This is a genomic window from Galenea microaerophila (genome assembly GCF_054657255.1).
Genome location: NZ_BAAHWZ010000002.1, coordinates 290,268 through 342,500, shown reverse-complemented (window position 1 = coordinate 342,500; position 52,233 = coordinate 290,268). Strand labels below are relative to the sequence as shown.

The 52,233-nt window shown below is 44.4% G+C and carries 47 protein-coding genes (2 of these 47 running past the window's edge); 20 read left to right on the top strand and 27 right to left on the bottom strand.

Going from position 1 to position 52,233, the window contains the following annotated elements:
- Window positions 1-341 carry the 3' portion of a LexA family protein gene (locus ACYQ05_RS06945; RefSeq protein WP_459819628.1) on the top strand. It extends 244 nt beyond the left edge of the window, so the window shows 341 of its 585 coding nt (coding positions 245-585); its start codon lies beyond the left edge, outside the window; its stop codon occupies window positions 339-341.
- Here the strand turns inward: ACYQ05_RS06945 and pyrE are convergent.
- Both pyrE and nfo read right to left on the bottom strand, forming a co-directional pair.
- Window positions 328-969: an orotate phosphoribosyltransferase gene (gene pyrE, locus ACYQ05_RS06940; RefSeq protein WP_459819626.1), complete on the bottom strand. Its 642-nt coding sequence runs from the start codon at window positions 967-969 to the stop codon at window positions 328-330. The two genes, ACYQ05_RS06945 and pyrE, sit on opposite strands and share 14 nt — an antisense overlap.
- Window positions 970-1,039: 70 nt before the next feature.
- The gene (gene nfo / locus ACYQ05_RS06935; protein WP_459819624.1) at window positions 1,040-1,879 is read right to left on the bottom strand and encodes a deoxyribonuclease IV; all 840 of its coding nucleotides are present in this window, start codon (window positions 1,877-1,879) and stop codon (window positions 1,040-1,042) included.
- A gap of 99 nt (window positions 1,880-1,978) precedes the next feature.
- Between nfo and ACYQ05_RS06930 the strand changes: the two genes are divergently transcribed.
- Both ACYQ05_RS06930 and ACYQ05_RS06925 read left to right on the top strand, forming a co-directional pair.
- Window positions 1,979-2,488 (top strand): hypothetical protein, encoded by a 510-nt coding sequence (locus ACYQ05_RS06930; RefSeq protein ID WP_459819622.1) that lies wholly within the window; start codon window positions 1,979-1,981, stop codon window positions 2,486-2,488.
- 38 nt (window positions 2,489-2,526) lie between these two features.
- The gene (locus ACYQ05_RS06925) at window positions 2,527-3,627 is read left to right on the top strand and encodes a flavodoxin domain-containing protein (RefSeq protein WP_459819620.1); all 1,101 of its coding nucleotides are present in this window, start codon (window positions 2,527-2,529) and stop codon (window positions 3,625-3,627) included.
- A gap of 163 nt (window positions 3,628-3,790) precedes the next feature.
- Here the strand turns inward: ACYQ05_RS06925 and ACYQ05_RS06920 are convergent, their stop codons facing one another.
- From ACYQ05_RS06920 to gpmI, 4 genes are all read right to left on the bottom strand, one after another.
- Entirely contained in the window at window positions 3,791-4,177 is a 387-nt protein-coding gene (locus tag ACYQ05_RS06920; protein ID WP_459819618.1) for a hypothetical protein, read from the bottom strand.
- Window positions 4,178-4,222: 45 nt separating this feature from the next.
- Window positions 4,223-5,632 (bottom strand): FAD-dependent oxidoreductase, encoded by a 1,410-nt coding sequence (locus tag ACYQ05_RS06915; RefSeq protein ID WP_459819616.1) that lies wholly within the window; start codon window positions 5,630-5,632, stop codon window positions 4,223-4,225.
- A gap of 13 nt (window positions 5,633-5,645) precedes the next feature.
- On the bottom strand, window positions 5,646-10,127 hold the full coding sequence (gene gltB, locus ACYQ05_RS06910; RefSeq protein ID WP_459819614.1) for a glutamate synthase large subunit: 4,482 nt from the start codon (window positions 10,125-10,127) through the stop codon (window positions 5,646-5,648).
- Window positions 10,128-10,346: 219 nt separating this feature from the next.
- Window positions 10,347-11,912, bottom strand: a complete 1,566-nt coding sequence (gene gpmI / locus ACYQ05_RS06905; RefSeq protein ID WP_459819612.1) for a 2,3-bisphosphoglycerate-independent phosphoglycerate mutase — start codon at window positions 11,910-11,912, stop codon at window positions 10,347-10,349.
- A gap of 93 nt (window positions 11,913-12,005) precedes the next feature.
- Here gpmI and grxC point away from each other — a divergent pair, with 93 nt between their 5' ends.
- From grxC to ACYQ05_RS06890, 3 genes are read left to right on the top strand one after another with little or no spacing between them, the layout of a single operon-like run.
- Entirely contained in the window at window positions 12,006-12,758 is a 753-nt protein-coding gene (gene grxC, locus ACYQ05_RS06900) for a glutaredoxin 3 (protein ID WP_459819610.1), read from the top strand.
- Entirely contained in the window at window positions 12,755-13,213 is a 459-nt protein-coding gene (secB, locus tag ACYQ05_RS06895) for a protein-export chaperone SecB (protein WP_459819609.1), read from the top strand. Before grxC ends, secB begins: the two co-directional genes overlap by 4 nt.
- Window positions 13,214-13,218: 5 nt before the next feature.
- Window positions 13,219-14,259, top strand: a complete 1,041-nt coding sequence (locus ACYQ05_RS06890; protein WP_459819607.1) for an NAD(P)H-dependent glycerol-3-phosphate dehydrogenase — start codon at window positions 13,219-13,221, stop codon at window positions 14,257-14,259.
- Between the two features lie 6 nt (window positions 14,260-14,265).
- Here the strand turns inward: ACYQ05_RS06890 and kdsB are convergent, their stop codons facing one another.
- From kdsB to gmk, 4 genes are read right to left on the bottom strand one after another with little or no spacing between them, the layout of a single operon-like run.
- Window positions 14,266-15,012, bottom strand: coding sequence for a 3-deoxy-manno-octulosonate cytidylyltransferase (kdsB, locus tag ACYQ05_RS06885; protein WP_459819605.1), 747 nt, complete (start codon window positions 15,010-15,012; stop codon window positions 14,266-14,268).
- Window positions 15,013-15,015: 3 nt separating this feature from the next.
- A complete protein-coding gene (locus ACYQ05_RS06880; protein WP_459819603.1) occupies window positions 15,016-16,101 on the bottom strand; it encodes an iron-containing alcohol dehydrogenase family protein in 1,086 nt (361 codons plus the stop codon).
- 9 nt (window positions 16,102-16,110) lie between these two features.
- Window positions 16,111-17,295 (bottom strand): DegT/DnrJ/EryC1/StrS family aminotransferase, encoded by a 1,185-nt coding sequence (locus tag ACYQ05_RS06875; protein WP_459819601.1) that lies wholly within the window; start codon window positions 17,293-17,295, stop codon window positions 16,111-16,113.
- Window positions 17,296-17,298: 3 nt separating this feature from the next.
- Window positions 17,299-17,943 (bottom strand): guanylate kinase, encoded by a 645-nt coding sequence (gene gmk, locus ACYQ05_RS06870; protein WP_459819599.1) that lies wholly within the window; start codon window positions 17,941-17,943, stop codon window positions 17,299-17,301.
- A gap of 90 nt (window positions 17,944-18,033) precedes the next feature.
- On the opposite strand from gmk, the gene aroK reads away from it, so the two are divergent.
- A complete protein-coding gene (gene aroK, locus ACYQ05_RS06865) occupies window positions 18,034-18,561 on the top strand; it encodes a shikimate kinase AroK (RefSeq protein WP_459819597.1) in 528 nt (175 codons plus the stop codon).
- Window positions 18,558-19,643 carry a 3-dehydroquinate synthase gene (gene aroB / locus ACYQ05_RS06860; protein ID WP_459819595.1) on the top strand — a complete coding sequence of 362 codons (1,086 nt, stop codon included), beginning with the start codon at window positions 18,558-18,560 and terminating at the stop codon, window positions 19,641-19,643. The genes aroK and aroB overlap by 4 nt, the downstream gene beginning before the upstream one ends.
- 72 nt (window positions 19,644-19,715) lie before the next feature.
- Here the strand turns inward: aroB and rpoH are convergent, their stop codons facing one another.
- The 3 genes from rpoH to purT all read right to left on the bottom strand — a co-directional run bounded on the left by rpoH (window position 19,716) and on the right by purT (window position 22,669).
- Entirely contained in the window at window positions 19,716-20,582 is an 867-nt protein-coding gene (rpoH, locus tag ACYQ05_RS06855) for an RNA polymerase sigma factor RpoH (RefSeq protein ID WP_459819593.1), read from the bottom strand.
- A 338-nt stretch (window positions 20,583-20,920) separates the two neighbouring features.
- Entirely contained in the window at window positions 20,921-21,358 is a 438-nt protein-coding gene (locus ACYQ05_RS06850) for a flagellar export chaperone FliS (protein WP_459819591.1), read from the bottom strand.
- 120 nt (window positions 21,359-21,478) lie between these two features.
- Window positions 21,479-22,669 carry a formate-dependent phosphoribosylglycinamide formyltransferase gene (gene purT, locus ACYQ05_RS06845; RefSeq protein WP_459819589.1) on the bottom strand — a complete coding sequence of 397 codons (1,191 nt, stop codon included), beginning with the start codon at window positions 22,667-22,669 and terminating at the stop codon, window positions 21,479-21,481.
- A 112-nt stretch (window positions 22,670-22,781) separates the two neighbouring features.
- Here purT and ACYQ05_RS06840 point away from each other — a divergent pair, with 112 nt between their 5' ends.
- Window positions 22,782-24,191, top strand: a complete 1,410-nt coding sequence (locus tag ACYQ05_RS06840; protein WP_459819588.1) for a diguanylate cyclase domain-containing protein — start codon at window positions 22,782-22,784, stop codon at window positions 24,189-24,191.
- Between the two features lie 49 nt (window positions 24,192-24,240).
- Here the strand turns inward: ACYQ05_RS06840 and ACYQ05_RS06835 are convergent, their stop codons facing one another.
- Window positions 24,241-25,158, bottom strand: coding sequence for a sulfurtransferase (locus ACYQ05_RS06835; RefSeq protein ID WP_459819586.1), 918 nt, complete (start codon window positions 25,156-25,158; stop codon window positions 24,241-24,243).
- Window positions 25,159-25,426: 268 nt separating this feature from the next.
- Between ACYQ05_RS06835 and ACYQ05_RS06830 the strand changes: the two genes are divergently transcribed.
- Entirely contained in the window at window positions 25,427-26,203 is a 777-nt protein-coding gene (locus tag ACYQ05_RS06830; protein ID WP_459819584.1) for a sulfite exporter TauE/SafE family protein, read from the top strand.
- A 4-nt stretch (window positions 26,204-26,207) separates the two neighbouring features.
- Here the strand turns inward: ACYQ05_RS06830 and ACYQ05_RS06825 are convergent, their stop codons facing one another.
- Together ACYQ05_RS06825 and ACYQ05_RS06820 are read right to left on the bottom strand one after the other, a co-directional pair.
- Window positions 26,208-27,008, bottom strand: coding sequence for an ABC transporter permease (locus ACYQ05_RS06825; protein ID WP_459819583.1), 801 nt, complete (start codon window positions 27,006-27,008; stop codon window positions 26,208-26,210).
- Between the two features lie 11 nt (window positions 27,009-27,019).
- Window positions 27,020-28,318: a TlpA disulfide reductase family protein gene (locus tag ACYQ05_RS06820; protein ID WP_459819581.1), complete on the bottom strand. Its 1,299-nt coding sequence runs from the start codon at window positions 28,316-28,318 to the stop codon at window positions 27,020-27,022.
- 22 nt (window positions 28,319-28,340) lie between these two features.
- Here ACYQ05_RS06820 and ACYQ05_RS06815 point away from each other — a divergent pair, with 22 nt between their 5' ends.
- Window positions 28,341-30,623, top strand: coding sequence for a GNAT family N-acetyltransferase (locus tag ACYQ05_RS06815; protein ID WP_459819579.1), 2,283 nt, complete (start codon window positions 28,341-28,343; stop codon window positions 30,621-30,623).
- Here the strand turns inward: ACYQ05_RS06815 and purU are convergent.
- Window positions 30,566-31,423: a formyltetrahydrofolate deformylase gene (gene purU, locus ACYQ05_RS06810; protein ID WP_459819577.1), complete on the bottom strand. Its 858-nt coding sequence runs from the start codon at window positions 31,421-31,423 to the stop codon at window positions 30,566-30,568. The two genes, ACYQ05_RS06815 and purU, sit on opposite strands and share 58 nt — an antisense overlap.
- Before the next feature lie 128 nt (window positions 31,424-31,551).
- Between purU and traF the strand changes: the two genes are divergently transcribed.
- Both traF and ACYQ05_RS06800 read left to right on the top strand, forming a co-directional pair.
- Window positions 31,552-32,841 carry a conjugal transfer protein TraF gene (traF, locus tag ACYQ05_RS06805; protein ID WP_459819575.1) on the top strand — a complete coding sequence of 430 codons (1,290 nt, stop codon included), beginning with the start codon at window positions 31,552-31,554 and terminating at the stop codon, window positions 32,839-32,841.
- Between the two features lie 83 nt (window positions 32,842-32,924).
- Window positions 32,925-33,173: a DUF4282 domain-containing protein gene (locus ACYQ05_RS06800; RefSeq protein ID WP_459819573.1), complete on the top strand. Its 249-nt coding sequence runs from the start codon at window positions 32,925-32,927 to the stop codon at window positions 33,171-33,173.
- On the opposite strand, the gene recQ is transcribed toward ACYQ05_RS06800, so the two are convergent.
- From recQ to yihA, 8 genes are all read right to left on the bottom strand, one after another.
- Window positions 33,147-34,940 carry a DNA helicase RecQ gene (gene recQ / locus ACYQ05_RS06795; RefSeq protein ID WP_459819571.1) on the bottom strand — a complete coding sequence of 598 codons (1,794 nt, stop codon included), beginning with the start codon at window positions 34,938-34,940 and terminating at the stop codon, window positions 33,147-33,149. The genes ACYQ05_RS06800 and recQ overlap by 27 nt on opposite strands.
- A gap of 420 nt (window positions 34,941-35,360) precedes the next feature.
- Window positions 35,361-36,077: a c-type cytochrome gene (locus tag ACYQ05_RS06790; protein WP_459819569.1), complete on the bottom strand. Its 717-nt coding sequence runs from the start codon at window positions 36,075-36,077 to the stop codon at window positions 35,361-35,363.
- Between the two features lie 21 nt (window positions 36,078-36,098).
- Window positions 36,099-37,397 (bottom strand): FAD-dependent oxidoreductase, encoded by a 1,299-nt coding sequence (locus tag ACYQ05_RS06785; protein WP_459819567.1) that lies wholly within the window; start codon window positions 37,395-37,397, stop codon window positions 36,099-36,101.
- Window positions 37,390-37,818, bottom strand: coding sequence for a c-type cytochrome (locus tag ACYQ05_RS06780; RefSeq protein ID WP_459819566.1), 429 nt, complete (start codon window positions 37,816-37,818; stop codon window positions 37,390-37,392). The genes ACYQ05_RS06785 and ACYQ05_RS06780 overlap by 8 nt, the downstream gene beginning before the upstream one ends.
- A gap of 13 nt (window positions 37,819-37,831) precedes the next feature.
- Window positions 37,832-39,082, bottom strand: coding sequence for a hypothetical protein (locus tag ACYQ05_RS06775; protein ID WP_459819564.1), 1,251 nt, complete (start codon window positions 39,080-39,082; stop codon window positions 37,832-37,834).
- 2 nt (window positions 39,083-39,084) lie between these two features.
- Complete coding sequence (locus ACYQ05_RS06770) at window positions 39,085-40,536, bottom strand: c-type cytochrome (RefSeq protein ID WP_459819562.1); 1,452 nt, start codon at window positions 40,534-40,536, stop codon at window positions 39,085-39,087.
- Between the two features lie 265 nt (window positions 40,537-40,801).
- The gene (locus ACYQ05_RS06765) at window positions 40,802-41,701 is read right to left on the bottom strand and encodes a cation diffusion facilitator family transporter (RefSeq protein WP_459819560.1); all 900 of its coding nucleotides are present in this window, start codon (window positions 41,699-41,701) and stop codon (window positions 40,802-40,804) included.
- 14 nt (window positions 41,702-41,715) lie between these two features.
- Window positions 41,716-42,339 carry a ribosome biogenesis GTP-binding protein YihA/YsxC gene (gene yihA, locus ACYQ05_RS06760; protein WP_459819559.1) on the bottom strand — a complete coding sequence of 208 codons (624 nt, stop codon included), beginning with the start codon at window positions 42,337-42,339 and terminating at the stop codon, window positions 41,716-41,718.
- A gap of 120 nt (window positions 42,340-42,459) precedes the next feature.
- On the opposite strand from yihA, the gene ACYQ05_RS06755 reads away from it, so the two are divergent.
- Genes ACYQ05_RS06755 through ACYQ05_RS06740 form a run of 4 tightly spaced genes read left to right on the top strand, consistent with a single transcriptional unit; the run spans window position 42,460 to window position 47,989 of the window.
- On the top strand, window positions 42,460-44,490 hold the full coding sequence (locus tag ACYQ05_RS06755; protein ID WP_459819557.1) for a cytochrome c biogenesis protein ResB: 2,031 nt from the start codon (window positions 42,460-42,462) through the stop codon (window positions 44,488-44,490).
- Entirely contained in the window at window positions 44,487-45,677 is a 1,191-nt protein-coding gene (ccsB, locus tag ACYQ05_RS06750; protein WP_459819556.1) for a c-type cytochrome biogenesis protein CcsB, read from the top strand. The genes ACYQ05_RS06755 and ccsB overlap by 4 nt, the downstream gene beginning before the upstream one ends.
- Window positions 45,678-45,687: 10 nt before the next feature.
- Window positions 45,688-46,311, top strand: coding sequence for a thiol:disulfide interchange protein DsbA/DsbL (locus ACYQ05_RS06745; protein ID WP_459819555.1), 624 nt, complete (start codon window positions 45,688-45,690; stop codon window positions 46,309-46,311).
- 7 nt (window positions 46,312-46,318) lie between these two features.
- On the top strand, window positions 46,319-47,989 hold the full coding sequence (locus tag ACYQ05_RS06740) for an acetolactate synthase large subunit (protein WP_459819554.1): 1,671 nt from the start codon (window positions 46,319-46,321) through the stop codon (window positions 47,987-47,989).
- On the opposite strand, the gene ACYQ05_RS06735 is transcribed toward ACYQ05_RS06740, so the two are convergent.
- The gene (locus ACYQ05_RS06735) at window positions 47,986-48,564 is read right to left on the bottom strand and encodes a nitroreductase family protein (protein ID WP_459819552.1); all 579 of its coding nucleotides are present in this window, start codon (window positions 48,562-48,564) and stop codon (window positions 47,986-47,988) included. The genes ACYQ05_RS06740 and ACYQ05_RS06735 overlap by 4 nt on opposite strands.
- Before the next feature lie 340 nt (window positions 48,565-48,904).
- Here ACYQ05_RS06735 and ACYQ05_RS06730 point away from each other — a divergent pair, with 340 nt between their 5' ends.
- Both ACYQ05_RS06730 and ACYQ05_RS06725 read left to right on the top strand, forming a co-directional pair.
- Window positions 48,905-49,852, top strand: a complete 948-nt coding sequence (locus ACYQ05_RS06730) for a hydrogen peroxide-inducible genes activator (RefSeq protein ID WP_459819551.1) — start codon at window positions 48,905-48,907, stop codon at window positions 49,850-49,852.
- The gene (locus ACYQ05_RS06725; RefSeq protein ID WP_459819549.1) at window positions 49,845-50,618 is read left to right on the top strand and encodes an MlaA family lipoprotein; all 774 of its coding nucleotides are present in this window, start codon (window positions 49,845-49,847) and stop codon (window positions 50,616-50,618) included. Before ACYQ05_RS06730 ends, ACYQ05_RS06725 begins: the two co-directional genes overlap by 8 nt.
- Window positions 50,619-50,620: 2 nt before the next feature.
- Here the strand turns inward: ACYQ05_RS06725 and nhaA are convergent, their stop codons facing one another.
- Window positions 50,621-51,976 (bottom strand): Na+/H+ antiporter NhaA, encoded by a 1,356-nt coding sequence (nhaA, locus tag ACYQ05_RS06720; RefSeq protein WP_459819547.1) that lies wholly within the window; start codon window positions 51,974-51,976, stop codon window positions 50,621-50,623.
- An 85-nt stretch (window positions 51,977-52,061) separates the two neighbouring features.
- Here nhaA and nhaD point away from each other — a divergent pair, with 85 nt between their 5' ends.
- A protein-coding gene (nhaD, locus tag ACYQ05_RS06715) for a sodium:proton antiporter NhaD (protein WP_459820082.1) crosses the window boundary here: on the top strand, window positions 52,062-52,233 show its 5' portion. It continues 1,262 nt past the right edge of the window; only the first 172 of its 1,434 coding nucleotides appear in the window; its start codon is at window positions 52,062-52,064; its stop codon lies off the right edge, out of view.

Sequence of the window (52,233 nt, the reverse complement as noted above, 5' to 3'; positions counted from 1 at the left end):
CCAGTCCTGCGGAGGATTATATCGAGGCACAGCTCGATCTAAATGATTACCTTATCCAAAATAAAGAGGCGACCTTTATTCTAAAAGTCCAAGGGGATTCGATGAAAAATGCAGGAATTATGGATGGTGACCTGCTGATTGTAGACAAAAGTATGGAGCCCACCGATGGCAAAATCGTCATTGCCGCCCTGAATGGTGAGCTCACCGTAAAACGCCTAAGCATCAAAAGCACAGGCGCTTGGCTCGTGCCTGAAAATGATGATTACCCGCCAATTCCTATAAAGGAAGAGAGTGATGTGATGATCTGGGGGGTTGTCACCGCCACCATCAGTCAGTTTTAACCCCGTACTGCTGGCGATAATTTTTCATCGCCTGTAAAAAGTCGGTTTGTCCTGCGGCGGCTAAATAATCGATAATATCATTTAAATTAATAATGCTATAGACGGGCAAGCCATAATCGCGTTCAACTTCTTGAATGGCCGACAATTCCCCCTGCCCTTTTTCCATGCGATCCAAGGCCACTACAACCCCGCAAGGTTCTGCCCCATTCTGCTGAATAATCTCTATAGCTTCCCGAATGGCGGTCCCAGCGGTAATCACATCATCAATAATTAACACCTTACCCTGCAGAGGGTGACCGACAATATTACCCCCTTCACCATGGTCTTTGGCCTCTTTTCGGTTAAAGGCATAGGGTTTATCTATGCCAAAATCTTTCGCCAAACTGACCGCTGTGGTCGCGGCAAGTGGGATCCCTTTATAAGCAGGGCCAAACAGAATATCATAATCCACTTTCTGCTCGGCAATGGTCGCCGCATAGCCCTCTGCAAGCTTTGCCAACTGTCCGCCGGAATTAAACAGCCCTGCATTAAAAAAATAGGGGCTCTGACGTCCCGATTTCAAGGTAAACGCGCCCAATTTCAATACGCCGGCTTGCATAATAAAATCAATAAATGCAGATTTATTCATAACTGACTTCACTCTTTTCTAAATAATCAAAACGATTGTACCATGTCCACTAGGGTGAACACTGGATGGCTTAACCGTTGGCAAAGGATTTCAACTGCGCAATTTCCTCAGGCCACAAATCGGGATTAATGGTTTCTAAAATCATGGGAATTTCATCAATACGCGGATCTTGCATCAGTTTTTTAAAAGGTGCCCAACCGAGCTCGCCCTGTCCTAAACTATGATGACGATCCACCCGGGCGCCTAATTCAGCTTTAGAGTCATTTAAATGCATGCCTTTCAGATAGTCAAACCCGACCACTTCTGCAAACTGCTGCATCACCCCTTCATAGTCATTTTTTAAATCATAACCAGCTGCATAAGCATGACACGTATCAATACAAACGCCTACTCTCGATTGATCTTCTACCCGCTCAATAATATAGGCCAGCTGCTCAAAACGATACCCTAAGTTAGAGCCCTGTCCAGCTGTATTCTCCAACACTGCTGTCACCCCTTGCGTTTGCGACAAGGCAAAATTCAGACTTTCAGCAATCAGATCCATACAGGCCTCTTCACTGATTAATCGCAAGTGACTGCCTGGATGAAAATTGAGTCGATCAATCCCTAATTGTTCACACCGCTGCAATTCGTCAATAAAAGCATCAAGTGACTTTTGACGCTTATCCACCTCAGGATGCCCAAGATTAATTAAATAGCTATCATGAGGCAAAATTTGCTTAGAGGTAAACCCAAAACGTTGGCAGTTATGTTTAAAGGCTTCAATACTCTGTTGACTCAGCGGTTTGGCCTGCCATTGGCGCTGGTTTTTAGTAAATAGCCCAAATGCTGTTGCCCCAATTTCATGGGCTCGCAAAGGCGCATTTTCGACCCCTCCAGCCGCAGAAACATGCGCTCCGATATATTTCATCACTCTTCCCAAAATTGGCATGGTTTATGTTCTAGGCATTATAACAGAAACAGAACATGTCAAATATTTGACAAAATCAAAACACAAGAGGAAACCATCATGGCAATTGATTTACGACAAGTTGAACCCTTAAGCTCAAAAAGCTTACTCCTTGAACAAGCTTTAAAACGAAAACATGCCAGTGGCCAAGACATCTCCGAAGATCTTGAATCCCTAGGCATGGAAGATATGCTAGAGCCGGATTATGAATGGCTTAAGCAAGATAAAACCGTCATTGAAAACTTGGTTAAACAGATGGATGCTTCCATTGGGCAATTGGCTCAACAGATGCGTCAAGTTGATAAACAAACCAGTGATGCCCATAGCAAATTGGAAAAAGAACAAAAACTGCTCTTTAAACAGATCAAAACCTTAAATGGACTACTCAAAAAACAGATTGATCTGTTCTCTGATTTAGAAAAGCAGATGAAAAAAATTGAACTCCAACAAAACAGTGTTCTACCTTTGGTCGGCATTGGGGTCATTTCAGGTCTGTTTGCCGGGGTCACCATTCTTGCGACGGCACCTTGGATTTCAGTTCTGGCGCAAAAGCTCTTGCATGCCTTTTAAAGCCATCGCATAATGAAGCCCTTTTCATACAGGGCTTTATGATGCAATTGCAACTGATCGAAAAACAGAATCTTACCCCTCAAGCAGAAAAAACGGTCTGGTGCGTCACTTTTCAATACAGTGAACCGGTCGATTATGCTCCGGGCGACTGGCTCACTCTAAAAGCCAATAACCGCGCGGAGTTAGTAACCGAAATTCAGCAAAAGCTCGGTTTAAGCGGCGATGAATCGATAGAACTTAGGCGCATAGGCAAAGTCAGCGTCACAGAGGCGCTCACCCAACATTTAGAATTGAGCGTCGTCAACCCCGCCATTTTGAATAAATTACAGCGTCAATATCCTGACAAACTGGCGGGCATGCAATGGCCCGACCGTCAAGCGATGATGCAATATGCTTATGGCAGGGATATTTTAGATCTACTGGAGCAATTTCCAAAACTCACCGAACTAAAACTCGACTTTCTACAGCTCTTAATGCCTTTAGCGCCTCGCTATTACTCGATTGCTTCCAGCCAGAAAGAAATGGCAAACCAAGTGCGACTGTTAATCCGACAGGTACAGTACCAAAGCCATAACAGAGTCCATTATGGTGTGACATCCACTGCCATCGCACACATGAATATCGGTGACACCCTGCCTGGCAATTTAATCGCCAATCGCAACTTTAAGTTACCTGACGACCCTCACACCCCCATTATTATGATTGCTGCTGGTGTCGGTTTAGCCCCTTTTATCGGGTTTATGGTGGAAAGAGCCGCGCAACACCAAGCCGGAGTCACAACTGGGCCCAATTGGCTCTTTTTTGGAGAAACCCACCAACAGACCACTTTCCTCTGTCAAGACAAGCTTCAGCAGTGGCAAGCTTCTGGGCTACTTAAACTCACCACCGCCTTTTCTAGAGACCAAGCTGACAAAATTTATGTCCAGCATCGATTACTGGAAAATAAACGACCGATATATCAATGGATCCAGCAGGGCGCTCAATTATATGTTTTTGGCAGTAAGGAGAAACTCGCCCCAGCGGTTGAAAACGCACTCAGTCAAATTCTACAACAAGAAGCGGGCATCACAGCCGAAGCTGCCATCGCAACGCTGCAAAAGATGAAACAGCAGAAACAGCTGCAGTTAGATGTGTATTGAGACCTTTGCATGAGTGAGCTGCGAGCTAAAAATGAGAAAAAATTTTCCATATCTAGGCGGGAAACGCAGGTAATAGCCAGAGCTATTGCCAAGTTTTCCAACAACGATAGGGGAAATTTTAGCCATTTTTAGTCGTAGAATCATCTCGTGCAAAGGTCTCATATTAAGGGAGCTGCCCCAAAGAAAAATAAAGGATCAGTAACGCAAGAATCAAAGCGGTCAGAATTTTTTTATAGTGAAGATGAAAGGGTTTTAAAGAGAGTATGGCAACCAGCTGTTTACTGATCGACGCTTTGCTCGCCTTCTTAATGTGCTCTCCGCGCAGGATTTTTAGCGTCTCAAGCAGCGCTTTACGCCGCTTGGGATCTAAAGCCGCAGCAATTTTAGCCACATCATCTTCTGGATATTGCATCAATTTCAAGGCGAGTGTATTAGGATGCGTTTTTGCCAGCTCTCTTTTCATTTGATCTGGCGGCATTTTAAGAAGGTTAGGAATCACACCAAATTCAGTGCTGGGAACAGATAACTGTCCGGCCTTCTTATATGCCATTTTCACTTCCCTCTCAAAGGTTTAATTCGAGATTTATAATTAAGTTTATACCTCAAGCATCTCTAAAATACCATTTGCAGCCTGTCTGGCCTCATTAATGGCATGCACGACAAGGCTTGAGCCTCTCACCATATCCCCCCCAGCAAAAATTTTCGGATGGGTCGTTTGGAAAGGATAGGGACTGTCGGCCGATGCCTTGACGGTCTCCCAATCCGTCAGCTCAACACCAAACGCTTTTAACCAGGCAGGTGGATTGGGCTGAAAACCGAAGGCGACAACGACTGCATCACACTCAATAACATACTCTGAACCCGGAACGGTTTCCGGACGACGGCGCCCGTTTTCATCCGGCTCCCCTAAACGCGTTTGAATGACCTTAATGCCCTCTACCTTGCCATCACCGATCACTTCCACGGGCGCTAAATTAAATTTAAATTCTACGCCCTCTTCTTTCGCGTTGCGTACTTCCGCTTTAGAGCCTGGCATATTGGCTTCATCACGACGATAGACACAATAGACCTCTTTCGCACCTTGTCGAATGGCTGTTCGGGTACAGTCCATAGTGGTATCTCCGCCACCCAGCACAACCACACGCTTGCCTTTCATGCTGACATAGGGTTCAGGGGTTTGTGGCAGTCCTAATTCATGTTTTACATTACCAATTAAGTAATCCAGCGCTTTATACACCCCTGGCAGATCTTCACCTGGGAAACGGCCTGCCATCGGCTTATAAGTCCCCATACCAAGGAATACTGCATCATATTCATTCACTAAGGTTTCAAACGGGATATCTTTGCCAATTTCGGTATTGAGCTTAAATTCAACGCCCATACCTTCCAAAATGGCCCGACGACGCTTGACCACATCTTTATCCAATTTAAATTGTGGGATTCCAAAGGTCAATAGCCCCCCAATCTCTGGATGCTTATCAAATACCACCGGCTTCACACCATTTCGAATCAGCACATCCGCACAGGCTAGCCCTGCAGGTCCTGCACCGACAATGGCGACCGTCTTATCGGTCATCGTCACCTCTGAAAGGTCGGGTCTCCAGCCATTTTCAATGGCGGTATCGGTAATGTATTTTTCAATGGCTCCGATGGTCACCGCACCAAAGTTGGTATCTTCTAAAGTACACGCTTGTTCACAAAGGCGATCTTGAGGACAGATACGGCCACACATTTCTGGCAGAGAGTTGGTTTTGTGCGAAATCTCCACCGCTTCCATAATATTGCCTTCCCCCACCAACTTGAGCCAGTTGGGGATATAGTTATGCACTGGACAGGCCCATTCACAGTATGGGTTCCCACAATGCAAACAACGATCTGCTTGAGCCATCGCCATAGCAGGATCAAAGGGTAAATAAATCTCTTCAAAAGAGTGTTTACGCTCTGCCGCATCCTTTTTTTCTGGAAGCTGGCGATTGAGTTCTAAAAATTGTCTAACATTTCCCATGATTCAACTTCCTTTATGCGACATCTCTGCCTTCAACAAACAGGTTATAGAGTTCTTCCACACTTATCGCGCGAGACTTAATTAACCAAAAATCTGGCAGATATCGGCTAAAGTCGTTTAAGATCGTTTGTCCCCATGCACTCTGCGTTTTTTCGACATGCACTTTAATCAGAGATTTCAAATACTCACGATAAGGCTCGGTCGCTTCAGTATCAATGCGAATGGCCTCAACCATTTCAGTGTTCAATTTATCAGGCAAAGTTCGGTTTTGATCTAGGACAAAAGCCAGCCCGCCTGACATCCCTGCACCAAAGTTAACACCGACATCACCCAGGCTCACAATGGTGCCACCGGTCATGTACTCACAGCCGTGGTCACCCAGCCCTTCTACCACCGCAATGGCACCTGAATTACGGACACCAAAGCGTTCACCGCCTGTCCCATTCGCAAACAACTTACCACCCGTTGCGCCATAGAGACAGGTGTTACCAACAATAGGGGTGACATGTGGGTCAAACTGACTGTTTGCGGGTGGACGAATCACAATCTCACCCCCAGCCATGCCTTTACCTACATAGTCATTGGCATCCCCTTCTAAATGCAGATTCAAGCCATCTACATTAAAGACTCCGAATGACTGGCCCGCTACACCCGTCAATTTTAAAGTAATGGGCGCATCTTTCATGCCATGATTGCCATAGCGCTGTGCAATTTCCCCAGCAATCCGGCCACCAATCGAACGTGCCGTATTCACTAATTCAAAGTGATAAATACCGCCTAACTTTTCTTCTATGGCCGGCATTACTGTTTGCACCATCTCTTCCGCAAGATGGCCTTTATCCCAAGGATCATTCCGATTGACTTGAACGGTATGCGGTTTCTCTTCAGGCACGCCACCATCTGTAATAAAGGCACTTAAGTCGATATTTTTCTGTTTATCCGTTAAAGGTTCTTCAATCACCTTCAACAGGTCGACACGGCCAACCAATTCACCGAGTGAGCGCACACCTAACTTCGCCAACCACATACGAGTTTCTTCTGCGACAAAGCGGAAATAGTTCATCACCATCTCAACCTTACCAATAAAGTGCTCTTTCCGCAGGCGCTCATCTTGCGTGGCAACGCCCACTGCACAGGTATTCAGATGGCAGATACGTAGATATTTACAGCCTAAAGCCACCATCGGTGCCGTCCCAAAACCAAAAGATTCTGCACCTAGAATTGCGGCTTTAATCACATCCAATCCCGTTTTTAAGCCGCCATCGGCTTGCAGAATCACTTGACCACGTAAATCATTGGCTCGCAATACTTGATGCGCTTCTGCCAAGCCCATTTCAAATGGGTTCCCTGCATATTTGACCGAAGTGATTGGACTCGCACCGGTACCGCCGTCATAGCCGGAAATGGTAATCAGATCCGCATAGGCTTTGGCCACCCCTGCAGCAATGGTCCCCACACCGGGTTCAGCAACCAATTTTACGGAAATCAAGGCATCAGGATTCACCTGCTTTAAGTCAAAAATAAGCTGCGCCAGATCTTCAATCGAATAAATATCATGATGTGGCGGTGGCGAAATTAACGTCACTCCAGGTACGGAATGGCGCAGCTTAGCAATGGTCAAATCAACCTTATGGCCGGGCAGTTGACCCCCTTCACCAGGTTTGGCACCTTGGGCGACCTTGATCTGAATGACTTCCGCATTGCGTAAATAGTGCGCAGTGACACCAAAACGACCTGATGCCACCTGCTTAATTTTCGACATCTTTTCTGTGCCATAACGCGCTGGATCTTCCGCACCTTCCCCTGAATTGGAGCGTGCACCCAAACGGTTCATCGCCACGGCCAAAGTCTCATGCGCCTCTGGTGATAAGGCTCCTAAGGAAATACCCGCACTGTCAAAACGTTTAAAAATCGATTCGACCGGCTCCACTTCATCCAGTTCAATTGGCTGAATTCCCTCTTTAAAGGTCAAGAGGTCACGAATGGTCATTGCAGGACGATTATTCACTAAGTCGCGGAATTTGTTATAGGCATTTTGATCGCCTAACTGAACGGCTTGGCGCAGATAATTGACGACATCCGGGTTATAAGCGTGATACTCTCCACCATAAACAAACTTCAACAAGCCCCCTTGTTGTAAAGGCTTACGAGGGTTAAAGGCTTCTTTATGGAGTTGAATAAAGTCTTGCTCTAAATGCTCAAACTTCGTCCCTTCAATTCGCGTGGGCGTGCCTTTAAAACAGAGATCCACCACTTCTGTGGCCAACCCGACTGCTTCAAACAACTGAGCGCCGCGATAAGAGGCAATAGTACTGATCCCCATCTTCGATAGAATTTTGAATAAGCCTTTTTCAATCCCATAACGGTAATTTTTAATGTATTGCTGCAAAGACTTTTTGCTATCCAACTCTTTGGTGCGCAACATATCCATAATGCTTTCATAGGCCAGATAAGGATAAACTGCCGTCGCACCATAACCAAAGAGGACTGCAAAATGATGAGGATCACGGGCCGTGCCGGTTTCTACAATAATATTGGCCTCTGTACGCAACCCTTCTGCAATCAACCGATGATGGACTGCACCCGTAGCCATGGCGGCATGCACACTGATTTTATCTTCTTGCAAAGCGGCATCGCTTAAAATCAATAAGGTTACACCCGACTTCACAGCAGCCACCGCTTCATCGGTCACACGACGTACCGCTTGCTCAAGATTCATTTCGCTGGGTGCATAGTGCAGAGAAATCACCTGATTGCGATAAGCTTCGTCCTCTAGATTGAGCAACTGCTGCATCATGCGTGTGCTCAAAATAGGGGATTTTGTTTCCAGACGCTTCGCATGCTCTGGCCCTTCTTCAAAGAGATTCTGCTCGCGTCCAAAGCAGGTATTGAGGGACATGACAATATTTTCACGCAAAGGGTCAATAGGTGGGTTTGTCACCTGGGCAAACATCTGACGGAAATAGTCATAGACAGAGCGCACCTTATGTGAGAATACGGGTAGAGGCGCATCATCCCCCATTGAACCAACGGCTTCTTGCCCAGCTTCAGCTAAAACCCGTACAATCTGGTCACGTTCTTCAAAAGTGAGTTGGAAATATTTTTGATAAATATCGGTGGTCTTTTCATCCCACTCCGCTGGAGCGACTTCCTCATTCAGCTGTTCTTCCAAGTGCTGATAACCTTGATCCATCCACTGACGATAAGGCTTGGCATTTTTAAGTTGATCATCGATCGCTTCTGGTTTCAATAATGTACCCGTTTCCAGATCGACCGCAATCACTTGCCCTGGCTTCAAACGTCCTTTCTCTACCACCTCTTCAGGCGAATAAGGATAGACCCCTATTTCTGAAGCAAAAGTGATATGGCGATCTTTGGTAATCACATAACGGGTGGGTCTTAGACCATTACGATCCACACCACAGATGGCGTATTTACCGGTATTAATCACCATTCCTGCTGGCCCGTCCCAAGGCTCCATATGCATGGAGTTATACTCTAGGAAAGCACGCAAATCTGGATCCATATGCGGTATATTCTGCCAAGCAGGCGGAATTAATAGACGCAGGGCTTGGAAAACTGACATGTCTCCCATCATCAACACTTCCAACATATTGTCTAAACTGTTGGAATCGGAACCTTCTTGTGCCACCAGAGGACGCAACTCACCCAAATCAGGAATCAAGGGTGTTTGAAATTTCTTTTGTCGCGCAACGGCCCAATTACGGTTACCACGAATGGTATTAAGCTCACCATTATGCGCTAGGAAGCGGAAAGGTTGGGCTAACCGCCATTGTGGCATGGTATTGGTTGAAAAACGCTGATGATAAGAGATTGAAGAAGACTCAAAATCTGGGTCCACCAAATCTAAATAGTATTTGGGCAGCTCTTTCGGCATCACCAAGCCTTTATAGGAGAGCAGTTGACTGTTCAAAGAGGCGATGTAAAAATCAGAATCTTCTGGCTCAATCGCGATCTCGGTTTTACGGCGCGCAACAAACAACAAGCGGTTAAAATCTGCTTCACTCATACCCGCTGGCGCATTAACAAAAATCTGTTCAATTTTGGGCTCCATGCCCGCAGCTTGCGCCCCTAAAATCGTGGAATCAACAGGCACTTCACGCCATCCTAAAACGGTTAGGCCTTTATTTTTTAGGAACTGTTCTAAGGTTTGTCGCGCTTTCTCTGCCTTTTGTGGATCTTGACTTAAGAACACCATCCCCACTGCATAGGTTTCTGCCAGCGTAAACCCTAAACGGTCCGCTTCTTTGGCTAGGAATGTTTGAGGCTTTTTAATCAAAAGCCCACAGCCATCTCCCGTGCAGCAATCCGCTGCAACTCCACCACGGTGAGTCATATTAGAAAGCGATTCAATAGCGGTTTCGACCACCCAGTGGCTGGCTTTATCATCCATTTGTGCAATCAATCCAAAACCGCAGTTTTCGGTTTCAAATTCTGGCAGGTAAAGACCTTGCAAGGTTTTTATTGTGTTCATAAGTTATTTGTCCTGTTGATAAAACATTTTCTTTGAAAGGGACAGCGTTCATAACACTTTGAAAGAAAACGCTTTTGTTGATCAGGGTGATTAAAAGGCGAAACATTCCTACGCCCAGAAAAAACAAAAATGGTGCGAAATTATAGGCGGGTTTGCCTTAAATTTCAACACCATCAAATTTAGCACAATATGTGCGTTCAGTAAAAGCCAAATGCGCTTTTATTGATGAATGCAGAGGGACTCACCCGTCATTTGTTCCGGCTTCTCTAAGCCCATCATATCCAATAGCGTCGGTGCGATGTCCGCCAAAATTCCGCCTTCTCTTAATTGGCAATTCTCATGCCCCACATAAACCAACGGCACAGGACAAGTGGTATGCGAGGTGAGTGGCTTGCCCGTTTCTGGGTCAATCAACATCTCCATATTGCCATGATCGGCGGTTACCAACATTTCACCGCCCACTTCTTCCATGACCGAAACAATCTCTCCTAAAGCACGATCGACTGCTTCAACCGCCTGAATACAGGCTTCGATATTTCCGGTATGCCCCACCATATCTGGGTTGGCAATATTACAAATAAAGGCATCAAACTCACCAGAACGAATCGCCGCAGTCAACTTCTCTGTCAGTTCCGGCAAGCTCATCTCTGGCTGTAAATCGTAGGTTTTCACTTGAGGCGAATTGATCAAGACCCGCACTTCATTTTCATTCGGTGACTCGACGCCGCCATTAAAGAAGAAGGTCACATGCGCATACTTCTCGGTTTCTGCAATGCGAAGCTGCTTAAGACCTTTTTTCGCAATATATTCTCCAAAGGTGTTGCGAAGCTTGGTTGGCCGATAGGCGACCAATGCACCAAATCTTTCAAAGTTCTTATTGTATTCCGTCAAGGTGACAAAGGCTGATAAAACCGGAGTTGCACAACGATGGAAATCGCCAAAATCTTCCTCAATAAAGGCACGCGTCAATTGACGGGCACGATCTGAACGGAAGTTCATAAAAATCACCGAATCCCCATCTTTCACTTGGGTGCGATCCCCTTTTTCGGTCAAAATCTCTGTCGCTTGGATAAATTCATCGGTTTCACCACGAGCATAGGCTTTTTCCACCGCTTCGACGGCACTGGTCGCATTATACTCACTGACCCCACAGGTAATCACATCATAAGCCTTTTGCACACGATCCCAGCGATTGTCTCGATCTAACGCGTAGTAACGACCGGTCACACTGGCAATGCGACCACCGCCAATTTGATCCATATAGTCTTCAAGCGCTTCAATATAACCGATCGCACTTTGCGGCGCCGTATCTCGGCCATCCGTAAAAGCGTGCACAAAAACTTCCGCGCCGCGCTCTACAGCAAGTTTGACCGCTGCTTTAATATGATCGATATGCGAATGCACACCACCATCAGACAGCAGCCCTAAAATGTGCACCGCATGGCCCCGATCCGCCGCGGCATCCACTGCCTCTAGAAGTGCATTGTTTTGGAAAAAGCGACCATCATCAATGTCTTTTTGAATGCGAGTCAGCTCTTGATAGACCACTCGACCGGCCCCTAAATTCATATGGCCTACTTCAGAGTTCCCCATTTGCCCTTCAGGGAGCCCCACTGCAAGACCTGAAGTATGAATAAGGGTGTGTGGGTGCTCAGCATAAAGTTTGTCCCAATTAGGGGTATTGGCTTGCGCAATCGCGTTGGCCTCAGTCTCTTCTCGATAACCCCAACCATCTAAAATCAACAATCCGACTGGACGATGTTTAAGCTTATGGACATTTGACATCTTTTTTCCTCAAATTTTTTCTAAATACGATTCATTGTAGCGGTTTTCGCTGTTAAAATCACACCGTTTTCATTGAATAGGAAAAGACACAAAATGTTTATGGAATTTGTGACACAAAATATTTGGCTATTTATCGCCTTGGGCGTCATCATCATTATGTTGGCGTATAGCTACCTTGGGGATAAGCTTAGCGGCTTTCAAAGCGTTTCCCCTGAAGAGGCGACACGTCTATATAATGATGGTGCAAAACTGATTGATGTACGCACCGAGGCCGAATACAAAAGCGGTCGCATTGGCGATGCCCAATTGATGCCTATCTCAAATTTTGAAAGTCAGCTTTCCAAACTTGAGGCCTATAAAGAGAAACCGATTGTGGTTTACTGTCAAACGGGCGCACGCTCTGCAAAAGCGGCAGGGATTTTAAGCAAACACGGCTTTACTCAAGTGTATAATTTGCGCGGCGGTATTTTGGCGTGGAAAGCAGCCGGCCTACCCATCAATCAGCCGCAAAATGCCAAAAAGAAAGGCGCAAAAAAAAAAGTAACCCATCCAGCAAACAACAAAAACGAGAACACCTCCATGTCAAAACAAATTACAGTCTATCTCACCAGCACCTGCCCTTATTGCATGATGGCGAAAAACCTGCTGAACTCAAAAGGGGTTGAGTATGAAGTGATCAATGTTGGCCGAGATGCTGAACTTTGGGCAGAAATGCAAGCCAAATCCGGGCGCAATACGGTGCCCCAAATCTTTATCGGTAATCACCATGTGGGTGGTTATGATGACTTAGCTGCCGCAGATCGCAGTGGGCAATTAGACAAACTATTAGAGGAAATCAAATCATGAGTGCACAAACTAACCAACCTGAACAAATCTTTCAAATTCAAAAGATCTACCTTAAAAATGCTTCCTTAGAGTCGCCTCATGCCCCTGCCATCTTCATGCAAGAGTTTCAACCTGCTTTAGAGGTCGATCTCAATGTCGAAAGCACCGCATTGGATGCTGAAAATGGGATTTACCATGTGGCCATTCGCGTGACAACCACAACTAAAGTTGGTGAAGAGGTTGCTGTTCTATGCGAAGTGGAACAAGCCGGCATCTTCACCATAATTGGTTATGCAGAAGATGAGATCGCATATCTTCTTGGCGCTCAATGTCCGAATGTCCTGTTCCCTTATGCACGTGAAGCCATCTCCGAGCTTGTGATGCGTGCCGGCTTCCCACCACTGCTGCTTGAACCGGTCAATTTCGATACCATGTACCTCAGCCACTTAGAAGAGCAAGCGCAAAACGCTCAATAAATAAAATGCGCACTTCTGTCCAGCCACAACACATTCTGGTTTTAGGTGCTGGCGCTTGGGGGACGGCGCTCGCCATCCATTTAGCACGCGCTGGACAACAGGTCAAACTCTGGTCTCACAGCCTGACCCACGCTGAACAGATGCAATTGGCGGGAGAAAATACCCGCTATCTCCCCGGAATACCTTTTCCACAAAACTTGACCGTCACCGCCGAAATGGCTCAAATGCCCAGTCCTGACAGCATCTTAATTGTTGTCCCCAGTGATGCCTTCCGGCAAACCATGCTTAAAATCAAAGACGCCTATCCCCAACTGCCCCCTCATATCGCCTGGGCCACCAAAGGCTTTGATCCCGACAGCTGTCAACTGCTTCACGAATTGGCTCAGCAAACATTAGGCGAGAACGCCCCCATTGCCGTCCTTTCTGGCCCGACTTTTGCCGAAGAAGTGGCCAAAGGACTCCCCACTGCGATGGTCAGTGCGGCTTTTCAACAAGCAGAAGCAGATTACTGGCGACAAGTGTTTCATTATGGGAATTTTCGTATCTACACCCAACTGGATATGGCAGGCGTGGAAGTGGGCGGCGCCTATAAAAATATTATTGCCATTGCCACGGGTGTCAGTGATGGACTGGCACTCGGGGCCAATGCACGTGCGGCATTAATCTCTCGAGGCATGGCTGAAATGATGCGATTTGGCCAAGCCTTAGGCGGCCAAGCAGAAACCCTAATGGGACTGACAGGACTGGGAGATTTGGTCCTCACTTGCACCGACAACCTATCTCGAAATCGCCGTTTTGGTTTAGAATTAGCAAAAGCCTATCAAACTGAAAATGGTGGGGATCCCAATCAGATTCAAAAACAGATTGGACAAGTGGTTGAAGGGGCGAAGGCGGTCAAAATTGTGAAACAAATTGCGGATCAAAAAGCGCTGGATCTTCCCATTATGGAACAGGTCTATCAACTCGTTACCCATCAGATGACGCCCCAGCAAGCGGTGCAACAGCTGCTGGCGCGAGAGAGTAAAACCGAACACGTTATTGAATAACAGACATTAATGTCCAGCTTGCAATAACGCTTCCATAATTTCCAAATCGCCAGGCAGATCCACTTCTGGACTGTCCCATTGGCTTTCCACCACTTTGATTTTATGCCCAAATTCTAATGCGCGCAGCTGTTCAAGCTTTTCAATCTCCTCCAATCGACTCATAGGCAGTTGATTAAATCGATCTACAAAATGCTTGGTATAGGCATAAATCCCTAGGTGCTTATAGCTGTCATGATCCCAATAGTCCCTGCCATGAGGAATGGTGGCGCGCGAGAAGTAAAGCGCAAAACCATTGACATCGGTCACCAATTTGACATCTTTTGGATTGGTTATTTCCGCTTCATTGACAATTTTAAAAGAGAGGGTACTCATCTCAAAACTGCCATCATAATCCGCTGCTTTAAATGGCGAAATCACCGCTTCTATAGACTCAGGATGCACTAAGGGCTGGTCGCCTTGGACATTAATAATCAAGTCCTCATCAGCCAAGCCAACTGCTTCGGCCGCAGCGGCAATCCGGTCAGTCCCCGATTGTGCTTCGGCAGGGGTCATCACCACTTCACCACCAAATCCTCTGACCACATCAGCAATACGCGTATCATCTGTCGCGACATAAACACCATCCAACCCTTTGGCTTTTGCCACCCGTTCAAACACATGCTGAATCATCGGCTTGCCATCAATCAATTTCAAAGGCTTGCCTGGCAGGCGAGAGGAACCATAGCGCGCGGGGATAAAGACAATGGTTTTCATGACTTACATTCTCTCATACAAAGAACGCAGCAGTTCAGGCGTGACCTTCTCTTTCCAGTCGGGACCATAAACATTGTCCCACAGAGGGGCCAAACCAGAAGCCACTTGAATCATTTTATCCATCTGTTCATCAGTTAAACCTGCGCAGACATTTTTTGGCAAATCAATCTCATGTTTGGCCATCATCTCCCGGAATTTGGCCACTCCCTCTGGATAGAAATCTTCTAAGACATTAAAGACAATACAGTTGCCGATGCCATGATGGTACCCCAATACATAACTTAATCCATAACTTAAGGCATGACAGGCACCGACTTGAGAATAGGCGATAGATTGCCCGCCCATATAAGAGGCCATCATTAACTTTTCATCAGCTTCTGGATGATCTTCCAAAAAGACTTCATAACACAAATCTAACGACTTTTCGCCAAAGGCACGCGCAAATTCATTAATATAGGTGCCATTCAATGCCTCTACATTATGAATATAGCAGTCCATGCCGGTATAGAACCACTGGTTTTTAGGCACCCCTTTGGTCAAGTCTGGGTCTAAAATAATTTGATCAAAAACCGTGTAATCCGAGTTCAGTCCCAGTTTTCTCTCTGGACCCGTCAACACTGTCGTACGTGACGCTTCTGCACCTGTTCCGGAAATGGTCGGAATACCGATATGGTGAACGGCTGGATTTTCAATCAAATCCCAACCTTGATATTTGGCCGAACCGCCTGGGTTGGTCAACATCAAAGCCACCGCTTTCGCCAAATCCATTGAAGAGCCGCCACCAATCCCCACAACGGAAACTGGATTATTGCCATTCGCATGCGCTTTGGCATAGGCTTGCACCTCTTCAGTCAAAGCATCCACATAGGTGGTTTTGGGTTCATCGGTCACATCCAACCACAACACCAAATCCTGATTATGCACCGGGAGTCTTTCTGCTAGCGGCTTATCTTTATGCACCTGATCCACCATAAAAACAACAAAGTCTTCTGGTGACTGGCGTTCTTCGCTTAAGACATCATCCAGTTGATCAAAGCTACCACGGCCAAAAATAATCTTGGGAACAGTTTTAAAGTTACGGTGTTTCATCGGTTTTTCCTATTTCAAAATTTGGTTAAAAGCATCAATTCGTTGTTGTAAATCTTCTTCGGTCCACTTCAGCATAATGAGCATAGATAAGGTACGGCTCATGATAGCATCCGATTTCGGCGTTTTGACTTGCGTATAGTCTGGTCGATCTTGCACCAACTCAATCGGCAGCTTGGCACAACTTTTCATCTGTTGAATATGATCCCAATTCTTGAAATAGTGCCAATTATTTCCATACCAATAGAAAACGCCCCCTATGCCCGCTTCAGCTAAAGCGGCATTCACCTCTTTTGCACGTGCTTCGGTTGGCAACATAAAAGAGAGGAAGCCCGCATTATCACCGGCTTCATCTGGAATTTCACGCAGTTGCACTTCATCAAATTGAGCCAAAGCGTCTTTCAACACTTTTTTATGACGCCGCTGTAGCGCTAAGATGGTATCCAGTTTCCCTAATTGGGCCACCCCCACCGCAGCATTCATCTCCGAAATGCGGTAATTAGAACCCATAATCGGATGACCTTCTGCCCCTCTGTCATTACCGATATGATCATGGCCGTGATCTGAATACATATGGGCATTTGCATAAATCTGATCATCATTGGTTAAGACCGCTCCCCCTTCACCACAAGAGATGGTTTTCACCGAGTCAAAAGAGAGGCATCCCACTTGACCAATAGTCCCTAAAGCCTTGCCATGATAACTTCCGCCTGTGGCTTGACACGCATCTTCCAATAAAATCAGACCATGCTGATCACAAATGGCCTGAATCTCATCCAGTTTACCCATTGAACCGCACATATGCACCAGATTCACAGCCTTAGTTCTAGGCGTGATTGCGGCTTCAATGCCTTCAGGCGAGAGACAGAGGGTTTCATCAATTTCGGCAAACACTGGAATGGCGCCCGCCAAAACAATCGCTTCCACAGTGGCCACAAAGGTAAACGGTGGCACAATCACCTCATCTCCTGCACCAATACCGGCTGCCGCCAAAGCGGTCATCAAGGCTGTGGTACCACTCGAGACAAGATGTGCATGCTTCACATTAAGTTTATCGCACAGCATCTGTTCCATCTCTTTTGCTTTCCAGACGCCATTACGCATCGCATCAAAGTTATAGCGAAAGGTAAATCCCTTCTCCATCACTTCATCAACTTGTTGTTTTTCTGCTCCATCAAACAGTTCAAAACCGGGCATAGATTACTCCTTTGTTGGCACTAGCGCTTTTAGCAGCGTGGCATAATGCTGTTGTTGGCGATGCGTCTTCAATCGGTTCGCGATAAAAATCGCATGCAGCTGCTCAAGCGCGAACTCAAAATCATCATTAATCACCAAATATTCAAATTCTGGATAATGCGACATTTCGCTTACCGCTTGCTGCATGCGCTTTTCAATCACCTCTTTGGCGTCAGTCCCGCGTCCTGTCAGGCGGCGCTCTAGCTCCTCTAAAGAGGGCGGCAAAATAAAAATGGTGGTCGCATGAGGCATTTTAGCTTTCACCTGTTGCGCCCCTTGCCAGTCGATCTCTAAAATCACATCCTTACCACTGGCCAATTGTGCCTCGACAGTTTTTTGAGAAGTGCCATAATAGTTATCAAACACCTTGGCAAACTCTAAAAACGCCCCTTCCGCCACCAGCTGTTCAAAGGTTTCCCGTGAAACAAAATGATAATTCACTCCCTCCACTTCACCTGGACGAGGCGGACGCGTCGTGGTCGAGACCGACACGACAATTTGAGGATCTTTTTCCGTCAAGGCTTTAACTAGCGACGTTTTGCCTGCGCCAGAAGGCGCAGAAATAATATAAAGTGCGCCTGTTTGAGTATCCGCTACATGAGAAGACATCAATTTTTCCTACTCATTTTATTTGATAATGATTTGTTATTTTAGCATGAAACAACGCCATCAACCCTCTGTTTTCGGTACAATAGCCCTATGCAAAAAGAAAGTATTTTTTTAGTCGGCCCTATGGGCTCAGGGAAATCCACTGTCGGTCGGCTACTGGCGGAAAAACTCCACTATCAGTTTGTGGACAGCGATCATGTGATTGAAGAGCGCACAGGAACCACCATTCCTACCATTTTTGACATTGAAGGGGAGGAAGGGTTTCGTGCCCGGGAGCAAGCAGTGATTGAAGAGCTCACCCAGTTGCCTGAAATTGTATTGGCCACTGGTGGCGGTGCCGTGCTTAAGCCTGAAAACCGTCGTGCTTTAGCGAGTCGAGGGTTTGTCATCTATCTTAAATCACCCGTGCACGCCTTGCTACAACGCACTCGCATGGATCGCAACCGTCCCTTATTACAAACCGACAACCCTAAAGCGGTGCTGACTAAAATTGTGGAAGAACGCGAACCACTTTATCAAGAAGTGGCGGATATGGTGATTGAAACCGAGTTTTACTCCGTTCACCGTGTCGTCAAACAGATTATGGAACGATTGGAACAAGAGCAGATTATCAAATGAAAAAACTGATTGTTGATCTAGGTGAACGCGCCTACCCCATCTTTATCGGTGAAGGCTTAATTGATCAAGCAGACTTAGTGCGTCCTTATGTGAAAGGGACTCAAGTCTTAATTGTGACCAATACGACCGTTGCCCCTCTCTATCTTGAGCGGGCTAAAAAGGCTTTTGCCGATTTTGATGTGCAAACTGTCATTCTTCCAGACGGAGAAGCCTACAAAAATTTAACCGTACTCAATCAGATTTTTGATACCGCCATTGAACACCACTTTGACCGCAAGTCCACCTTTGTCGCATTAGGTGGTGGCGTGATTGGTGATATGACCGGTTTTGCGGCAGCCGCTTATCAGCGTGGCGTCCCCTTTATTCAAATGCCCACGACACTATTGGCTCAGGTCGACTCTTCTGTCGGCGGAAAAACGGGCGTCAACCACCCCAAAGGGAAAAATATGATTGGCGCTTTTCATCAACCTGAATGTGTGGTCATTGATACCCAGACGCTTAACACCTTAGAAGACCGTCAACTTTCAGCCGGTCTGGCTGAGGTGATTAAATATGGCCTAATTCGAGATGAGCCCTTTTTTGAGTGGCTAGAACAGAAAATGCCGCAACTGCTGGCTCGAGAGCCCGCAATTTTAGCCGAGGCCATTGAACGCTCATGCCATAACAAAGCTGAAGTGGTGGCCGCCGATGAAAAAGAAGCGGGACAGCGCGCCCTATTAAATTTGGGACACACCTTTGGCCATGCCATTGAAGCCGGTATGGGCTATGGCAAGTGGCTACATGGCGAAGCTGTCAGTGCAGGCACAATGCAAGCCGCTTATCTTTCACAACTGATGGGAAAAATCACCGCTGAAGAGGTCAGTCGAATCGGTCGCCTCTTTACCCAAGCGCACCTCCCTATCTATCCCCCCAGCTTAGAAGAAATGCCGGTTGAGCGATTTTTAGAACTGATGGCAGGGGATAAAAAAGTACAAGCTGGCACCATTCGTTTGGTACTGCTCAAAAAAATTGGTGAAGCCTATCTAACCGGCAACTACCCAGAAGCCTTACTTATCCGCACCCTTAAAGAGTGGCGGTTATAACTTAAATCTGCGATCCATAAAAAACCCAGCCTAAGCTGGGTTTTTTATCAAACGTAAGAATGGTTAGCGTACTTAGGCAACCGCCTCTTTTTCCATTTTCTCTTTAATTTTTTTCATCGCTTGCTTTTCAATTTGCCGAATACGCTCCATGGAAACCCCATATTCAGCAGATAACTCTTTTAAGCCCACTTTTTCATCGCTCAACCAACGTTTTTGCAGAATATCACGACTTCTGTCATCCAACTCAGTTAAGGCTTCTCTCATCAATTTTTGCTGATACTCCGCTTCACTTTCTTTGGCTAACGCATTTTCTGGATCTAACTCATGGCTCACCAAAATCGGATAGGTGGAACTGCTTTCTTCTTCCTCTTCAGGCGAAAGATTCACTGATAAATCTTGCCCATAAAGACGGCTCTCCATCTCGAGCACATCTTTACGCGTCACCCCCAATTCATCCGCGACTTGATCGGCATCTTTATCATTGAACCACTCCAATGATTTTTTGGCGCCCCGCAATTTAAAGAACAGTTTTCGTTGTGCCTTGGTGGTTGCTGTTTTCACAATACGCCAATTACGAATCACATATTCATTAATCTCTGCACGAATCCAATGGATCGCAAAGGTCATTAAACGTACATTCTCTCGAGGATCAAAGCGCTTAATCGCTTTTAGCAGACCAATATTGCCTTCTTGAATCAGATCAGCCAAAGGCAGACCATAGCCGCTGTATGAACGCGCAATAGGGACGACATAGCGCAGGGAAGAGAGTACCAACTGACGCGCAGCATCCATGTCTTTATGGTAGAAATATCTCTCAGCCAATTCACGCTCTTGTTCTGCACTTAGCTGAGGGAAAGATTGAATGGTACGAAGATAGGTTTCCAAGTTTTTGCCTGGGACCAAATTCATACCGGCTTGTTTAGGCACTAATTGATTCATGCTTTTGTCCTCCGATTCATTCTATAGACCCACCCAAAATAGGTGACTATCAGAAAAAGCTAAGTGTGAGAACATTGTGAATGGCTAAACCAAGCACAACATCAACTACAGCTAATATAACGAGCTTTTATAGGAAAAGCAATGACGCTTGAAAAATATTATTTAATATTTTAAATCAACAAGATAAGAATGCTTGACATAAGAAGGCACTGTCGCAAAAAACTTGAATCTATTTTTAACTTGCATAGGATGGAGACAAAGCACAATACAAAAAAAAAACCAGCCAAAGATTTGGCTGGTTTTCTCTAAGCACTCACTTCAGCAAATGGAAGAATGGCTTACCCTTGAGTCGGTAACTCTCCAGCTTGCTGCATCATCTCCATCCACGCATCACGCAGTTCTGACAAAATCTCAATCGCACTGTCTAAATAAAAGGTCTCTTTTTCAAATACCGCCTCTTGAATAGACTGATCTGCATAGCGATACAGCTCTTCTAGATCATAGGCCAGAGGTGTTTGTTGACTGAAGTGCAAGCGGTCACGCAAGGCATCTAAAATTGTCGTCATCCGCCCGAGATGAAACCCTTTTTCCACCCAAGCTTCACTTTGATGACAAATTTTTGCCAAATTCCCTTTATCCACCACCCCTTGCAGCAACAATAGAATGGTTTTATTTGGGTTTTGCGCCAACTCCTGCTCCACTTCTTCTTGACGAATATATTCTTGAAGCAGTGGGGCGGTTTGTTGTTGCGCTTCTACAGTCATATTTGTGGTCATGATTAACTCCTTATCCTTCCCTTGTGTGTTAACGGTAGAGGATTCATCCTCAAGTTTTTCTTTGTGGGGACGATATAGCAGAGATCATGCCAACTTTTTGTTGGGTTTTTGACTAACTATTTAAAAATGAACCTTAACCGCTTGGGCAGAACGGTTCGCTTTTGCAAGCGCTTCTTCTATTGAATCTGCTCGCGCCAAGGCCACCCCCATACGACGTCTGCCATGTATTTCAGGTTTACCAAATAGGCGTAACTGGGTATCAGGCTCAGCCAAAGCCGCTTCCAAGTTACTATACTGCACTTGCGTTGAATCCCCTGTTGGTAAAATGACACTGGAAGCTGAAGGGCCATGTTGCGTAATATTTGGAATCGGCAACCCTAAAATGGCTCTAACATGTAAAGCAAATTCTGATAAATCTTGCGAAATTAACGTGACCATCCCCGTATCATGTGGCCGCGGCGAGACTTCGCTAAAAATCACCTCATCGCCTTTTACAAACAGCTCAACCCCGAACAGGCCTCGGCCAGTTTCGCCACAAAGCGCCTCTGCCACCGCCTTTGCCATCTGCTGTGCTTGCTCAATCGCTTTTTGACTCATCGGGTGAGGTTGCCATGATTGGCGATAGTCACCGGCTTCTTGATAATGGCCAATCGGCTCGCAAAAGCTGATGCCATCGCGGTGTTTAATGGTCAATAAAGTGATTTCATAATCAAAATCCACAAATCCTTCGACAATAACTTTACCTTTGCCGGCACGCCCCCCTTCCTGCGCATACTGCCAAGCCGCCTCTATCTCTTCTGGGCGCTTAATGACGCTCTGACCTTTACCCGAAGAGCTCATAATAGGCTTCACAACACACGGCAGACCAATTTTTTCAATCGCCGATTCAAACTCAGCATGTGAAGCCGCAAAAGCATAAGGTGATGTTTTTAACCCCAAGGTTTCTGCGGCCAACCGCCGAATCCCTTCACGGTTCATGGTCAACTGTGTCGCTTTTGCCGTAGGCACCACATTAAACCCTTCGGCTTCCAACTCAGCCAATGCCTCTGTCGCAATGGCTTCAATCTCTGGCACAATATAAGCTGGCTTTTCTTGCAGAATCAAATCCTTTAAAGCCTCCGCATCCAACATATCCATCACATGACTACGGTGTGCAACCTGCATCGCTGGCGCCTTAGCATAGCGATCGACGGCTATCACTTCCAACCCTAACCGCTGACACTCAATCGCCACCTCTTTGCCAAGCTCTCCCGAACCTAATAACATCACTTTGGTCGCTGTCGCCGAAAGCGGCGTTCCAATCTTTAACATGGCATATCCTTTGCTTATCATTTTTGAGCACAGTGTTTAACTTTTAACACTTTCGTCATTACACAATATATATATAGAAGATTTGGCGATTTTATCACACGAGGGAAAAGCGATGTTAGACTTGGCATCCACATCAAAACTGAAACACAAGAGCCGAAATACCTTATCTGATAAGGAAAATTTACTGTTCAAACAGTTACAAAAACAATTTTCAAACCGCTCTGATGATAGCCTAAGAGGGTTATTAGAAGCAAAATTACAGCAAGCGACCCCCACACAAATTGAGACCGAAACACTGTTTCGCAAAGCGCATTTTGATGCGCTGACCCACCTCCCCAACCGGGCTTATTTCAATGAAGTGTTAGAACACTTTATTGTCTCCAGCCATAAACAAGAGATGGCCTTTGCACTGCTGTTTCTCGATCTGGATGGCTTTAAAGCGGTCAATGATGAGATGGGACATCAAACGGGAGATGAACTATTGCGCCATGTCGCGGCTCGCTTGATGTTTGCCGTGCGCGAAGAAGATAAGGTTTTTCGTTTAGGCGGAGATGAATTTGTCATCCTCTTGCCTGAAATCACGGAACATGAAACCACTGAAAAAATTGCTCAACGCATTATTCATGAGATCAGCCAAGCCTATTGGCTCAATGGACAGCCTGTCCACATTTCCACCAGTATTGGCATCGCACTTTTTCCCAAAGATGGCCAAATTGCTGCCGACCTCATTGCGAATGCGGATAAAGCCCTATATGCAGCCAAGTCAAAAGGGAAAGGCATCGCTCTGTTTTATGAAGAATCTTACCTCACCCCCCAACAAAAGTTTGCAGCAGAAGTGGCGGATTTAGAACAGGCAATTGAGGCCGCAGAACTGACCATCTGTTCGTGTCAACAATACAGTTTAGAACACCAAAGTTTAGAGCTGATACACCACTCGCTTTGTTGGCAACAGCAGACACTCCCAACATGGGAGGATAAGCTTGAAAGCTCACGTTACGCCACGCAGATCGGAAATTGGCTCATTGATAACAGTTTTTATCATCTACAACAGAGCTCAGATCAAGCGAAAACTCGAATCGCGATTCCACTCATTCTTAAACTCCTTAAACAGACTGAAATTACAGAAAAACTCTCAAAAGCCCTTTCACAGTATCAAGTTCAAGCGCAACAAGTCTTATTACAACTGAATGCTTCAAGTTGGACGCAGCTCATGGCCTCCTCCAGTCATCGAGATCAGATTGAACAGCTCAATCAGAAAGGGTTCTATTTCATACTCGAAGGCATGGATGAACATCAATTTGTACTGAACGCTTTACAACACCCTGCCGTTCAAATTGTACAACTCAATGCCGAATGGGTCTTGCAATCCAAACAAGATGAAAAGTTAGATAGGGTCGAAACCTTAATTCAAATGCTTCATTTGTTAAATAAAAAAGTGTCTTTAGACGAAGGCGTGTTAGAGCCTCAACTGATGCGAAAACTCGGTATTGATTGGGTGAAATCTATTCAGATTCCAAAATAAAAAAACCGCGGTAAACACCGCGGTTTTTTGCTTAAGATAAGACTCAATCTTATTTAAAATTTTCCATTTTATAAGTCACTAAAGGCTTACCATGTTGCGTCCAAAGGTGTGCAGAGCCATCATAAAGCTTCACTTGCTTGTTGCCCAAAATCTCATGCATCACAAACCAGTTACCTGAGGCTAAGTGTCCAGTATTACAATAGGTAATGGAAGGTTTAGATAAATCCACACCAATGGCTGCAGCCGCTTTTTTATATGCATCCGCACTTAAAAATTTAGCCGGTTTAGCAGAAGTATCCAAATCTACAGGATACAATTTAGCCCCTGGGATATGACCTGCACTCTTAACTGAACTTTTATGCCAAGTTCCTAAGTACAGACTGGTATTACGGCTATCTATTAATTGATAACCATTTTGCCCCTTAGAGGCGGCTTCTACCTCAGCAGTGCTGGCATAAATAGACTGGTCTTGATCTGTGGCTGTCCAATTTCCTTGATGACCTAAGTCTCCATGACCTTTTTTATCTAAAGGTAGCTTAGCTTTTGCGTAGGCCACCATCCCCCCATTCATAATGGTGACATTATTCTCACCATAGGACTTAAACTGCCAGTACAGACGAGCTGCTTTCGCTGCAGCACCTGGCCCTTTACCAGGATAAGCAATGACAATGGCATCTCCTTTATTAATGCCCCAGCTCTGAACCATTTTTTGCCAAGTCTCTTTAGAGGGCAAGAGCCCTTTTGCTTTCACCCCTTCAACCGTTGCTTCAACACGCACCTTTTTATAATTAACGGGCTCTGCCCCAGGAATATGCGCCTTTTTACCAATCTCTAAAATCTTGACTTCATCTTTATGCGCATTTACCCAAGCAGGCGTCACTAAAGGCCCTGGTACTTGCAATGCAAATGCATTAGTCGTCAAGAATAGTGCGCTGATTAGTGTTGCACCTTTTAGCGTGGTTTTCATGCTTATCCTCCTAATATTAGAAATTAATAAATAATCAAAATAATGTTGTTTCATTAAACGTAAACCGACCGTAAAAGTCAATTTTATTCCTTATAAAAATTCCCTTATATTTTTTATCAATGCAATAAAAAATTTTTTAATCCACCTCTACCATTTTCATAGCGTGAGAGAGGCGCTAAAATGGGCTTATGCAAAATCCTTTAGCTTACTTCAATCTTATTTGCCTGCTGCTCAATCTGCGCTTAGTTCCCCATAAGCAGATTATCCGATGCCCACTTTTATGACAAGTTTGACTGACCAAATCATTCTCTTTCTGATCGCTTTGCTTGCCAATTTTCTCTCTGCCCTCGCAGGTGGGGGTGCAGGCCTATTGCAGCTGCCCGCTTTACTTTTTTTAGGATTGCCTTTTGCCATTGCCTTAGCTACCCATAAAGTCGCCAGTGTCTTCTTAGGCTTAGGCGCCACCGCTCGCCATCTTAAATCTGGTACTTTTAATGGGCGTTTTGCGCTTTTTATTCTTGCTTTTGGTCTGCCAGGCGTAGTGGTTGGCGCCAACTTGATTTTACACGTCGAGGAAACGCTTGCGGAAATAGCCTTAGGCCTGCTCACCTTTGGTTTGGGTTTCTACTCTTGGCGCAAACCCGATTTAGGACTCACCGCCCAATCGCCCAACCACTCTATTTGGGGATGGTTAATAGGCGGCATCGGACTGTTTTTAATTGGAGCGCTCAATGGTTCCTTAACCTCCGGAACGGGACTGTTTGTCACCCTATGGCTAGTGCGTTGGTTTGGCCTCGACTACAAATCGGCCGTCGCCTACACGCTCATTTTAGTCGGCATTTTCTGGAATGGCACGGGCGCATTGACTTTAGGGTTGCTCACAAAAATTCAATGGGATTGGCTACCAGCGCTCATTCTTGGCTCACTCATCGGCGGTTATCTCGGCGCCCATTTTGCGATTATCAAAGGCAATCAATTGGTTAAACGCAGCTTTGAATGGATGACCATGTTGGTGGGCATCGCTTTAATTTTAAAAGGGCTCTAACTCCCTACTTTTGTTTACGTAACTGGCGAATCATGAGCCGCTCTCTGGCATCAAACAGTTTTCGACTGCCTAAATGCAGGGCAATTAAGGTGCCTGAACCCGTAGAAACGGTAATCAGCAGCATAATCATAATTTGATATTTCACCGCTTCCATTGGATCGGCGCCGGCTAAAATTTGACCGGTCATCATGCCCGGCAAAGAGACCACGCCCGCTGCCACCAACATATTGATAATCGGTATCATCGCCGTATGTAAACTCTGTTCTCGTACAAACTTAATGGCCTGCTGTCCAGTTCGCCCTAAAGCCAGTTGCGCTTCAATCGCCCCTTTTTGTGCAATGGCACTGCGCGTGAGTGTATCTAGCGCGATTCCGATGGCGGTCATACTGTTGCCTAGCACCATGCCCAAAAGCGGGATAGCGTACTGCGGTTCCCACCAAGGCGTGGGCGAAATCACCACAATTAACACCATCACGGTCACCACTAAAGCGGTCAACGATAACGAAAGCAAACCTATCCAGTAGGTCGCATATTTTTCAAATAGATAGGATTGCCGCTTCACAATCTCATAGCCAGCAAACGCTAGCATAATGGCGCCCACCAAGGCGACCCAAATAAACTGATTGGCGGCAAACACCCAGCTCAACCAAAGTCCCATCAATAGAAGCTGCACGATCATACGCACTGTGGCAATCCACAGCTGCTTAGTTTGGGAAAAGCCGTTCAGTAATAAAACAATGCCTAATAAAAAGACCAAACTGGCCAAAAACGCTAAATCTTGATAAGAGAGCAGGATCATTTGCATCAATCACTCCTTTACGGCTTTTCGGTCATCAGTTGGCGAATCAATTTGACCGCCTGCGGCTGCGTCCAATCGTAACCGCCAAAGAGGGCATAACGGATACGGCCTTTTTGATCAATCAAAAATGAGCTGGGATAAGCAAAGATGCGCCAGTTTTTAACCGCTTGTCCAGTTGGATCAAGTAACACAGGAAAATTAACCGGGTGCTGTTTTAAGAAGGCCTGAATTGCAGGTTTTGGTTCCCCCAGGTTTACTGCCAAGATTTCAAAAGGTTGCCCTTTCAGCTGATTTTTAAGCGCCACCATTGAAGGCATCTCATGCACACAGGGAGGACACCAACTGGCCCAAAAATTCAAGAGTACCACCTGACCTCGATAATCGGCTAAATCCATCATTTTTCCCTGTAAACTTTGCAACCGTAAAGGGATATTTTGCGGACCTTTGTAGGGTACCAGTCCGGATTTTTTCTGATTTTTAACCGCTTTTGGCGATACAGAAGTCTCCGTTTGTTGTAGAACTCGATTTTTTGACATATCCGCTTTTAAAGCATTCATCGCTTGAGTCAGCTGGGCAGGGAGTTGTTTCGCCTGCTGCTGTTCATTGGGCAAGGCATCGGGACGAAAATAAAACCGATCCCGAACTTTTGGCAGCAGCTGTAACCAAACCGTACTGCCTCCTTTTGCTAAAGTCTCCGCCAAATTGAGCAAATGCCAACGCCAAGGCGACAACTCCGCTTGCAAAATAAAAATGGGCGCATTGATTTGAGACACTTCCGGCAGATACTGCGCCTTTTCACCCGGGACAGGTGTCACGATATACAGATTGGGATTAAGCAGAATCAACCCTTTATGGCGGAGCGCCTGCTGCTGTTGCCCCCAATGCCAACCTCGAACAGCCAAAACCGCCCCCTTATCTTCAGCGAGCACATAAAGCGGTTTTGAAGGCTGTAACGATTGCAGCTTTTCAGTCAACGCCCAAATGACTGAGGCTGGGATTTTGTCAATACTACTGGGCGCGGCCGGCAGAAAATAGGCTTCAAAAAGATTAGGCAAACATACTTGACTCTGACTGCGTTGAGCCAATTTTTGCGCCTGCAACCGAACCCCTGCTGGATAACCATAGTCTGAGGGCAGCCATAAAACGAGGTTTTGTACTGCAGCTGATAAAGGCGTCAAGCAAGTCACCTCAATCTCTAACGGTTCTGAACCCATCTGAGTGGGTTTAACCGTCCAAGTTTGCCTCAGCTCCGCACCCAATACAGGCGATGACACCCCCATCCAGAGTAAAAATCCCATAAAGCTTAAACGCAACATCGTTCCTCCTCAAGCCTTAAGCATGCTAAAATCGCAGTCGTTGCTTACCTTTCATTTAACCATTGTAAACCTTATGCCGCTCACACTGCTCTCTCAATTCAGTCAACAGCTCAAGCAGCAACAACACCGCGGCTTAGTGGTGCTGCAAGGAGAACTGGATTGGCAAATGTCTATTTGGCAGCAGTGGGTGAATCAAGTCCATCAACACGCGCCTCGTACCCGCTGCTTACAAATCGATACGCTCTTAGATGAAGACCTTAATTCCACCAAAAGCCTTTCACAACTTTCGCCTCAAGCCTGTCGGCATCTGCTAGGACAAGAGGCTGACCATGCGTTTTTCAGCCTGCAAAGTCCTGCCGGCATTGATCTAAATGCACTTGGCATTGTCACCGGCCTCCTCACCGTCGGCGGCCTCTGCTTTATCGGAGTCCCTGAGCAGCCGCAACCCAACCCAGCCAGCCAACGATTAATCAACTTTCCCTACTCATTAAAAGATTGCCAAGCAGGGTTTTATCACCATCTGCTGAACACGCTTCAACCTTTTAAAATGCAAATACTCTGGCTCAAACCCGAAATGGCCTCCATAACGCTCCCCAAGCTGGAAAACCCAACTAACACGGCCTCTCCTTCCCCCGATTTAATGCCCACTTGTGAGCAGCAGCAAGCGATTCAAGCCATTGCCCATGTCGCTTTTGGTCATCGTCATCGCCCTTTGGTACTGACCGCAGAGCGCGGTCGCGGTAAAAGTGCCGCCCTAGGTATGGCTGCCGCCCTCTGCTTGCAACAGGGTAAAACCCATATTGGGCTCACCGCCAGCCGAAAAACACAAATTCAAGGCGTTTTACAGTTTTGCGCTTATTTTTTAACCCAAAATGTACAAAATTTAGCGCAAAATTTTGACGATTTGCCAGAATTCCCAGTCCTGCCACGGCAATTTGTAGCGGAAACGCTCATTCAAGAGCGCGATCGGTTAAGCATTCAAGATACAACAGGACAAACGGTGACCCTGCAGTTTTATGCGCCTGATGCTCTACTGGCAACTCTTCCTGAGGTAGATATTTTGCTGGTAGATGAAGCCGCCAGCTTACCCTTGCCGGTGCTTGAAGGCTTTTTGACCCGTTTTAGCCGTTTGGTGTTTGCCACCACTTTACAAGGGTATGAAGGATCCGGTCGGGGTTTTGGTCTTAAATTTGCCCAAATGCTGGCAAAATATCAGTGGCGACATCTTGAACTTAAATCCCCCATCCGTTGGGCAGAACAAGATCCTTTAGAAACTTGGGTGAATGCTCTGTTACTGGCGCCCAAACAGGTCACTTTACAACAATCTACGCCACGCCAACGCCTTAATCACTATTCCATCAGCGAACTGCCCACACAAACCCTTTGGCAGCGGCCACAGACTTTGCAAGCGATTTTTGAACTGCTGGCCAGTGCGCACTATCAAACGCAACCCAATGACCTTTTACAACTTCTGGAAGCCCCGCATATTAAACTGTGGGTAGCACAACAAGCGGGAAAAGTGATGGGGGTTCTTTTGGTCACCGAAGAAGGGGGACTGCCACATCCTCAACAACAGACCACACTGCACTTTCAAGGCCACCTGATGCCGCAACAGCTGTTTCGACACTCCCTCAATCCCGAATGGCTCAATCTAAAAAGCTGGCGCATATTGCGTTTGGCGGTCTCCCCTGAATGGCAACAGCAAGGGATGGGGAGCGCTTTAGTACAGCATGCGCTTCGGCAGGCAGCAGAAGCAGGCTTACAAGCGGTCAGTACCAGCTTTGGCGCCACTGCAGATTTGGTAGCCTTCTGGCGAAAGCAAGGTTTTGCGCCCCTCTATTTAGGACTGAAAAAAGATGCCGCCAGTGCCAGCCATGCTTTAACGATGCTCTATCCGCTCACGGATAAGGCACAGCAGCTTACACAGCAGCAGCAAGCCGACTATCACCCCCAATTTGCGCATCTACTGAATGAACGGCCTTTTTCACAATTGCCGCTCCCTTTGCTATATGAGATCCTACAAGGCCTGCGCTATCCGCCCACCGCCTTTCCTAATGGCTACCTTCAAGGCCAGCCATTTGAAGCGGTTTCATTTCAACTGAAACAGTGGGCACTCTCTCATGCAGAACAGTTATCAGCACTCCCAGAAAGCTTTTGTCTTAAGGTGTGTCAAAACCATTCCTGGCAATCCCTAAATGCAAGCTACGGCTCCCGAAAACAGCTCGAAAAACTGTGGAAAAAATGCCTTTATGCTTCAAACACCACCGTTTTATTGCCGTGGATCAGAACACGATCTTCTAGATGATAACGCACCCCCCGCGACAAAACGGTTTTTTCAACATCTCGTCCCAATCGTTTTAAATCCTCTGCCGTATGTGCATGGGTCACTCGAATCACATCCTGCTCAATAATGGGGCCACCATCTAAGACTTCAGTCACATAGTGACAGGTGGCACCAATGAGTTTAACACCGCGTTCATAGGCTTGATGATAAGGCCTTGCGCCCACAAAAGAGGGGAGAAAACTGTGATGAATATTAATCACTCGACCGGCAAATTCTGCACACATTTGCGGCGGTAAAATCTGCATATAGCGTGCCAACACGATCAGGTCTGCTTGATACTGCTTCACCAGCCGCTCGGCTGTTGCAAACGCCTCCGGTTTATTTTCCGCAGTCACGGGCACATGGTGAAAAGGCACACGATACCAATTTGCCATCTCTTCTAAATCCGGATGATTGGCGATCACACACACAATCTCTCCAGGCAGATCCTGTTCATGCCAACGATAGAGCAGATCCGCCAAACAGTGCGATTCTTTGGAGGCAAAGAGTGCAATTTTTTTCGGTGTAGCCGAATCACTGATCTGCCACTTCATCTGAAACTGTTCCGCAATCGGCACAAAGGCGGCTTTAAACGCCTCCAGCCCCGCGGTTAAAGAACTGGCCAAGATCTCATGACGCATAAAAAACCATTGATTGGCCGAATCGGTATGATGATTGGCCTCCACAATGGTGCCGCCCTGTTCCGCAATCAGCGTCGCCACTTTGGCAACAATGCCCACTTGATCCGGACAAGAGATGGTTAAACGATAAACATGTTTCATAGGATAACTCTTAATTTAAGTTGGATTATCATAGCAAAAATATAGCGGATTTTTTAAGACGATTAAATATCCTGAAAATTATGCTATATTTAACACGCTTTCCTTAAAAAATAAGTAGGAGAAGAAACATGAAAACCAAGCTCACTTTAATGGCTGCCTTAGTCTCCAGCTTAGCCTTCAATGCGCAAGCGGCGCCCAATGAATATACCCCCATTGGTCCCAATATTAGCTATGGCAATGACTCTAATCCAAACACCATCTATTCTACTGTGGCGAACCCTGCTAATAATGCCATTGGCGTGTCTGATACAAAAGGGTATCGTTATGGCTTGGGCGCCAATGTACAGCTTGATGTCACCCTAAAAGATTTAGAAGGGTCAAAAGATTACTGGGATGACAAAATTGTGCCTTATATACAATCAAATAATAGCAATGATGCGCCTATTCTTCAAAATAGGGTAAACGATTTTTTAAGCAAATATAATCATGGCCAAGCGAACATTATAGTGGGCGGTACCGTTCCGTTACTTATTAAAAACTCCTTCTTAAAAGGCGGTCTGACATTTGACTATACACGCCAAATCGCAACTCAAGTCATGATTATTAATGGCCCAAGTCCAGTCACTGCAACTCCTTCAGGCAGTGGAAATTCTATCACCATTAATGAAAAAGCAGCAGCAGTCCATCTTGCTTATAACCAATTAGATGAATTTGCCCTTTCCTATGGTCGTGATCTTTTTTCTAATGATCAAGGCAAACTCTCGGTAGGGGTGACTGCGCGCTATCTAACGCTTACCAACAATCAAGCCAATGTCGATTTAAAAACCATCGTGGATGATAATGCGTCAGGAACCAAAGACTTTAATGAATATCTTTCCGATATTGATAATTCGTCTAAATCAGACTCAAATTATACCGCCAATATTGGGATTAACTGGCAAGGAGAAAACTATAAACTCAGCTTTATCGGTCTGAACCTGTCTGAACCCACCTTTAAAGTCAATAACCGAACCAATGTGATCTCTCCAACATATACTTACTTTTCAAGCCAGATTGATGCGAAATTTAAGCTAAAATCTCAATATCGCATCGCTGGACGTCTCAATACACAAAATGAACACTGGACCCTTAGCGCTTCTTACGATTTAAATAAAGCCAATGATTTAAATAACCAAGATGTGCAATTTTGGGATATCGCTGCCGCTTATGCAACCAACTCAGCTTGGTATATTCCAGATGTGCGTTTAGGCGTTCGAGGAAACCTCGTGGGCACCAAATATAACTATATGAATGCGGGGTTAACCTTTGGCTTCTTAAATATCGATCTCTCAACCACAACACTGGATTTCTCAGGCGTTGCGGATAACCAAAAAGATGCGGGCGTGATGGCCTCTGTCGGTGTTGAGTTCGACTTCTAAGACCTTTTAATGAGATGGCAGCAGATGGCTCAATAATGTGGGATTTTTTGACCTTTAATCATTTCATCGCCCAAGATGTTTTGATGGTTATCTATTATTTGGGGGCGATTATTGGACCCATTATTTTATACGCCCTACGAAAGCGACTGACTGCCTATCTCAAAGATAAAGGCCTGACCTTTTCTCTCAGCGCATCAGAAGAGCGCTTAGCCTTGCTGATTTACATTATCGCATTGATTTGTATGGAGCTTTGCTGGCGAATGATGTTTGAGGCGATGATTGGCTATTTTGATATGCACGACTATCTATACAAAATTTCGCAAACAGTGTAAAAACTCAAACCCATATTTAGCCAGTTTAACTTCCCCTACACCATTTATGGCCAAAAATGCGCCATCTGTTTGTGGTCGTTTTTGAGCCATTTCCATTAAAGCCGCATCTCCAAATACCTGATAAGCAGGAATATCTTCAGCTTCCGCAATTTCACGACGCAGTTGACGTAAGGCTGCAAACACTTCAAGATCGGCCTCTGAGAGATTCGATTTCTGTTGCATACGGCTCGATTTACCGATTTTCTGTTTCTGCGGCAAGGCTAACTCTAGCTCAATTTCCCCTTTTAACAGCGGCTTGGCGTCTGGTGTGAGACGCAGAACATTGTAGTGGGTCGGATCAGGATAGAGATACCCTAAATGGATCAATTGACGAAAAATACTCTGCCACTCATGAGCAGAATAATCTTTACCAATGCCATAGGTCGATAGTGTTTGGTGGTTATTTTGGCGAATCCGTTCGTTATTTTGACCTCTTAAAACCTCAATCACATACTGCATACCATAGCGTTGATTAAGCCGATAGACACATGAGAGTGCTTTTTGAGCGACCACTTTACCATCAAACCGTTTGGGCGGGTTGAGACAGAGGTCACAGTGACCGCAAGGCGTGTGCGTCGGTTGCCCAAAATAGTTTAACAGCACATTGCGCCGACAAGTTTGCGCTTCGGCAAACTCAATCATGCTTTGCAGCTTAAAATTTTCCAGACGCTGCTGCTGTGCATCTTCTATCTGCTCAATAAAATATATTGCTGTCGCAATGTCTTTCAAACTAAACAGCAACAGCGCTTCTGCCGGCAACCCATCCCGTCCAGCACGCCCTGTCTCTTGATAGTAGCCCTCGATCGTTTTCGGCAAATCATAATGCACGACAAAGCGCACATTGGGTTTATCAATGCCCATGCCAAAAGCCACGGTCGCCACCACAATCTCAATTTCATCGCGAATAAACTGCTGATGCACACTTTGCCGTATGTCGCTAGACAATCCAGCATGATAGGCGTGCGCTTGAATGCCGTGACTTTGCAATGCTTCGGCCACCTCTTCCACCCGTTTTCGGCTTAACGCATAGATAATGCCACTTTCATTTGTATGGTTTTGTAAAAACGCCAACAGCTGCTGCATCGGTTTGTGCTTCTCTTGCACCCGATAAAAAATATTTGGGCGGTCAAAACTGCCAATATGAATTTTTGGATTTTGCAGCTGAAGTTGCGCCACGATATCTTGCTGAGTCGTGCGATCCGCTGTCGCCGTTAAAGCGATAAAGGGCACCTGTGGGAATTGGGCGCGCAACTGACCGATTTGTCGATATTCAGGACGAAATTGATGCCCCCATTGCGAGACACAGTGCGCTTCATCAATCGCAAAAAGCGCAATGGGTAGAGTCTGTAACTGCTGGATAAAATTAGGCGTCATCAGTCGTTCTGGGGCGATATAGAGGAGATCCAACTGCTGGCTGTGTAACTGATTGAGCACCGCTTCTGCTTCTGGTGGTGCTAAGCTGGAGTTAAGAAAGGCTGCCTTAACCCCCAAATTTTTTAATGCAGAGACTTGGTCTTCCATTAAGGCAATTAACGGCGATACCACTATCGCCACCCCTGGACGAACAAGCGCGGGAATTTGGTAACAAAGTGACTTGCCGCCACCTGTGGGCATTAGCACAAAGCAGTCATGGCCTGCAATGAGGTCGGAAATAATCTCAGCTTGATGGGGACGAAAGGCTGTATAGCCAAAAATGGTGTTTAAAATAGAGTGGGCTGCGGTCAACATAGCGCAAAGTATACAGATTTTATGCCGTCTATTCGCCACTTTTTATAATCGAACAGGTGAGCTTCTCTGCTAAACAGTCACCTTTATCATTGCACTCAATACACAAAAGCCTGCAAAAAGCAGGCTTTATAAAAGGTTAAAAAAGTATTTTTTAGAGACCTGTGCATGAGTGGGATGCGAGCTAAAAATGAGAAAAAATTTTCCGTATCTAGGCGGAAAACGCAGGGAATAGCCAGCTATTGCCAAGTTTTCCAACGACGATAGGGGAAATTTTAGCCATTTTTAGCCGTAGAACCATCTCGTGTACAGGTCTCTTAATTAAACAGGGGCAGTTGTAATTAAGCTAATTAAATACAAAAATGCCCAACCACCAAAGGTCAAGATGAATGCCCATAAAAGTGCTTTCTTACCATTCATAATTTACTCCTTGCCAGCAGGGTTTTTAGGCGTCAAATGCGCATAATACTCTGCTAGAGCTTTAATTTCATCATCTGATAAATCTTTCGTAAATTGAGACATTCCTTCCTCAATATCATTTGTACGTTTACCATACTTATAATTTAGCATAGTACGAATGAAATAAGAGGCTTTCTGTCCTGCCAATGCAGGCGTAATCCCTTTCCCTTCACCATGCACACCATGACATGAAGCACAGGCTGTAATCATACGATTTGTCATGTCACCATGGCGCACCAATTTAATGATATTAGCGGGTGCTGTGTACTGTTCCTTAGGTGCAGGAAGTTTTTGAGCGGCATAATATGCAGCCAAATCCGCCATATCTTGCTTAGACATAGGAACTGTAGCCGCATGCATCACTTCTGCCTTTCCATCACCTTCATTACGCAAAGCATAATGGTAATCCATCAACTGCTTATAGGTATAAAGCTCTGTGCTGGCCGCTAAGTTCGGTGCATTACGTGAAGGCGCTACGCCATTTTCCCCATGGCAGGTAATACACAAACCATAACTGTGAAGCTCTTTACCACGGGCAATATCCCCTTGGGGTTTTTCTGCTACCGCTTGATCCCATGCTTCAATGGTCCATGCTTTTGCAGCATGATCCTCATTAGCCAAAACAGTCGAACTGGCTAAAAAGGTGACCGAAATTAAACTTGCCAAAAAGTGTTTTTTCATATCTTATCTCCTTTTTAATCCTTAACTAAATATGTCTTTACGGAAGGTGCGCTGCCAGTTCTTAGCAACCGCTGCCCGAATATGACGATAGTAAGGATTATCAGTTGGATCAGACATAGACCAAGCTTCTTCATAAGGTTTATCATCACCATTAAAACGGAAGGTTTCTGCAACCGTCATCCCCCAATCTTCAGCTGCCATTGCGACACAGTTATTGGTAATAAACGGCGTACCCAACTCTTTTCCAGTTAATTCAGCATTAATGGCTTTGGTCACCACTTTAGCTTGGTTGCTGGCAATGTAACCCGTCTTAGGCATTGGATCTGCCGCGGCTGAATCCCCGATAATATAGACATCTTTGTCACGTTTAGAGGAGAAGTCTTTAGAGTGGAATGGTGCCCAATCCCCTTCTACTAGACCATTCATGCGCGCAAAACTACCCGCCATTTCTGCCGGAATAATATTGATCACATCGCCTTTAAATACCTGACCATTCTCAGTGGTCAAAGTACGGCGCTGTGTATCCAACTTGGTCACATGACCCCCTTGGTCTTTAGAAACCCACTCTATACGTGCATTGTCAGTCCCTAAACCATGCTCTTTTTTCCAAAAATCTAGATAAACATCATGGAAAATAAAATCATTTTTAGAGTCTAAGATAATGACTTTTGCTGTTGGATTGGTCTTTTTAAGTTTATTGGCAATAAAAGATGCACGCTCATAAGGGGCTGGCGGACAACGATAAGGATCCACTGGAGACGTAATCAATACCGTTCCACCTTGAGGTAGCGCATCAATTTGATCTCTCAGTTTTAATGTTTGCGGCCCTGCATGCCATGCTGCTGGAAAATCTCCTTCTGCCAACTCTTTACTGTAGCCTTCAACAGCTTCATATTTAAAATCTGGTCCTGGAGAAACGATGAGCTTGTCATAAGCAATGACATCACCTTTTGCCAACTTCAATTTTTTCGCTGCATAGTTAATTTCAGTGGCTCGATCTTGAATAAGATTCACACCATAACGAGATTTTAAAGTGTTGTAATCAACCGTTAAGCTTTCAAGGGTTTCAATACCTGCAACCACTTCGTTACTGCCTGGACAGAACATATAAACAGGATTAGGCTCCACAACGGTAATGCGAACATCTGCATTTAACAGACGCATATATTTGGCAGCAGCAGCGCCTCCAACACCTCCACCAACAATCACAATATGTGGACTGCTTTTAGCAAAAGCTAAGCTTGATGCACCCATTAAACCTGAACTTAGAGCACCTGCTCCAAATAATTTAATTAGATCGCGTCGCGTAATCTTATTCATGATTGTTCTCCTTTTCTTGCTGCTTAATTGAAGCATTCCAATCTGGACGCGTCCACTCTTCAGCCTTTTGCTTAGCAAAAAAATCTGCCATACGCTCAATTTCTTCATCTGAGAAAACACGCGCTACATCATGCATCACAATGGATGGGAACTTATTGTCACGATAAGCTTTCATTAATTTAATAAATACTTGCTTATCCATTCCCGCTAGCGGTGGCATTGCTTCATTAAATTCTGCACCACGAGTTCCATGACAAGCAGAACAGTTATCGCCCAACATATCTGCTGAAGGTGTTGGATACTTTTCACGCAATTGGACATTTTCTTCTGCGGAAATCCCACCTGTTAGAGCACTACTGACAGGCGCATGGAGTAGGAAACTCATCCCTACTAAAAAATAAGTTAAACGTAATATTCTCATATTATTTTTCCTTTTACTTTGCCAAGATATAGAGGCCGATACCAAAGAAATGGACAAACCAAATAGCCATAATCCAGATGGAAAGTGTTCCCAATTTATCCACCATTGCGCTTGGTGTATAGACACCTTTAGTCTGACCAACTTTCCAAGCAACTGTTAAATAATAGGCTAATACCACGCCTCCAACGACTAAGAAGGTTCCAAAAAAGAGGCCTGTAGAGTACCAATCTATATTGAGCTTATAGTCAAAGAAGTTAAAGTGGAAGAAGCCATTAAGAATGTCATAACGTAACATTTCACGACCTGTTGCCACAACTAGCTCAATAACTAAAGCAGCGGGTAACGCCATATAGCTACAGAATTTGGCTTCACCTTTTAAACGAACCTCTGCCCAAACTGCGTACAACAGAAGCATAACACCTGGGAATATGCCCCAGAATGAAGTGGCAAAGTCACCTGCTGTCTCAGGAATCGTCATCATCCAGCCAATGTAGAATACAGTGGCAATCACACTTCCCACTTTAATCCATTTTTTACCTAATTCGCCTGCCCAGTTCAAATAGTCTTGATCTGCATCAGGACGTACGGATTTAAAACGGCGATAAGCGACTAACAATGCCCCTGTAACTGGAATCGATAAACTGATAAAGAATGCAAAGCGCCATAGATTCCAAGCATGGAGTTTAGAACCACTATAGTCCAGTACACCATTTGATTGTTCAAACCAGCTCTGCCATGCCTCTGGATGAAGGATTTGAACTGTCAAACTGTGAACAATAAAACCAACAACCAAAAGTAATATAACACTCAATACCAGTGACCATCGAGCTTGAGGCTGAGAAGTTTTATCTTCAGTTTCATAATTGCGGAAATAATAGTAATACAAAGCCCAATAACCCAAAATAAGGATAACAATAAACGCAATCACCCATACCGCAGAGAGTACGTTTGAAGCATACCAGTTTGAATCATAAAGCACTTGTACAAAAAGCAAAGGTGCTACGCCCACAACAATGGCAACCGAAACCGCAATCTTCGCGACCTCAAGCATCGCTGCGCCAAGTCTGCGCCAATAGTTATTCTCACTATAGGCGCCAATTAAGGTAATGGCCGAAGCCCCTAACATCAGTTGTACGAAAAAGATATGCAGAGCAAAGGTTAATACTCCTAGTGCTGCAAAAACAATGGGATAAAACGGCAATCCCGCTGGATTACGCAGCGCATATAGCATATCTGTGACATGGGTAACTTGTGAAGCATCCATTATTATTTGCCCTCCAATGTTAAAGCGGCAACTTCATTTTTTGCCTGTTTTGCTAATTTAGCTTGTTGACGCACTTGCAACTCTTGTTGAATCGCTGCAACTACTGCTTTTTCACCGCCTTTTTTATTCAATACCAAATAAGCCGCTAAAGCTTTCACTTCAGATTCCTTCATCGGCATTTTAGGCATATAAGCGATGGTCCCTGTGGTTAAAGTCCCTTTAATGTATTTTTCAACTCGAGCTTGTGTCACATCTTCAGGGAAATAACGATGCAAAGGACGAATACCCGTATCACTCGGTGAGTGACAATTTGAGCAGTAAACCATTGCGATAAATTTACCTGCCTGAATTTTATTATCTTCAGTAACAGTGCGTAATGCAGCTGGTGTAAAGGGGTGTGCTTTTAAAATCCCTTCTTTTTGCAGCAATGGGATTTGTGATTTAATGTTTAAACCAGGAACATCACGTCCAATGACTTGGTTTGAGTAGACATACTGTCCAGCAACCCATGGTTTACGCATAGATTCACGTGCGGTTTCTTCTGGCCAAAGTCCAGCAACCAAAATTGCAATTGTCATCGCCCCAGCAACCGCTTGTTTCAAAACTTGTGGACGCGCTATGGTAATCACAAAATAAGCCAAGGTACCAGCTAAAATTGCCATAATGCTTGTTTCAAAATATGATGGTAGGCGGTTTTCCATCACAATAATGGCTTGTTCTGGAACAGTCTTTAAATAGAGCTGGAACATTAAAGCCCCTGCAATGGTAGAGATAATCCCCAACCATCCTAGCTTACGCGCCATCTCTTTTTTAAACTCTGGATCTTTAATGCCGGCAACAATAATGCCTCCAACAACCGCAGTCATGGTAAACATAAAGGCGACACGCATTCCCATTTGCATAAAGGTATTGCCACCATAGAATCCATATAGGTAACCCCCTTCTTGGAACCATGCTTCTTTTCCTGGCACCATCATAAAAGAGAGAATCCCAATAATAATGACCATGGTCGCGAATGAAGCCAACCCAAAGATCATCGAGATTTTCATATGGGTTTTCTTATCGACCTTACCAACAAGATAAGCGACCATATAAACGCCCACTACCTCAATGATAAAAAATACCCATTCTGTTGCCCATTTCCAAACAAAAGAGTGAATTAATGAACCAATTCCGTTTGGACTGGCCACAGTCGTTGAATACCAGATACCTGGCCCAGTAATAGAACCGGCAACATAGGTAAAGACCAGCATAAATAGGCCATACTTTTTAATCAGATCAAGTAAATCATCTCGATCTTCTTTATAAGCCTTGTGAGAAAGATAAGCAAATAGTATTGCTGTCCCTACAGAAGTATGAGAAGCGAGAACATGGAAAGTTGCGATCAACGCAACGACCCAACCCGAACCCAGATTAGGTTCATACCAAGTTGGATACAAACTAATTAAGTCCATAACGTAACCCCTTTTTTTAAAAAAATAAATCGAAAACTCGCTTTACAACGAGCTTTTTTAGACATTATATATTGTATGGGTTTTACAAGACTACATGATTGAAAATTTTTATTTATGTAGGTATAAAATTTTTATAAGGAAGGAATAAGAAAGCTGTTTTGACAGCCTGTTAGTCCGCCAACCAGCTATCCAATTTTGCATAGACCTGTTCCAAACCAGTTGTTGACGGTGTTAATACGGGCAAAGTACTGAAAATAGTGTAATTTTATTTCTTTTTTATCATAGCTTTATCATGACAACGATGGTATTCACTTTGGAAAGTGGTGTGACTGATGCCAAATTTTTCCTCTAGCATCGTTTCAAGTTGATCCAAAATTTCAGAAGCAGCTTGTAAAGAAATGTTTTCATTAAAATCTAGATGTGCCTCTAAAAAAATTCGATGATCATCTAGTTTCCACACATGAATATGGTGAACATTCTCAATTTCGGGTATTTGACAAATCGCTGTCACAATGGCATCAATATCAACTTCTTTCGGAGTAAATTGCATCAAAATGGCAATACTCTCTTTGACTAAGCCAAAAGAAGCCCAAATCAAATAGAGGGCAATTAACATTGAAATTAAAGGATCGACCCAAACAATATGAAAAGCATACATCAGTAATCCACCCACCACCACAGCAACACTGGTCATAACATCCGTCAATAGATGTAGATAGGCGGCTTTAATATTCATATTGTTGTGCGCATCATCTTTCACCAGGAGTACACTGGCCACATTAAGCACAATACTTAAGGTGCCCAGTGCAATTACCCAGAGCGACTCTATCGGCTCAGGGTGATAAAATTTGCGCAAAGCCTCAACAATCAAAAAGACACTGATCCCCATCAGTATTGAAGCATTAAACAGAGCTGCAATAATCTCTGCGCGTTTGTAACCAAAAGTTTTGTCTTTGGTGTTCTGTTTTAAGGCCAGTTTATTAGCGACATAGGCGATTACCAGCGCCAATACATCGCTAAAGTTATGCACGGCATCACTGAGCAGAGACAGTGAACCTGAAACAATGCCTCCAATAATTTGAGACAAAGTAATAATGATATTTAAGACAATGGTAATAAAAAGATTTTTGCCACTGACTTGATGATGGTGATGATGCCCAGACATTTAATCAAAGAATCCTATTTATTTTTCAGCCACTCATAATCCATCCAACTGTCCAACTTTTGATAGACCTGTTCCAAACCTGTTCTTTTTAAAGAAGAAAATAGCTGCGCTGTGGCATGCGGATAGTCTGCTTTAAGTTGATTTTGTAATTTTAACAGCGTAGATTTTGCCGGACCTTTTTTGAGTTTGTCCGCCTTAGTGAGCAAAATGTGCACCGGCAGATCTAGGTCCCGCGTCCATTCTAACATAATTTGATCCATTTCAGTCATTGGGTGGCGCACATCCATCAATAAGATTAAGCCTTTTAAAGACTGTCGATTTTCGATATATTCGGTCAACCCTGCTTCCCAAGCGCGTTTTATTTTCAAATTAACTTTGGCAAACCCATACCCCGGCAAATCAACCAACTTGCGTTCAGCCGCTTCATCTAATGCAAAAAAGTTAATCATCTGTGTCCGACCTGGTGTTTTACTGGTACGGGCCAACGCTTTTTGTGAAGTGATGACATTTAAAGCACTGGATTTTCCTGCATTGGAACGCCCAGCAAAGGCCACTTCAATCCCTTCATCTGGCGGACAATGTGCCAAATCCGGTGCAGATTTTAAATAATAAGCGCGTTGGTAAAGCGGATGTTGCATTCAATAACTCCTTAAAAGTAAGGTAAATGTCTGATTAATCCTTTATCAAGACTTTATCCATAGTCGTACAGCGTATATACTTTACAATCCAATATCAACCTTAAAGAGTTCATAGAATCCATGTCCGAAATTGCACAAAATTCTGCCAAAAATCCCAGTCCTGCCCCTAAGTCTCGTTTATGGGTAGAGTTTTTGGGTTCTATGAATCTAGCGGTGACCTTATTGGTCATGCTCGCCATCGCTTCTGTGATCGGAACCATCCTTAAACAAGACCAATCAGTGCAAGACTATATCATTAAGTTTGGTCCTTTCTGGTCTGAAGTCTTTCAATCTCTTGGATTATTTCATGTTTATGGTGCAGCTTGGTTTATCTTAGTATTGCTGTTTCTTTTGGTCTCAACTGCTGTTTGCGTCACGCGCAACACGCCTGGTTTTCTTAGAGAAATTAAGCAATACAATGAAAACCTATCTCTAAATGCTCTGAAACACCAACCCTTGACCTCAGAATTTGACCTGCCCGTTCCGCAACAACAAGCAGCACAAACTGTCGGTGAGACGCTCCATGCTTATGGCTACCGCTTTAAACAAAAAAATCATGCAGATAGCACACTTGTCTTCGCTGGGCTTAAAGGACGTTTAAACCGTTTGGGGTATATTTTAACGCATATCTCGATTATTATTATCTGCATCGGCGCCCTCTTTGACAGCAATTTACTGTTAAAATATCGTGAAATGACGGGTCAATTGGCGCCTGAAACTCGAGCGGTGCCTTTAAACGAAATTCCGAAAAAATCTTGGGTAGGGGAAGATAATTTCTCCTTTCGCGGTTCGGTCAATATTCCAGAAGGTCAATCTTCGGATATCCTATTTTTACCTTATGATCAGGGGTTTTTAGTCCAACAACTGCCCTTTAAAATCGAAGTAAAAGACTTCCGCATTCGCTACTATGACACCGGCATGCCCAAATCCTTTGAAAGCGATATTGTGCTCACTGCCCCTGATTTAGAAAAGCCGATTGAAAAAACCATCTCGGTTAACCACCCTTTAATTTATAAAAACTATGCGATCTATCAATCCTCTTTTGGGGATGGCGGGACAAAACTCAAAATCAAGGTCTATCCACTGCTTTCGCCAACCGTCAATCCTACGAAAATTGACACCGCTATTAACCAAATTGAACCTCTTAAAACCCCTGCGGGGACTTTTAAAGCAGAGTTCAATGACTTTAAACTCTTTAATATTGTGCCTGCCTCTAAAGAGGAGCAAGCCAAAACCGGTAAGAAAATGCACAATAATGGCCCATCGATTATCTTTAAAGTCCGAAATGAACAGGGTATCGCTTGGGAATACGAAAACTTTATGCTGCCTGTCGAACAGCAGGGACGATGGTTCTTTATCACCGGTGTCCGCACCACACCCTCTGAACCTTTTCGTTATCTGTTTATCCCGGCAGATAAGCAGAAATCAAAAAAACGGTTTTTTGAATTTTTGGCGCTGTTAAACGACCCGATTAAAATCGAAAAAATGTTGCAACAAGCCTTCCCAAAAACAGATCAAGTTTCTGAGAAAAACTACCGCTTACAAATTAAGTTGATGCAGCAGTTGGTAACGCTTTTCCGCCAGAAAGGGTTTGAGGGCATTACCGATTTTGTGCAGAAAAATGTCCCCAAAGATCAACAGAAGAAAGTGACTGATTTCTATTTCGGTCAAACCAGCATGGCGCTGCAGACCTTGTATTTACAATTCTTAAAACAAACTGGACGCATAAAACCTAATCAAACGGATCTGGATGATTTTGATAAAAAATGGTTTGAAGATGCTTTAACCACCATCAATAATATCTCACATTATGGTCCGCCCATGTATTTTGAACTGGAAGGCTTTAAACAGATTCAAGCCACAGGTCTGCAAATCACCAAATCTCCAGGCAAAAATATCGTCTTCTTTGGCAGCGCATTATTGACGGTGGGTGTCTTTTTACTCTTTTATGTTCGCATCCGTCGGATTTGGGTGGCTTTAACCCCGATCAATGAAACACAAACGCATCTATTGATGGCTGCAAGAGATGCTAAAAAACTCCCTGAAACTGAAAAAGAATTTGCTATATTGGCAGAAGAAATTAAAGAAAAATTACAAGAGGCTAAATTATGAACAGTGTCACCTACGATCCTGCATTAGATAAAAACCGAAAGCGCTCTAAATTGGATTTTAAATCCCCTCGAAATCTGATCTGGACCGCCTTAGTGCTTTTGGCAGCTTTTTTAGGCTGGCAGCACTATGGCAATTTAATGGATAGCTTTGAGAAAGGTATTTTAGTGGGCACATCCATTGGGCTTATTGTACTTGGGGTCATGTGGCCGCGCTTTCAGCTACTTGCTTTAAGTGTAGCGGGCATGACTTGGCTAGCTTTTTGGTCCTATCAAATTCACGGCAACCAAATTAAGGCACAAGAGACGGCCTTCTTCTTAAAATTTTTAGTCTCCAGTCAATCGGCCACCATGTGGATGAATGTCCTATTTATTTTAGCGACTATCGCTTATTTCATAGCACTGTTTAAACGATCTGAATTTGTTGGAAAAGTCGCCTCTTTTTTTACCTGGAGTGCCGTTGCTTTTGGTTTAACCAGCATGATGGTGCGATGGAGAGAATCTTATCTAATTAACCCTGATTATGGTCATATTCCTATTAGCTCACTGTATGAAGTCTTTATTCTTTTTGTGATTGTCACCGCCTTAATCTATCTCTACTATGAACAGAAAATGAAAACCAAAGCCTTAGGGGGCTTTGTTATGCTGGTGATCAGTGCGGCTGTCGCTTTCATTCTTTGGTATACCTTTGATCGTCAAGCCAATGTCATTCAACCTCTGGTTCCAGCCCTCAAAAGCTATTGGATGAAAATTCATGTACCGGCCAACTTTATTGGTTATGGTGCCTTCTCCCTCGCTGCTATGGTCGGTTTGGCTTATCTTATTACCGATAAACTGGCACAAAAAAATCCAAACAGCACTTTTGTTAAAGCGATGCCCAGTCTCGAAAAGATGGATGATCTCATGTATAAAGCCATCGCGCTGGGCTTTGCCTTTTTTACCATTGCCACCATTCTCGGTGCATTGTGGGCCGCGGAAGCTTGGGGGGGCTACTGGAGTTGGGATCCTAAAGAGACCTGGGCACTCATTGTCTGGTTAAACTATGCCGCTTGGCTTCATGTACGCATGACAAAAGGTTGGCGTGGCCGTCCCTTAGCCTGGTGGGCATTAGTCGGATTACTTGTCACCACCTTTGCTTTTCTAGGTGTGAATATGTTCCTCTCAGGCCTACACAGTTATGGTTCACTATAAGGAAGATGCCATGTTAAGACGTACACTGATTCAATTTCTAGTAGGTACTGCCATGGCTTTAGGCAGTGGCACTGCCCTAGCAGAGGACGATTTTGGCATTATTGAAGGGATACACTACAAACCCGTCCCTAAACCACATCCTACCCAGCAGAAAACCGTAACCGAGATCTTCTATTATGGCTGCCCACACTGCTATCATCTTGAACCTTCTTTAGAAAATTGGTTAAAAACCAAGCCGGCTGATGTCACTTTTAACCGAGTGCCAGCAGTGTTAAATAATCCCAACTGGATTTTTATGGCGCGCGTTTTCTATACGGCTAAAGAATTAGGTATTTTAGATCAATTCCATAAAGCCTACTTTAAGGCCATTCAAGAAGAGCATAAATACATTTTTACCCCTGAAGCCATAGCCGAATTTGTTGCACCGATGGGCATCTCTAAAACAGACTATATTGCGATGTTTAACAGCTTTAAAGTCGATCAAGAGGTACAGAAAGCGCGCCGCTTAACAGAAGATTATGGTGTGGATGGTGTGCCCGCTATCGTAGTCAATGGTAAATACCGCACCGATGTTCCCATGGCAACCAGCAAACCTAAGCTGTGGCAAGTTGTTAACTATTTATTAAATCAATAATCATTCTATGAAAAAGCCTTATATGCAGACTGCTGCCCAAAGATTTGTTCAATGTCTAGAGAATGAAGGCGTAGAAATCATTTTTGGCATTCCCGGTGAAGAAAACCTCGACCTGATGGATGCCCTATTGGATTCTGATATTCAGTTTATCACCACGCGTCATGAGCAAGGGGCCGCCTTTATGGCTGATGTGTATGGTCGCCTCACTGGCAAGGCGGGAGTTTGCCTCTCTACTTTAGGTCCGGGAGCCACTAACTTAGTCACAGGCGTTGCAGATGCCAATATGGATCGTGCACCTATTGTCGCCATTGCGGGTCAAGCTGCGACCACCCGACTGCACAAAGAATCTCACCAAGTGCTCGATTTGGTGACCATGTTTAAACCCATATCTAAATATGCAACCCAAATTTTAGAACCCGAAACAGTTCCGGAAGTGGTGCGTAAGGCCTTCAAAGTGGCACAGACGGAAAAACCGGGGGCCAGCTTTATTGATTTTCCCGAAAATATCGCCGAAACCCCGCTTCCAACTGATCAACACCAACCCCTGCCTGTGGTACAGCCGCGCTTAACTTTAGCAGACCTACAACTGCTGGAAAAGGCAGCATTACTGATTGAAGCAGCTAAAAATCCGCTGGTGTTGGTCGGCAATGGCGTTATTCGTGCCAAAGCACACCTTGCCCTACAAGATTTCGTCACCCATGCGAATCTACCTGTTGTGAATACCTTTATGGCCAAAGGCGTCTTGCCTTATTTTAAATCGCCTCTCGCAATGGGAACCGCAGGCTTGCAAAAAGGGGACTATGAAAATGGCGGCTTTAAAGAGGCCGATGTCATTATCTGTATCGGTTTTGATATGGTGGAATATCACCCCTATCTATGGAACCCCAATCACGAACATACCATTATTCATATTGACACCACCTCAGCTGAAGTCGATGAAAACTATATCCCACAAGTGGAGTTGATCGGCGATATTGGACGTAATCTAAGTGCGCTACAAGCGTTGATTCAGAAAAAATCCCCAGAGCCCATTCACTTTCCATTGCGAGAAGCGATGATTGGAGAAATGGAGCGCTGCAAAGACAGTACAGCTTGGCCAATGAAGCCGCAAAAGATTATTTGGGACTTGCGAACAGCCATGCATACAGATGATATCGCCATTTGTGATGTGGGTGCCCATAAAATGTGGATGGCACGTTTTTTCCGTGCTGACAAGCCCAACACCTGCATTATCTCCAACGGTTTCGCCAGCATGGGCATTGCCGTGCCCGGAGCCATCGCCGCTAAATTAGCGAATCCTGATCAAGCAGTCGTCGCCATCACTGGAGATGCCGGTTTTTTAATGAATGCTCAAGAAATCGAAACAGCCGTGCGCTGCCAAACCCCTATTGTGATCCTGATTTGGAATGACAGTGAATATGGACTGATTAAGTGGAAGCAGCAGAATAAATTTGGCCGAGAATCTTATATACACTTTAATAATCCTGATTTTGTCACCTTTGCTGAAAGCTTTGGCGCTAAAGGGATCAGAATTGAAAAAGCTGAACAACTTCTGCCTGCCTTACAAACCGCAATTGAAACCAACACTGTTACCATTATTGATTGTCCAGTCGATTACTCCGAAAATAATCGTTTAACAGAGCTTTTAGGCAGTATGCTGTCAGAAGTCGATAGTTAATCTAAGAAATAAGTCACTTCTTCGACTTCTTTACGTTTTGCAGAGCAAATTTTTTCTGGATAACCGCAATAAAGTGCGCCAATAAGTTCTATTTTTTCGGGTTGGATTTGAAGATAGGCATAAGTTTCGGGATGCTGAATAATCAATCCTGTGCTCCATTTAACGCCCAATTTTTGACTCCAAGCTGCTAATTGGAAATTTTGAATCGCACAACTGCAAGCGGCATAATCCTCTTTGCGTCGTACCGGATCATCCGTCAATTGTTGTCCGACTAATACGATTTTAGGAATCGCTAAAAAACGCTGTTTAGCCTGATCATAAGCTTGTTGATAAGCTTCTGGTTCTTCTTGCATATGATATTTTTTGCTTGCGCGCAATTGCCCATAAATTTCAGCCAACCCCTGTTGTGCAATTGGCCCTATTACCCAAAATCTCCAGGGTTCTGTTTTTTTATGATTAGGTGCCCAAATGGCTGCTTGTAAACAGTTATGCAGCACAGTTTGCGAAACGGGAGTGGGCAAAAAATCATGCACCGTTCGTCGATCACGAATAATTTGTAAGCATTGATTGGTCATTATGATTTCCTTATAAATTTGGATATTTTTCCAAAAAGTTTACCATGATATGGAGAAGATTAACCAGTGACGATTACATGACAACCTGTGCATCCAAAACCCTGTGGAAAAAAGTGTGAAAATTGTGGATAACAAGCACTTTAAACTGGATTATAATTGATTGCCCTTTTTATGCACATTTCATCCACACGGCAAACACCGGATTTACCCAAACCTTATGCTAAGTTATTACACAACTTAACTGCTTGAAAAATAAATAAAAGCATAACTTATACAGAAAACCTTGCTCACTAAGAAAAACAACAAAGAAGTTAAAAAACAAAAGATATCCTTTAACCATATGACCTTAAATGAACTGAAATACATTGTCGCTTTAGCAGAACAGAAAAATTTTCGTAAAGCTGCGGAAAAATGTTTTGTCAGCCAACCAACGCTGAGTGTTGCGATAAAAAAACTGGAAGATGAATTAGAAATTCCCCTTTTTGAGCGTAAAAAGAGTGAAGTCATTATCACACCTGTTGGCGAACAGATCGTGCAAATCGCCATAAGCATTCTCAAACAAACCGAAGAGATTAAAAAAATCGCTCAAGATGAACAGCAAGGGATCCATACTGAATTGAAAGTGGGCATCATCTACACCATTGCCCCCTATCTTTTACCTAAACTCATTCCAGCTTTTCAGGCCATCGCCCCCTCTACGCATCTAATTATTGAAGAAAACTATACGCATGTTTTAGCAGAAAGATTGCAAACAGGTGCCATTGACTTAGCAATTCTTTCTCTCCCATTTGGAGATCCAGGCATCGAAGTAGAGCCGATTTATAAAGAACCCTTCATTGCCGTAGTGCCAAAACAACATCCATTTTCAGAGAAGTCGTTGACTACTTTAGAAGATCTTAAAAAAGAGACCTTTCTAATTTTAGGGGAAGGACACTGTTTTCGGGATCAACTCATTGAAGCCTATCCGGATTTATTACATAAAAACTATCATAGTGATCGTTTGCAGCGGATGTTGGAAAGTAGTTCATTAGAAACCATTCGTTACATGGTCGCTTCAGGCATAGGAATGACCATTATGCCCTGTACAGCCATTTCTGAGCATGATCCTGAGCTTTTAACACTTAAACCCTTGCCTAACCCTCAACCTGAAAGAACAGTCGCTTTAGCGTGGCGTAAGAGCTTTCCTCGTCAGAAAGTGTTACATAAATTTCAACAGGCTTTAAAATCCTTTACTTTACCCTGTACCAAACCGATTGTGAAAAACGCTAAGGAAATCACGAATGCTTAAAAATTTACTCGTAACAAGTTTGCTGTTATTTTCTGTTTTCGCTCAAGCTTCGGAATTAGAATCAATTGAAAAAATCATTCAACAAGCCAAAGAAGAACAAGTAGACAATCCATTACCTGGCACAGATCCTTATCAGCCTTTCAATCGTGCCATGTTTAAGTTTAATTTGGCGTTTCACCAACATATTGGGGGTCCGGTTGCGCATGCTTATTTAGACTATGTACCTCAGCCGGTACAGACAGGGATGAGTCATTTCTTTGATAACCTTTCTGCGCCCATTCATTCATTGAACTGCTTTCTTCAAGGGAAAGGAGAAGCCGGATTATCGGAAATGATGCGTTTTGCACTGAATACCGTATTTGGGCTAGGAGGACTACTCGATATTGCCACGCCAGCTGGATTACAAGCACATCAAGAAGATTTTGGACAAACCCTTTATGTTTGGGGCGTTTGGCCCGAATCTCATTATCTGGTGCTCCCTTTTTTAGGACCGACAACCACTCGAAACCTTTTTGGAGGCGTAGGCGATGCTTATATGGATCCTATTTATCAAGATTCTAAAACAGAGATCAGTAAAAACCGTTCAGACCTGATTATGGGGAATGCTTTTGTCAGCTATACCCAATATGCCCCTTTAATGGACTCACTAAAAGATCAGTTTGATCCTTATACTTTTGCTCGAGAAAGCTATTTTCAATACCGTAAAAGTCAGCTTTATGATGGTCATCCACCGACAGAGTCTTTGGATGACTTTAATTTTGAATAGATTTAATTTTGTTTTTTAGCAGCCATATGGAGCCAAATATAGCCGATAATGCCGGCCAATAGGGAGGCAAACAGAATTCCGGTTTTGGCTTGCATGAGTAGCACACTGCCAGGTTGCCAAGCCAATTCGGCAATAAAGATGGACATGGTAAAACCAATCCCGCCTAAAAAGGCGACACCAAAAAGTTGAGAAAAACTGGCGCCATTGGGCAGCTTGGTTAAGCCAATTTTAATGGCTAGCCAAGAAATACCCGCTATCCCAATCACTTTTCCTAATACTAATCCCATCATCACACCTAAACTGACAGGTTGTAACAACAGCTCACCCATCCCTTCTAAATTTAAAGCAATGCCGGCATTGGCCAAAGCAAACAGGGGAATAACGAGCAAACTGACAGGCAGGTGTAAATTATTTTCTAAACGATTCAACGGCGGTTGAACTTCTTGCACGCTCTCTTCCATCTTTTCTAAAATCGCTTGCTGTTGTTCAGTAATTCGATAATTTTGTTGAATGGGGAAGGCTTTAAATTTTTCGATCAGCACTTCCATTTTTTGATCAAAATAGTTGGGATCAAATTTAGGTTTAGCAGGAATTGCCATGGCAGCCAATACACCGGCAATGGTTGCATGGACCCCTGATTCAAGCATGGCGGCCCACATAAACACGCCGACAATAAAATAGGGCAGGGGTTTATGAATACCCACGCGATTAAACACAATCAGCAATAAAAAGAAACCAATTGCACTGAGTAAGGGCAGTAAATAAATTTGATCAGTATAGAAAAGCGCGATAACGGTGACGGCGCCTAAATCGTCGACTATGGCTAAAGCGACAAGAAAGGTCACTAAAGACATGGGCACTTTTTTGCCCAATAACACCAAAGCACTGATGGCAAAAGCGATATCGGTTGCCATTGGAATGCCCCAACCATTTTCCCCCGGTTGTCCATAGTTAATCCCATAATAGATTAATGCGGGCACAACCATACCGCCAATCGCTGCAATAATCGGTAAAATGGCATTTTTAGGATTAGAGAGTTCACCGACGAGCACTTCACGTTTGATTTCTAAACCGACTAAAAAGAAGAAGAAAGCCATTAGCCCGTCATTAATCCAGTGGTGAAGTGAGTGTTCTAATTCATAATGGCCTATTTTAATGCCTAGTGTAGTTTCAAAGAAATGGTGATAACTGTGGGCGAAAGGGGAGTTCGCCAAAATTAAAGCCACAGCAGTCATGATGATTAACACCAATCCTGTGGTGGTTTGTTGATGTAAAAAATGCTCAAATGGGGTTAAGATTTTGTCAAAAGCTTTTTCCCAAGGGGCATGAAGTCGATATTTTTTAAAAGGGTTTTGCATGGAGGTTCTCATTTGTGAAACTAACCGCTTATAATACAGTTAAAAGCTTAATTATAGGAAAAATATGAAACTGAATAAAACTTTCATGTTACGGCTGATTATACCGATCTTAGCAGTGTTGATGCCTGAATTGGCCTATGCTTCTGAACAGGTGACTGAAATCCCTGATTTAACACACCATTGGGCAGGGTATGCTGCACTGGCGATTTTTGTCTTAGCCTATTTAATGGTGATGACCGAAGAGATCACGCATTTGA

What these genes read in the sequence shown, in the direction of transcription:
- pyrE (WP_459819626.1), bottom strand. Translation starts at nt 969, where the DNA reads ATGAATAAATCTGCATTTATTGATTTTATTATGCAAGCCGGCGTATTG.
- nfo (WP_459819624.1), bottom strand. Translation starts at nt 1,879, where the DNA reads ATGAAATATATCGGAGCGCATGTTTCTGCGGCTGGAGGGGTCGAAAAT.
- ACYQ05_RS06930 (WP_459819622.1), top strand. Translation starts at nt 1,979, where the DNA reads ATGGCAATTGATTTACGACAAGTTGAACCCTTAAGCTCAAAAAGCTTA.
- ACYQ05_RS06925 (WP_459819620.1), top strand. Translation starts at nt 2,527, where the DNA reads ATGATGCAATTGCAACTGATCGAAAAACAGAATCTTACCCCTCAAGCA.
- ACYQ05_RS06920 (WP_459819618.1), bottom strand. Translation starts at nt 4,177, where the DNA reads ATGGCATATAAGAAGGCCGGACAGTTATCTGTTCCCAGCACTGAATTT.
- ACYQ05_RS06915 (WP_459819616.1), bottom strand. Translation starts at nt 5,632, where the DNA reads ATGGGAAATGTTAGACAATTTTTAGAACTCAATCGCCAGCTTCCAGAA.
- gltB (WP_459819614.1), bottom strand. Translation starts at nt 10,127, where the DNA reads ATGAACACAATAAAAACCTTGCAAGGTCTTTACCTGCCAGAATTTGAA.
- gpmI (WP_459819612.1), bottom strand. Translation starts at nt 11,912, where the DNA reads ATGTCAAATGTCCATAAGCTTAAACATCGTCCAGTCGGATTGTTGATT.
- grxC (WP_459819610.1), top strand. Translation starts at nt 12,006, where the DNA reads ATGTTTATGGAATTTGTGACACAAAATATTTGGCTATTTATCGCCTTG.
- secB (WP_459819609.1), top strand. Translation starts at nt 12,755, where the DNA reads ATGAGTGCACAAACTAACCAACCTGAACAAATCTTTCAAATTCAAAAG.
- ACYQ05_RS06890 (WP_459819607.1), top strand. Translation starts at nt 13,219, where the DNA reads ATGCGCACTTCTGTCCAGCCACAACACATTCTGGTTTTAGGTGCTGGC.
- kdsB (WP_459819605.1), bottom strand. Translation starts at nt 15,012, where the DNA reads ATGAAAACCATTGTCTTTATCCCCGCGCGCTATGGTTCCTCTCGCCTG.
- ACYQ05_RS06880 (WP_459819603.1), bottom strand. Translation starts at nt 16,101, where the DNA reads ATGAAACACCGTAACTTTAAAACTGTTCCCAAGATTATTTTTGGCCGT.
- ACYQ05_RS06875 (WP_459819601.1), bottom strand. Translation starts at nt 17,295, where the DNA reads ATGCCCGGTTTTGAACTGTTTGATGGAGCAGAAAAACAACAAGTTGAT.
- gmk (WP_459819599.1), bottom strand. Translation starts at nt 17,943, where the DNA reads ATGTCTTCTCATGTAGCGGATACTCAAACAGGCGCACTTTATATTATT.
- aroK (WP_459819597.1), top strand. Translation starts at nt 18,034, where the DNA reads ATGCAAAAAGAAAGTATTTTTTTAGTCGGCCCTATGGGCTCAGGGAAA.
- aroB (WP_459819595.1), top strand. Translation starts at nt 18,558, where the DNA reads ATGAAAAAACTGATTGTTGATCTAGGTGAACGCGCCTACCCCATCTTT.
- rpoH (WP_459819593.1), bottom strand. Translation starts at nt 20,582, where the DNA reads ATGAATCAATTAGTGCCTAAACAAGCCGGTATGAATTTGGTCCCAGGC.
- ACYQ05_RS06850 (WP_459819591.1), bottom strand. Translation starts at nt 21,358, where the DNA reads ATGACCACAAATATGACTGTAGAAGCGCAACAACAAACCGCCCCACTG.
- purT (WP_459819589.1), bottom strand. Translation starts at nt 22,669, where the DNA reads ATGTTAAAGATTGGAACGCCGCTTTCGGCGACAGCGACCAAAGTGATG.
- ACYQ05_RS06840 (WP_459819588.1), top strand. Translation starts at nt 22,782, where the DNA reads ATGTTAGACTTGGCATCCACATCAAAACTGAAACACAAGAGCCGAAAT.
- ACYQ05_RS06835 (WP_459819586.1), bottom strand. Translation starts at nt 25,158, where the DNA reads ATGAAAACCACGCTAAAAGGTGCAACACTAATCAGCGCACTATTCTTG.
- ACYQ05_RS06830 (WP_459819584.1), top strand. Translation starts at nt 25,427, where the DNA reads ATGCCCACTTTTATGACAAGTTTGACTGACCAAATCATTCTCTTTCTG.
- ACYQ05_RS06825 (WP_459819583.1), bottom strand. Translation starts at nt 27,008, where the DNA reads ATGCAAATGATCCTGCTCTCTTATCAAGATTTAGCGTTTTTGGCCAGT.
- ACYQ05_RS06820 (WP_459819581.1), bottom strand. Translation starts at nt 28,318, where the DNA reads ATGTTGCGTTTAAGCTTTATGGGATTTTTACTCTGGATGGGGGTGTCA.
- ACYQ05_RS06815 (WP_459819579.1), top strand. Translation starts at nt 28,341, where the DNA reads ATGCTAAAATCGCAGTCGTTGCTTACCTTTCATTTAACCATTGTAAAC.
- purU (WP_459819577.1), bottom strand. Translation starts at nt 31,423, where the DNA reads ATGAAACATGTTTATCGTTTAACCATCTCTTGTCCGGATCAAGTGGGC.
- traF (WP_459819575.1), top strand. Translation starts at nt 31,552, where the DNA reads ATGAAAACCAAGCTCACTTTAATGGCTGCCTTAGTCTCCAGCTTAGCC.
- ACYQ05_RS06800 (WP_459819573.1), top strand. Translation starts at nt 32,925, where the DNA reads ATGGTTATCTATTATTTGGGGGCGATTATTGGACCCATTATTTTATAC.
- recQ (WP_459819571.1), bottom strand. Translation starts at nt 34,940, where the DNA reads ATGTTGACCGCAGCCCACTCTATTTTAAACACCATTTTTGGCTATACA.
- ACYQ05_RS06790 (WP_459819569.1), bottom strand. Translation starts at nt 36,077, where the DNA reads ATGAAAAAACACTTTTTGGCAAGTTTAATTTCGGTCACCTTTTTAGCC.
- ACYQ05_RS06785 (WP_459819567.1), bottom strand. Translation starts at nt 37,397, where the DNA reads ATGAATAAGATTACGCGACGCGATCTAATTAAATTATTTGGAGCAGGT.
- ACYQ05_RS06780 (WP_459819566.1), bottom strand. Translation starts at nt 37,818, where the DNA reads ATGAGAATATTACGTTTAACTTATTTTTTAGTAGGGATGAGTTTCCTA.
- ACYQ05_RS06775 (WP_459819564.1), bottom strand. Translation starts at nt 39,082, where the DNA reads ATGGATGCTTCACAAGTTACCCATGTCACAGATATGCTATATGCGCTG.
- ACYQ05_RS06770 (WP_459819562.1), bottom strand. Translation starts at nt 40,536, where the DNA reads ATGGACTTAATTAGTTTGTATCCAACTTGGTATGAACCTAATCTGGGT.
- ACYQ05_RS06765 (WP_459819560.1), bottom strand. Translation starts at nt 41,701, where the DNA reads ATGTCTGGGCATCATCACCATCATCAAGTCAGTGGCAAAAATCTTTTT.
- yihA (WP_459819559.1), bottom strand. Translation starts at nt 42,339, where the DNA reads ATGCAACATCCGCTTTACCAACGCGCTTATTATTTAAAATCTGCACCG.
- ACYQ05_RS06755 (WP_459819557.1), top strand. Translation starts at nt 42,460, where the DNA reads ATGTCCGAAATTGCACAAAATTCTGCCAAAAATCCCAGTCCTGCCCCT.
- ccsB (WP_459819556.1), top strand. Translation starts at nt 44,487, where the DNA reads ATGAACAGTGTCACCTACGATCCTGCATTAGATAAAAACCGAAAGCGC.
- ACYQ05_RS06745 (WP_459819555.1), top strand. Translation starts at nt 45,688, where the DNA reads ATGTTAAGACGTACACTGATTCAATTTCTAGTAGGTACTGCCATGGCT.
- ACYQ05_RS06740 (WP_459819554.1), top strand. Translation starts at nt 46,319, where the DNA reads ATGAAAAAGCCTTATATGCAGACTGCTGCCCAAAGATTTGTTCAATGT.
- ACYQ05_RS06735 (WP_459819552.1), bottom strand. Translation starts at nt 48,564, where the DNA reads ATGACCAATCAATGCTTACAAATTATTCGTGATCGACGAACGGTGCAT.
- ACYQ05_RS06730 (WP_459819551.1), top strand. Translation starts at nt 48,905, where the DNA reads ATGACCTTAAATGAACTGAAATACATTGTCGCTTTAGCAGAACAGAAA.
- ACYQ05_RS06725 (WP_459819549.1), top strand. Translation starts at nt 49,845, where the DNA reads ATGCTTAAAAATTTACTCGTAACAAGTTTGCTGTTATTTTCTGTTTTC.
- nhaA (WP_459819547.1), bottom strand. Translation starts at nt 51,976, where the DNA reads ATGCAAAACCCTTTTAAAAAATATCGACTTCATGCCCCTTGGGAAAAA.